Here is a 55,877-nt window from a genome sequence, read left to right on the forward strand (position 1 = left end):
AAGGTCATCGGCTTCGCCGTGGTCCTTTTTGCGATTGGTGCGCCCGAGTGGCTGCATGGGCGCTGGTTCCTGATCGGAGCGGTCGTCGCTGTGGTGACCTGGCAGGCGGCTGAAATCTATGGTTTCAGCAAAGCGCGGTTGCAGATCTACAACGACCCCGAACCAACCAAGGGCAACACCGATGTCTAAGCAAAACCACCCCGGCAAAAACCCCTCCGGCGAACCCGCCAAACGGACCGGCGCTCCGGGCGTCTCAGCGGAAAATGGTGACGGCGGTTACAACGCTGGAATTGCCGTCTTTAGCTACATTATTGGCGGAATCATCGTCTGGAGTTTGATAGGGTGGGGTCTGGATTATCTGTGGGGAACCCGCTGGATTGTGCTCCTAGGCGCTCTGCTTGGAGCTGCGGGAGGGTTCTATCTGTCCCATATGCACGGCCTCACCAGTTCGAGAAATCCAGCTGGTGGGAACGGTGCAGCCAGCGGCCCGTCTGAGGATGGGAACAGTAATGCCAAATAATTTTACGAGGGGGAGGGCAAGCATGAAGCACGCCGGAACCCGACCAACGCCCAACGATGGACACTGCAGAGAGGAAACGCGTTGATCGCGCTTGCGCTCCCGGCCCAAAATTCAGGAGAGTTCACTCCTCCTGGAATTGAAGAAATGCACCTGCCGGCAATCCTGCCGTGGGGTGCGGCAGACGGATTCTCCAAGCAGATGCTGCTGGTAATCCTGTCCGTCGTCATTATCGCTACATTCTTTCTGCTAGCTGCGCGGAAGCAGCAGCTGGTTCCTGGCAAGCTGCAGTTCGCGGGTGAGATGGCCTATGGCTTCGTCCGCAACAGCATCGCCAAGGACATCATCGGCGGCAGAGACTTCATGAAGTATGTCCCGCTTCTGTTCAGCCTGTTCTTCTTCATTCTGGTGAACAACATCTATGGCGCGATCCCCGTGGTCCAGCTCCCGAGCTTCTCCCACGTCGGCGGCGCGTACGTGCTGGCCGTCATCGTGTACATCACCTGGATCGCCATCGGCGTCAAGAAGAACGGACTGCGGTACTTCAAGCTCGCCACCGTGCCGTCCGGAGTGCCGATATACATCCTTCCGATCGTCATCCCGATCGAGATCATCTCCAACTTCCTGGTCCGCCCGGTTACGCACAGCCTCCGTCTGTTTGCCACCATGCTGGCCGGCCACCTGATCGTCATGATCGCCGGTTCGGGAATCGAATACCTCGTCATGCAGGAAAACGTTCTGCTCAAGGGCACCTCTGTTCTGGTCCTTGCCGGCGCGATCGCCATGTACATGCTCGAAGCGCTCATCATGGCGCTGCAGGCCTATGTCTTCACCCTGCTGACGGCAATCTACATTGAAGGCGCACTCCACGCCGACAGCCACTAGGCACCCCACAAACTTCCCCTCACGGGGATGAAGCAACCCAAACAACCTGCCACAGAGATGGCATCTTGAAAGGAAGAAAAATGGAAGGCTCCATCAACGGCTCCCTCAACCTCATCGGCTACGGCCTCTCCGCCATCGGCGGTGGTATCGGTGTGGGTCTCGTGTTCGCCGCTTACATCAACGGTGTGGCACGTCAGCCGGAAGCACAGCGCGTTCTGCAGCCGATCGCATTCCTCGGCCTTGCGCTGACTGAAGCCCTCGCCATCCTGGGCCTGGTCTTCGCTTTCGTTCTCAAGTAAACCTTCAGAACCAAGCGAACATTCAGAACCGAGTAGATAAGGACGGGTGAAATATGAATCAGCTGATCATCTCAGCCGCCACCGCCGAGGCGGCTAACCCGCTCGTTCCCAATGTCTGGGAAATGGGCGTCGTCCTCGCCGGCTTTGCTGTCCTCTTTTTCATCGTGGTCAAGTTTGTTGTCCCGATGTTCGAGAAGACGTTCGCAGAGCGTGCCGAGGCCATTGAAGGCGGCATCGCCAAGGCCGAGCAGGCGCAGGCCGAGGCTTCCGCCGCACTCGAGCAGTACAAGCAGCAGCTCACCGAGGCCCGTGCCGAAGCCAACCGCATCCGCGAGGAAGCTCGTGCCGAAGGCGCCCAGATCCTTGCGGAGCTGAAGGAGAAGGCTGCAGCCGAGTCTGCGCGCATCACTGCGCAGGCACACGTGCAGATCGAATCCGAGCGCCAGGCTGCGGTAGTGGCCCTGCGTTCAGAGGTGGGCACCCTTGCCACCACGCTGGCTGGCCGCATCGTTGGCGAGTCCCTTGAGGACGACGCGCGTGCGGCACGTGTTGTTGACCGCTTCCTGGCTGATCTGGAGACCCAGAACGCAGGTGTAGGAAAGTAATGGCAGGTGTATCGAGCGAATCGCTGACCAAAGCGCTGACCGAACTGGAAGCCAAGCTTCCATTTGCATCGCTGCAGTTGGCAAAGGAACTCTTCGGAATCCTGGGAGCGATAGACAGCTCGGCTGGCTTGCGCCGCGCCCTGACTGACCCGTCCCGCAGCGGTGACGAAAAGTCGGCGCTGATCAGGAAACTGTTCGGCGGAAAAGTCTCCGCTGAGGCTGCGGACATCGCAGCCGGGCTGGCCAGCTCACGCTGGGCATCTGCGCGAGACATCGGCGATGCACTCGAGACGCTTGCCGCGACGGTAGTAATTGCCGTTGCAGAAAACAAGTCGGCCGTTTCTGCCTCCGGAATCTCGGGGCTGGAAGAACTCGAGAACGATCTGTTCTCTTTCAACCAGGCCGTGGCGTCAAGCCACGAGGTGCAGCGTGCTCTGTCTGAACCGCAGGCCAGCGCCGCAGCAAAGATTGTCTTGGCGGAGAGGCTGGTACCTGGCGCAAGCGAGGAAGCCAAGGCCCTCATCGGCCAGGCAGTGTCGCAGCCACGCGGACTCAAGTCCACCAAGCTCGTCGGCCGCTTCGCCGAGCTTGCCGCCAGGCGCCAGCAGCGGTGGATTGCAACGGTCAGTGTCACGCGTCCCCTCACGGAGACGCAGGCCAGCCGTCTGCAGCTCGGGCTCAACTCCCTCTACGGGCGGGAGCTCAAGATCAACACCACTGTTGATCCGGCGCTGATCGGCGGAATCCGAGTGCAGGTTGGTGACGAAGTGCTCGACGCTTCCGTCATCACCCGCCTGTTGGAGCTTCGCCGCCAACTGGCCGGCTAGCCGGACAAGCACAACTTAACTGATAGAAACCCCGGTCATCGTGAGCAACGATGATCACGAAAACAGGAGAGCAGGGACTGCAGATGGCCGAATTGACCATCAACGCCGACGACGTCCGTATTGCGTTGAACGAGTTCGCGGCGTCCTACGAACCCGGAAACGCAGAGCGCGTAGAGGTCGGCCGTGTGACCACCGCAGGTGACGGCATCGCCCGTGTTGAGGGCCTTCCCTCGGTCATGGCGAACGAGTTGCTTCGTTTCGAAGACGGCACGCTGGGCCTCGCCCAGAACCTCGACGTCCGCGAGATCGGTGTCATCATCCTCGGTGACTTCACGGGCATCGAAGAAGGCCAGGAAGTGCACCGCACCGGACAGGTTCTGTCCGTGCCGGTCGGCGACGCGTTCCTCGGCCGTGTGGTTGACCCGCTGGGCGTGCCCATCGATGACCTCGGCGAGATCAAGGCCGAGACCACCCGTGCCCTGGAGCTCCAGGCGCCCGGCGTGACCCAGCGCAAGTCTGTGCACGAGCCGATGCAGACCGGCCTGAAGGCAATCGACGCCATGATCCCGATCGGCCGTGGCCAGCGCCAGCTGATCATTGGCGACCGCCAGACCGGCAAGTCCGCAATTGCCATTGACACCATCATCAACCAGAAGGCCAACTGGGCCTCCGGTGACGTGAAGAAGCAGGTTCGCTGCGTTTACGTGGCAATCGGCCAGAAGGCGTCGACCATTGCCGCCATCCGCCAGACGCTCGAGGACAACGGCGCGCTGGAATACACCACGATTGTTGCCTCCCCGGCTTCTGACCCCGCTGGCTTCAAGTACCTGGCACCCTACGCAGGTTCCGCCATCGGCCAGCACTGGATGTACGGCGGCAAGCACGTCCTCATCGTGTTCGATGACCTCTCCAAGCAGGCCGAGGCCTACCGTGCAGTGTCCCTGCTGCTCCGCCGTCCGCCGGGACGTGAAGCCTACCCGGGTGACGTGTTCTACTTGCACTCCCGCCTGCTGGAGCGTTGCGCGAAGCTCTCTGACGAGCTCGGCGCGGGCTCGATGACCGGCCTGCCGCTCGTCGAAACCAAGGCAAACGACGTCTCTGCCTACATCCCGACCAACGTGATCTCCATTACCGATGGCCAGATCTTCCTGCAGTCGGACCTCTTCAACGCCAACCAGCGTCCCGCTGTTGACGTTGGCGTGTCGGTGTCCCGAGTCGGCGGCGCCGCGCAGGTCAAGTCGATGAAGAAGGTCTCCGGTACCTTGAAGCTGGACCTTGCACAGTACCGCGACATGCAGGCATTCGCGATGTTCGCATCGGACCTCGATGCCGCATCCCGCCAGCAGCTGACCCGTGGTGCACGCCTGATGGAACTGCTCAAGCAGGGCCAGTACTCGCCGTTCCCGGTCGAGAACCAGGTTGTGTCCATCTGGGCAGGAACGCAGGGCTACCTGGATGAAGTCCCGGTTGAAGACATCAGCCGTTTCGAGTCAGAGTTCCTGGAGCACCTGAAGCACAAGTCCTCCATCCTCACCACGCTGGCGCAGACCAACGTTCTGGACGATGACACCGCAGAAGCACTGAAGACCGCGGTCGTGGAGTTCAAGAAGGGCTTCTTCGGCGAGGGAGACAACCATCTGGTAGGTGCCGGCCACGAGGAGCATGATGCTATCTCCGAGGGCCAGGTCGACCAGGAAAAAATCGTCAGGCAGAAGCGCTAGTTTCGCTGGCAGGGACTGCCGGAACCATTCGTTCCGGCAGTCCCGGCCATCGGGATCTTAGGAAAGGATAAGTATGGGAGCCCAGATTCGGGTCTACCGCCAGAAGATCGCCTCGACGACGTCGATGCGCAAGATCTTCAAGGCGATGGAACTGATCGCTACCTCGCGCATCGGCAAGGCCCGCGCACGCGTAGCGGCTTCACTGCCTTACGCGAACGCAATTACCCGCGCCGTTTCTGCTGTCGCAAGCCAGAGCGAAATCGACCACCCTTTGACCACCGAGCCGGAGAAAATCCGCCGCGCCGCAGTCCTGGTAATCACCTCGGACCGTGGCCTGGCAGGTTCCTACTCCGCGAGCGTCCTGAAGCAGGCCGAGGGCCTGAACGAGCTGCTCCGCGCCGAAGGCAAGGAAGTCAAGACGTACCTCGTCGGCCGCAAGGCACAGGCGTACTTCGACTTCCGGGGCCGCCCCTACGGGCGGGTCTGGACCGGCGGTACTGATGCACCGGAGTTTGCTACGGCGCAGGAAGTCGGCGCGGCATTGCTGGAGGACTTCGCAACGGACTTCGAAGCGGGCGGCGTGGATGAGATCCACGTCGTTTACACCCGCTTCAAGTCCATGGTGACGCAGGAGCCGACGGTCATCCGTCTTCTTCCGCTCGAAGTTGTGGAAGAGCAGGCCGCTTCCGAATCGGAGCTGCTGCCCTTGTACGAATTCGAACCGGAGCCGGAGCAGGTCCTCGATGCCCTGCTGCCCCGGTACATCGAAGCGCGGATTTTCGCGGCCATGCTGCAGGCAGCGGCTTCCGAGCTCGCAGCACGCCAGCGGGCCATGAAGTCTGCCGGCGACAACGCCACGGACCTCATCAAGAAGTACACGCGTCTGCGCAACACCGCCCGCCAGGCTGAGATTACGCAGGAGCTTTCCGAAATCGTGGCCGGCGCCGACGCTCTCGCGTCGTAGCCGGACGGTTCCGGATCCAGCTTTACCTGCACCAAAAGATAAACTTAACCCCCACGCCATCTACTGAGTGAAGTGAGAGAGATGACTGCCACCGCTACCGAACACGTAGCCGCAACGTCCGGTGCTACCGGCCGCATTGCACGTGTTATTGGCCCGGTTGTCGACGTCGAATTCCCGGCTGACGCAATCCCTTCGATTTACAACGCACTCACCACGGAGATTACTCTCAACGGTGAGACCAAGACTGTCACGTTCGAGGTTGCCCTGCACCTGGGTGACAACCTCATTCGCGCCATCGCCTTGCAGGCTACCGACGGACTAGTCCGCGGCACCAATGTGGTGGACACAGGCTCGCCGATCACCGTTCCCGTCGGCGACGGCGTCAAGGGCCACATCTTCAACGTCCTCGGCAAGCCGCTTGACGTTGACGAGTCCGAGATCCAGGCTTCGGACCACTGGTCAATCCACCGCAAGGCTCCTGCCTTCGCGACTCTTGAGGGTTCCACCGAAATGCTGGAAACCGGCATCAAGGTCATCGACCTCCTCACCCCGTACATCAAGGGTGGAAAGATCGGCCTGTTCGGCGGCGCTGGCGTTGGCAAGACCGTTCTGATCCAGGAAATGATCACCCGTGTTGCCCGCAACTTCGGTGGCACCTCGGTGTTCGCCGGTGTTGGCGAGCGTACCCGTGAAGGTAACGACCTCTGGGTTGAAATGGAAGAGGCAGGCGTCCTCAAGGACACCGCCCTTGTGTTCGGCCAGATGGACGAGCCGCCGGGAACGCGTCTGCGCGTTGCACTGTCGGCACTGACCATGGCGGAGTACTTCCGCGATGTGCAGAACCAGGACGTGCTGCTCTTCATCGACAACATCTTCCGCTTCACGCAGGCAGGCTCCGAGGTTTCCACCCTCCTCGGCCGCATGCCGTCGGCCGTGGGCTACCAGCCGAACCTTGCCGACGAGATGGGTCTCCTCCAGGAGCGCATCACGTCCACCAAGGGCCACTCCATCACTTCGATGCAGGCCATCTACGTTCCCGCAGATGACTACACCGACCCGGCACCGGCCACCACGTTCGCCCACCTCGACGCGACCACGGAACTTTCCCGTGAAATCGCTTCGCGTGGCCTGTACCCGGCCGTGGACCCGCTGACGTCGACGTCCCGAATCCTGGACCCGCAGTACATCGGCAAGGACCACTACAACACGGCCGTCCGTGTGAAGCAGATCCTGCAGAAGAACAAGGAACTCCAGGACATCATCGCCATCCTTGGTGTTGACGAACTGTCCGAGGAAGACAAGATCGTCGTGTCGCGTGCACGCCGTATCCAGCAGTTCCTCTCGCAGAACACCTACACGGCCAAGCAGTTCACCGGCGTCGAAGGTTCCACGGTCTCCATCAAGGACACCGTTGAAGGCTTCACCGCCATCTGCGACGGCGACCTCGACCACATTGCAGAGCAGGCGTTCTTCAACGTCGGCGGCCTGGATGACGTTGAGCGCCAGTGGGCCAAGATCCAGGAACAGACCAAGTAATATGGCTGAGCTTGAGGTTGAGATTGTCGCGGCGGACCACTTCGTGTGGTCCGGAGCGGCCAAGATGGTCAAGGCCCGCACCAGCGATGGTGAAATCGGAATCCTGCCCGGCCACTCGCCCGTACTGGCGATTTTGGCCGAGGGTGAACTGGCAATCGAGCCTGTTTCCGGTGACCGCATTGCTGTAGTTGTTGACGGCGGATTCTTCTCCGTTGACAACAACCGCGTGGTTATTGTTGCTGACAACGCCCAGCTGGGTGACGCGGCCACTGCGGGGATCCGCTAGCACGACCTTGATGGACGTTACTGGTTTTCCGTTCATCGCAATAGCAGCCGTGTTCGCGTTGCTGATTTTTACGCTGTGCCTTTTCGGGGTGCGCCGCTTCAACCTGCGGCGCGCCCTGGGCACGGTGGACGCCTCCATTTGCACAGCTGGAAAGAGCTGGCAGATGGGGGTTTGTCGTTATCAGGACAACGAGCTGGAGTGGTTCAAGCTGCTCTCGCTCAGCGTCCGCCCCCGGCACCGCTTCAAGCGCAGCTCCCTTGAGCTCCTGGGTCGCCGGCAGCCCACGGAGGCTGAGCTGGTCAAGGTCCAGCCCGACGTCGTCATCGTGGAACTGCGCTACGAGGGCCAGGACGTCTTCCTGGCGATGAAGTTTGACGCCTACACCGGACTCTCCTCCTGGCTCGAAGCCGGGCCGGTCATCGGCGTCGGCACCTGGCGCTGAACATCCATCCCTGATTCTGCCCTTTGCCGGCAAATGTTTCAGGTCCTGAAAACATTCATGACACACAAAAAATGATCCCCGGCACGAATGCCGAGGATCATTTTGGTTCAAGGGCTATCCCGTCAGGGGAGTCCTCGAATAATTAGACCAGCGTTACGCCGGTGGCCTGGGGGCCCTTGGCGCCCTGACCGATTTCGAACTGAACACGCTGGTTCTCGTCGAGGGTCTTGAAGCCACCCGTCTGGATCTCGGAGTAGTGAACGAAGACATCGCCATCGGAGTCATCCGGGGTGATGAAGCCGAAGCCCTTTTCAGCGTTGAACCACTTGACGGTTCCCTGTGCCATTTATTTCTCCTCATTATGGAACTAAATTAAGGCCAGCACACTTCGTACTGGTCTTGGTCACTCCGCGAGAAGAATCCTGGCTGCAGCCCCGGTGAGACCGGATATGCGTTGCAGGAGCTTCGCGCTCGCAACATGTCTTGCGAGCATGAAAAAACACCTACACAAAGACTGATACAAGAATTTCATGACAGTACGGTCTGGTCAACGGGAAAAACGCGGAATCGCATAAATTTTGGGCAAATCCAAAGTAAACGCCTGATCACCGACGCAGCGCCCGGCCTGCCCGGGCCTCAGAACAGCCGGGACTCGATGTCGTCCACGCCGCGCATGGCGTCGTAGTCCAGTGTGATGCAGTCAATCCCGCGGTCCGTCGCGAGCACACGGGCCTGCGGCTTGATTTGCTGCGCGGCGAAGATCCCGCGGACCGGGGCCAGCAACGGATCCCTGTTGAGCAGCTCCAAATACCTCGTCAGCTGCTCCACGCCGTCGATGTCGCCGCGGCGCTTGAGCTCGATGGCCACGGTGGAGCCGTCCGCGTCCCTGGCCAGAATGTCCACCGGGCCGATGGCCGTGAAGTATTCCCGGCGGATGAGGGAGAAGCCGGTGCCGAGGGTTTCTATCTGCTCGGCCAGGAGGCGCTGCAGGTCCGCCTCCACGCCGTCCTTGATCAGCCCGGGGTCCAGGCCCAGCTCATGCGAGGTGTCATGCAGCTGTTCATGGATGTTGATGATCAGCCTGTCGTCCGTCTTGGCGGACTGGACGGTCCACTGCTCGATCACACCGACTTCAACGTCGGTGTCATCGGGGGAGGACACCCGCAGCGTGGCGGGAGGGCTCATCCAGTTCAGCGGCTTGTAGGAGCCGCCGTCGGAGTGCACCAGCACCGACCCATCGGCCTTCACCAGCAGGAGCCTGGTGGCAAGGGGAAGATGGGCTTTGAGCCGGCCAACATAATCAACGGAACAACGGGCTATGACTAGACGCACGCCGTACACACTACCGCGTCGGCAACGGGCACCGCGCACCGGGTCGCAGGCATGACCCCGGGGCGCGCAGGGGCGGTCGCGGCACCGGAGCCGTTCCGGCTGGGGCAGAATGGAAGCATGCCCCGCTCGAACCGCCCCCGCCGTGCAAAGACGGGGCGCGCCACCCCCGGCAACGCTGCCGGCGGAGGAAAGCACGGCTCAGGGCCGGCCCCGGAGCTTGACCTGGAGCGGGCCCGGGCGGGGATCGCCCGCCGCGAGAGCGCCCCGGACGGCGTCTGGATGGTGCGGTCCATGACCGCGCGCAAGGCGGAGAAGGCCTACATCTGCCCCGGCTGTTCCACAGCCGTGCTGCCGGGAGTCGCCCACCTTGTGGTGTGGGCCGATGACCACCTCTTCGGCGCGGCCGCCGGGCTCTCGGAGCGCCGGCACTGGCACACGAACTGCTGGACGTCGCGCAACTTCCGCTACCGCTAACAGCGATCGGCGGTAGGCCGCGCCCGCGGACGGAACGCAGCTGACGCGGAAGATAAGCTGGTACGCATGACTTTTGACCCGACGTCGTACGTGTTCAGCCAGCCGTCCGAAACGACCGCCATCCGCGCGTCCACGGTCCTGCCGGCCCGTCGCGAAAACATCGAGATCCGCACCGAGGACGGCCGCACGCTGGTGGGCGAGCTGGCCCTGCCGGAGTCCGGCCCGGTCATGGCCACGCTGATAACGCTGCATCCGCTGCCCACGCACGGCGGCTTCATGGACTCGCACGTCTACCGAAAAGCCTCTTACCGGCTGCCGGCGCTGGCCGGTGTGGCCGTGCTGCGGTTCAACACCAGGGGAACGTCGTCGCCCAGGGGAACCAGCGACGGCGAGTTTGAAGAGGGCATCGGGGAGCGGTATGACGTGGAGGCGGCCGTGCGGTTCGCCGTCGAGCGGGAGCTGCCCAACCGCTGGCTCGTGGGGTGGTCGTTCGGGACCGAGCTGGCCCTTATGTACGGTGCAGTGGAGCCGGTGGCATCGCAGGTGGAGGGTGCCGTGCTGCTGTCACCGCCGCTGCACCGCGCCACCGACGCCCACCTCAAGCTGTGGGCCGCCGCGGGCAAGCCGCTGACCGTGCTGGTGCCGGAACACGACGACTATCTCCGCCCTGCCGAGGCTGCCCGGCGCTTCGGCCTGGTGCCGCAGGCCCGCGTGGTGGCGGTCGACGGCGCCAAGCACCTTTGGGTGGGGGAGAAGCACGCGGCGCGCGTGCTGAACGAAATCGTGGACGACGTCACGAGCAACGGTTCAGGCGCCGCCGGGCTGCCGCAGGAGTGGAACGGGCCGGTGGCCACGGCCACCGCGTGAGGCGCATGCCTTCCCGCTAGTGCTTGTCCTGGCGGACTATGTAGATTTCCTTGACGAGCAGCAGGATGGCGGCGGCTGTGGGGATGGCGATCAGCGCGCCGAGGACTCCGAGGAGGCTGCCGCCGGCAATCACCGAGATGACCGCCACGGCACCGGGGACGGCCACGGCCTTTTGCATGATCCGGGGCGAGATGAAGTACGCCTCGAACTGGAGGTAGGCGAAGTAGCAGATGGCGTACGCGACCGCCTGCTGCCAGCCCAGGGTCAGGGTGATCAGGACAACCACCACTCCGGCGATCATTCCGCCGACCAGGGGTATGAACGCGAGCAGCGCCACCACGAAGGCAAGGAGCACGGCAAAGGGCACGCCGATGATGGACATCACGATGAACGCGAACGTGGCGTTCAGCAGGGCGACCGCAGCTTGTCCGATCACGTAGTTGCCCACCGAACGGGTGATTGCCTCGGACAGCGCCTCCACCCGGGGCCGCCTGGACCGCGGGGCAAGCCGGTATCCCCACTTTTTCATGGCAGGCAGGGCCGCGAGGAAGTACAGGCTAAGCACCAGCACGATCAACGTTCCGAAGAGGCCGTTCGCGACCGTGGAGCCGAAGCCCACCACGCCGCCGAAGATTCCGCCCATGGCCTCGGGGTTCTTGACGAACTTGTCCAGCTCCTGGGAGATGCGGTCGCGGACGCCGAACTGGCTGTCGAGGGACCGGAAGAACTCCGAGTTGATGAAGTCGCGGACCCACACCGGCGCCTGCTGGACGAGTTCCGTCACCTGCTCGACGATGGTGGGGATGAGGGTGGCAAAAAAGCCCACCACCGCAATGATCAGGACGGACACCGACAACAGGATGCCGGCGGGCCGGGGGATCTTGCGGGATTCGAGCCAGCGCACCACCGGGTCAAGGCCCAGGGCAATGAAAAGCGCCGCCACAATCCACAGGAGCAGCTGCGTGGTGTTGGACCCGATCCAGTACACCAGGAGGGCTAGGCCGACGCCGACCGTCCCCATGAATCCGACATACAGGGGGTGCTGCGCAGAAATGCGGGGGCCGGGGGCGCCGAAGCGGGCCGTGTCGCCGCCGGCAGCGGTCTCCGGCTCGAGGTTGTCCAGCTGTTCCGGGGGCATCTCAAAGCGGAGTCGGGGCTGTGCGCCGGGGATGGGCTGGCGGAGCCGGCGCAGCACGGCAACCAGCGCGGCAGGGCGGGCCCGGGCCGCGGGCGCCTTCACTTCCGGCGCCGACTGATTCTTGGGGGAGCTGGCGTCGGGCAGGTTTTCCGGGCCGTGGGTGGACGGTTCCGTCTGTTCAGTCACTGCTTTTAATGCCTTTTCCGTCCATGGCGCCGCGGCTGCGGGCCGGATGTGATGATCATCGCAAACACTATCAGCAGCCTTGTCAATAGACGGATGGAGGCCGATTCAGGGGGTGGCCAGAGGCTGCTGCGAAGGGCCGAACTGACTGATTGGTAACAAAACGGTTACTATTGAAAGCAAACCCCCGCTGATGATAGGTATACCTTTGCGTTTCAAGACTGCAGTTGCACTTGTGCTGCTCGGCCTCCTGACACTGCTGGCCGGAATCGGGCAGACGACCATCTGGGCCCCGGCCGAGACCGTCACGGCCACGGCTCCCGCTGATGCGAAAGCCGCGCCGCTGACCGTTATTGACCACAAACTTCGCACCGTCGAAGGGGGCACGGTCACCATCAAGGTCAAGGGTGAGGGCAGTTTCCTGCTGGCCGCAGGCCGCCCGGACGACGTCGACGCGTGGGTGGGCAAGACCGCCCACAACACGGTCACAGGACTCTCCGAGGACAAGAAAGCCCTTCAGGTGGAACGCACCGACGGTGAAGCCACGGCGCCCACTCCGGCAGGATCGGATCTCTGGGTCTCCACGGAAAATGCCAGCGGCGAGCTGGACTACACGTGGACCGCGCCGGCGGACGGCGACTGGTCGCTGCTGCTGGCCAGTGACGGCACCAAGCCGGCGCCGACGTCGATTTCCATGACGTTCCCCAATGACACCTCCACGCCGTGGGCCGTGCCGCTCATGGTCCTCGGTGGACTCCTGATGATTGCCGGCGCTGCGCTGCTCGTCCTCAAGCCCAAGGGCGGAACGCCCGGGCAGGGCGGTTTCCACATCAGCCTGGGCAGCCAGTTCGCCAAGCGCGCGCGGGCCAAGGCTGCCGCGAGGGCCTCTGCCAAGGCCGGCACCGGAGCCGGCACCCGGCTCAGCATTCTGGTGGCAGCGGCCACGGCCGCGGTCCTCGCCGGTACGGGCGTGGCAGCCCAGGCCAGCCAGACGCCGCAGCCCGCCGCCACGGGCGCGTCCTCCAGCGCGGCTCCTTCCGGTTCCGCTTCGGCCGCACCGGCCGCCGGTGATTCGCCAGTGCTCCTCGATGCCCAGTTCCGCCGCATCCTGGAACAGGTTGCGAGCGCCACCGATGCCGGCGATGCAGCCAAGGACGCCAAGAAACTTACGGCGCGTGTCGCCGGAACAGAGCTCGAAGTCCGGACGCAGAACTACAAGATCCGCTCGCGGGTGGCTTCCTACGATGCGCGCATGCCCGTGCGCTCCACCAAGCTCCTGACCACCGTCGTGACGAGCAAGCGGGCCTGGCCCCGGTCCGTCCTGGCCGTCACCCAGGGCGAAGGCAACGTGGTCCCGCAGCTCCTCACGCTGGTGCAGAGCTCCCCGCGGGAGAACTACAAGCTCGTGGGCACCACTCCGCTGCAGCCGGGCACCACCTTCCCGTCGATCGAGCGCAACGGCACCGAGACCCTGTCCAAGGACGACAAGTCAGGCCTGCTGTACAGCGGCGAGGAAGCCCTCGCAGGGCTGGCGGACCGCCTGACGAAGGCCAACTCCACCTTCAAGGACAAGCTCGTGGAAGGGGAGTCCTCGCCATACATCGCGGACACCCTTTCGTACCAGTCTGACGTGGTGAAGGAAGGCGTGAACGGCAAGTTCGCCTTTAGCCACAAGGTGGTGCCCGGCAGCACTGTCGTCTTCCGGACGGCGGACGGCGGCGCACTGGTTCTTGGCCGCCTCACGTTCAACTTCGACGGCACTCCCAAGTCCGAGGGCGACAAGCTCTCCATTGGAAGTGACGCGGCCGTCCTGGCCGGTGGCAAGGAAACCACCAGCGGGATGGTGCTGAACTTCGCGGAGTCCATGGCCGTGTACGTGCCGCCGGCCGATTCGAAGGACCCGATGAAGCTCGTGGCCGCCACCCGGGGGCTCGTCGGAGCCAAGTTCAAGTAGGTCCGGCTCCAGGTAGACCCGGGAGGAGGCCCCGGCCCGGTGATCCGGGCCGGGGCCTCCTGCGTCCGCGGTGCTTCCCGTGGACGCAGGAGTGGCTAGAGTGGACGCTATGAGTTCGCCAGCATCCCGTCCTGTCCCTCCAGCCGCCGCCAGCCAGCTCAACCTCCGCGGCGCCGTCGATCTTTCCTCGCTCAAGCAACGGCCCGCGCCGCCGGCGTCGGCAGCGGGAAACGCCCCCGCGCCCGGAGAGCCGGGCGCCGAGGGGCCAGCGCTCCGCGTTGAGGTCACGGAGGGAAACTTCCAGGACCTCATTGAGTTGTCGGCGCAGGTGCCGGTCGTGTTCGCCCTGTGGGCGGCGTATTCGCCGGAATCCGCCGGCGTGCTGGACGCCCTGGACCGGATCGTCCAGAGCTATGCCGGACGGCTGGTCCTCGGCGCTGCCGACATTGACGCCTTCCCCCAGCTGGCCCAGGCCTTCCAGGTCCAGGCCGTGCCCACCGCGGTGGCCGTGCTCAAGGGCCAGCCCGTGCCCCTGTTCCAGGGCGGAGCGGACGAAGAGCAGATCCGCGCCCTCCTCGACGAGCTGCTCAAGGTGGCCGCCGCCAACGGCGTGTCCGGCAACGTGGGAGGCGGGGCACCCGGCGAGATCGCTCCCGCTCCAGTGCCGCCGCTGCACCAGAAGGCCTTCGATGCCATTGAGGCCGGGGATTTCGCCGCTGCCGCCGTTGCCTACCGGCAGGCACTCACCGAGATGCCGGCGGACGCCGAAGCCAAGGCCGGACTTGCCCAGGTTGAGCTGATGGACCGCCTCCAGAAGCTGTCGGGACCCGACGGCGATGCCCTCCGCCAGCTCGCGGCGGACGAACCTGACAACCTCGCGGCCCAGCTTGGCGTTGCCGACCTGGACATCGCCGGCGGCCATGTGGAGGATGCCCTGAGCCGGGTGGTGGGCTTCATCGGCAGGAACTTCGGTCCGGAACGCGAAACCGCCCGGATCCGCCTGCTGGAGCTCTTCGACGTGGTCGGGACAACCGACGAACGCGTCGCAAAAGCCCGCCAGGCGCTGGCACGGGTTCTGTTTTAGTGGCCACGCCCGCCCTCTTCAGGCCCCTGGCCCTGCGGTCACTGGAACTGCAGCACCGGGGCTGGGTCTCACCCATGTGCCAGTACAGCTGCGACCCCGCCGCCGCGCCCGGAGTGCCAAACGACTGGCACCTGATGCACCTGGGCTCGTTCGCTGCCGGCGGAGCGGCCCTTATCCTGACGGAGGCCGCGGCCGTCAACGCTGCCGGGCGGATCAGCCCGCGCGACGCCGGCCTCTATGACGACGAGCAGGCGGCAGGCTGGGAACGCATCGTCAGCTTCGTGCACCGCCACGGCGTGGCGGACACCAAGATCGGTGCCCAGCTCGCCCACGCCGGGCGCAAGGCGTCTACGTACTGGCCGTTTTCCGGTGAGAAAGGCTCCGTGCCCGCTGCCGACGGCGGCTGGGGCACCGTGGGGCCGGGCACCGCCGCCTTTGACGGCTATGCGCCGCCGGCGGCCATGACCGAGGAAGACATCCAGGGCGTCATCGCGGACTTTGCCGCCTCCGCCACGAGGGCCGTTGAAGCCGGCTTCGACACTATCGAGGTGCACGGAGCCCACGGCTACCTCCTCCACCAGTTCCAGAGCCCGCTGGTGAACGACCGCGCCGATGCCTGGGGCGGCGACGCGGAGGGGCGGAACAGGCTGACGCTGGCTGTGGTCGACGCCATCCGGAACGTGATCCCCGACTCCATGCCGCTGCTGCTGCGGATCTCCGCCTCCGACTGGGCCGAGGGGGGAATCGGCATCGAGGACTCGGTGCATCTGGCGTCGCAGGCGGCCGAGCACGGCGTTGACCTCATCGACGTTTCGAGCGGCGGAGCCGTGGCACACCAGCAGATCCAGCCCGGGCCGGGGTACCAGACCGGATTCGCCGCACGCATCCGGCGCGAAACAGGCGTCGCCACCGGCACGGTCGGGTTGCTGACATCGCCCGGCCAGGCAGAGCACGTGGTGGCCACCGGGCAGGCCGACGGCGTCTTCATTGCGCGGGCTGCCCTCCGGGATCCGCACTGGTGGCTCCGCGCGGCGTTCGAGCTGGGCCACGACCTGCGGTGGGCTCCCCAGTACGAGCGCGCAGTTCCACGCCACGCGTTCTGACCTACGGCGTTGTGACCGTACGACATTCTGGCCGCCCGCGGTCATCCCCCTTCTACTCCTTCCGGAGGATCCACATTGGAGGGTGCGCGGCATAGGGTAAGTTCATGACCCTTCCCGTTACAGCCCTGTCGATCCGGGGCCTGGCCAAGCGCTTCGGCAGCAAGATTGCCGTGGACGGAATCAGCCTCGACGTCCCGTCAGGGTCGTTCTTCGGCATAGTCGGCCCCAACGGGGCCGGCAAAACCACCACGCTGTCGATGGCCACGGGGCTCCTCCGGCCGGACTTCGGCACCGCGCTGGTGCATGGCGTGGACGTCTGGGCCCGGCCGCTGGAGGCCAAGAAGCTGATGGGGATCCTGCCCGACGGCGTGCGCCTCTTTGACAGGCTTAGCGGCGAACAGCTTGTCACCTACGCGGGGCTGCTCCGAGGCATGGACAAGGACGTGGTGGCTTCCCGGGTAGGGGAACTGCTGGCCGCGCTGGACCTTAGCCAGGACGCCGGGACGCTCGTGGTGGACTATTCCGCCGGCATGACAAAAAAGATCGCACTGGCATCCGCGCTGATCCATGCCCCGAAGGTCCTGGTCCTGGATGAGCCCTTCGAATCCGTGGATCCCGTCTCCGCCGCCAACATCCGGGACATCCTGGACAGGTACGTGGCCTCCGGAGGAACGGTGATCGTGTCGAGCCATGTCATGGACCTGGTGCAGCGGATGTGCGATCACGTGGCAGTGGTCGCGGCGGGGCGGCTCCTCGCGGCCGGGACGGTGGACCAGGTCCGCGCCGGCGCGAGCCTCGAGGAGCGCTTCGTCGAGCTCGTGGGCGGCCGGAGCCAGACCGAGGGGCTGGAATGGTTGCGCACCTCCTAAGGCTGAAGCTGGCGCTCCTGCGGAACGGCCTGCGCCGGAGCCCCTGGCAGCTGGTGGGTCTGGCCATAGGCGGCCTCTATGCCCTGGGCATCGTCGGGCTGTGTGTCACGGCCTTGCTCTTCCTCCGACAGGAGGATGCCGGCCTGGCCCAGACCGTGGTGGTTCTTAGCGGTTCGGCAGCCGTCCTCGGCTGGGGGATTGTGCCGGTGGTGGCCTCCGCGGCTGACATGACGCTGGACCCGGCCCGGTTCACCACCGCGGCAGTCCCCATGCCGCAGCTTCTGGCCGGGCTGGGCCTGGGCGGCCTCATCGGCATTCCGGGGCTGGCCACCGTCATCGTGGCGCTGGCGACAGTCGGCACCTGGTCACGCGGCATCCTTCCCGCCGCGGGTGCCCTGGTGGGGGCCGTGCTGGGCGTGCTGAGCTGCGTCGTGCTGTCCAAGGTGGTCACCACGGCTACGGCCAGCCTGGCCGCCTCCCGGCGCTTCAAGGATGCCAGCGGAACCGCGTTCATGGTGCCGCTCGTCCTGCTCGGCCCGATCATGGCAGGAATCTTCCAGGGCGTGTCAGCTTCGGGCGACTACTTGGCCGACCTTGCCCGGGGCCTGTCCTGGACGCCGTTGGGCGCGGCATGGTCGCTGGGCGGTGACCTCGCGGCCGGGCATGCGGGCCAGGCAGCATTCAAGCTGCTCATCGCGGCCGCCACGCTGGCCGGCCTGGCCTGGTGCTGGAAGGTACTGCTCGAGCGGGCCCTGGTGACTCCGCCCTACGCCGGCAGCAGCCGCAGGAAGGGCGGACGGATGGGACTCTTCTCACTGTTGCCTGCCACTCCGGTCGGCGCTATCACCGCCCGTTCACTGACCTACTGGTTCCGCGACCCCCGGTATTCCGGATCGCTCGTCGTCATTCCTCTGCTGCCGGTAGTACTTGCGTTCCAGGGCAGCCAGACGAATGACTTCGGCGTCCTGCTGATCGTCGGGCCGCTGACCGCCTTCCTGCTGGCATGGTCCATTTCGTCCGACGTGTCCTACGACAACACGGCATTCGCCCTGCACCTTGCCGCCGGAGTGCGCGGCGTCCATGACCGGCTGGGACGGGCCCTGGCCTGCCTGGCCTTCGCGCTGCCCGCCGTGCTGATCCTGGCGACCGTGCCGTTCTTCATCACCGGGGACTGGGAGAAGCTGCCAGGCATTCTGGGGCTGTCGGTCGGGGTCCTCCTCACGGGGCTGGGGCTGGCCTCCGTGGTTTCCGCCCGCTACACCATTGCCGTCCCGCTGCCCGGCGACAGCCCGTTCAAGAAACCGCCCGGCAACGTGGCCCAGACCCTGGCCGTCCAGTTCGGCGGGATGGGGGTCCTGCTGGTGCTGATCCTTCCGGAGGCCGCCCTGCTGATCGCCCAGCTGCTGACGGGGCAACAGGTGTTTGGCTGGATCAATCTCGCGCTCGGCCCGCTGCTTGGTTCGGTGCTCTTCGTTGCCGGAGTGAGGGTGGGCGGGCGCTGGCTGGACGCCCGCGGACCGGAACTCCTGGCACAGCTGACAGTGAACCGGTAAAACTCTCTGCCGGGGCGGCCCGGACCGTGATTGACTAGGCACGTAAAGGGCAGGGACGAGGAAAGGCCGTGACCATGGAGGTCGTCATCCTTCCGGGCATGCGACAGATCGCCTCCCTGGCGGCGGACGCAGTTGAAACCCTGCTGCGGCGCAAGCCCGATGCCGTGCTGGGACTCGCCACCGGCTCGTCGCCCCTTCCCGTCTACGACGAACTGGCCCGGCGCCACGAACAGGCCGGCCTGGACTTCAGCAGGGCGTACGGATTTACCCTGGACGAGTATGTAGGGCTGGCCCCCGGCCATCCCGAGTCCTACCGCGAAGTCATCCGCCGCGACTTCACAAGCCGAGTCAACATCGACCCGGAAAACGTCCTCGGACCCGACGGCAATGCCGCTGACATTCCGGCTGCCTGCCGGGCCTACGAGGAAGCAATCCGGGCGCGCGGGAGAGTGGACCTGCAGTTTCTGGGCCTGGGCACCGACGGGCACATCGGCTTCAATGAGCCAGGCTCCTCGTTGGCGTCGCGCACGCGCATCAAGTCCCTGATCGAACAGACACGCCGGGACAACGCGCGATTTTTCCGCAACCTCGATGAGGTGCCGCATCATGTGGTGACGCAGGGGCTCGGCACCATCCTGGATTCGCGTCACGCGGTCCTCGTGGCCACCGGCGCCCAAAAGGCGCAGGCCGTCCATGACCTCGTGGAAGGGCCCGTTGCCGCGATCTGCCCGGCGTCGGTCCTTCAGCTCCATCCCCATGCCAGCATCCTGGTGGACGAAGCGGCGGCGTCGTCGCTGAAACTCGCCGACTACTACCGCCACACGTACGACCACAAACCGGCCTGGCAGGGCCTCTAGCGCCCTGGACCGCCGCCGGGCGCCGCTGCCTCGGCGTGTCCCGGCGTCCGGTGCCCGCCGTCCGGAACGGCTAAGATGGATGGCATGACTAGCATGACGGATCCTCTCGAGAACGACCCCATGCGTGAGCTTTCCGGAGCCGGATCGTCCACTGCAACCATTGAGCGCGAGGAACTGCGCCAGGAAGTGGAGCCCGGGGACCGCGAACGCTTTTCGCACTACGTCCGCAAGGAAAAGATCATGGAGTCCGCGCTCTCCGGCGAGCCGGTCATCGCCCTGTGCGGCAAGGTCTGGACGCCGGGGCGGGATCCCCAGAAGTTTCCCGTGTGCCCCATGTGCAAAGAGGTTTACGACGGCCTGCGGCCCGAAAATGACGGCGGCAAGGGTTCCGGCGGGGACTCAGGCAACAACAAGTAGTGACGGAGACACTCTTCGGCGGACCCACTCTGCCTCCGGCTTATCCGGAACGTGCAGCCTGGGGAACCGCCCCGAAGCTGCGCGCCTGGCAGCAGGAGGCCCTGGACCGCTACTTCAGCACCAGTCCGCGCGACTTCATGGCCGTTGCGACACCCGGTGCCGGCAAGACCACCTTTGCGCTGCGGGTGGCGTCCATGCTCATCGAAGCCGGCACGGTCAACCGGGTGACGATCGTCGCCCCGACCGACCACCTCAAGCGGCAGTGGGCTGACGCCGCGGCGCGGGTGGGTATTGCCATTGATCCGAACTTCAAGAATTCCGACGGCCAGCACGGCCGCGGGTTCATCGGCGTCGCCGTGACATACGCGCAGGTGGCCAGCAAGCCGATGCTGCACCGGGCCAAGACGGAAGCCGCCCGCACCCTGGTGATTCTCGATGAAATCCACCACGGCGGCGAGGCGTTGTCGTGGGGCGACGGACTCCGCGAAGCGTTCGATCCTGCCGCCCGGCGGCTGTCCCTGACGGGTACGCCGTTCCGCTCGGACACCTCGCCCATCCCGTTCGTGGAGTACGCCGAGGACAGGGACGGCATCCGGCGTTCAAAGGCGGACTACACCTACGGCTACGGCAGCGCCCTGCGGGACCACGTGGTGCGCCCTGTCATGTTCATGGCCTACTCGGGGCAGATGCGCTGGCGCACCAGCGGGGGCGAGGAGATGGCCGCGTCCCTGGGAGAGGCGGCAGTCACCAAGGACGTCACGTCCCAGGCATGGCGGACAGCCCTGAACCCCACGGGCGAGTGGATTCCCGCGGTGCTGGCCGGCGCGGACAAGCGCCTCAGTGAAGTCCGGCGCTCCGTTCCCGACGCCGGCGGCCTGGTGATCGCCACGGACCACGACGACGCCAGGGCGTATGCGGGGCAGCTGAAGAGGATCACGGGGGAATCACCCACGGTGATCCTTTCCGATGATGCCAAGGCCTCAAGCAAGATCGAGGAATTCACCGCCAGCGACAAACGGTGGATGGTGGCGGTCCGCATGGTGTCCGAAGGCGTTGACGTTCCGAGGCTGTCGGTCGGCGTGTATGCGACGTCAACGTCGACCCCGCTGTTCTTCGCCCAGGCCGTGGGCCGCTTCGTGCGTGCCCGGAAGCGGGGAGAGACGGCGTCGGTGTTCCTGCCGTCGGTGCCCCAGCTGATGGCGCTGGCCAACTCCATGGAAGCCGAACGGGACCATGCCCTGGACCGGCCGGAGAAGGAGGACGGGGACGGTCTCTTCAATCCGGAAGACTCGCTGATGGACGAAGCCAACCGGGAGGACAAGGCCTCGGACAGCCTGACCAAGGGCAAGTTCGAGGCACTGGATTCCCAGGCGAGCTTCGACCGTGTGCTGTTTGACGGCGGTGAGTTCGGCACCGGCGGCGACATCGGTTCCGAGGACGAACTGGATTTCCTGGGCATTCCGGGCCTGCTGGATGCGGAGCAGGTGGGCACCCTGCTGCGCCAGCGCCAGCACGAGCAGCAGAGCCGCAAGAAACGCCTGGCTCCGGCGGACGCGCCTGCGGCCCCGGCGGTCCCGGACCACCGGATGCTGATGGAGCTGCGCAACGAGCTGGCCAAGAACGTGGCCGCGTGGTCGGCGCGGACCGGGACGCCGCACGGCGTGGTCCACACGAAGCTGCGGACGGTCTGCGGCGGGCCTCCGGTCGCGCAGGCGAACGAGGAACAGCTCCAGTCCCGGCTGAAGAAGCTCCAGGACTGGTTCGTCGGCCGGAAGTAGGCCTAAAAGACATTGTGTGCAGGAAAGGCGGGGCCGCCTCAGACGGCCCCGCCTTTCCTGTTGTCGTCCGGTCCCGCGGCCGGGGCGCCGGCTATTCGAGGTCGACGCCGCCCAGTTCCATTTCGGCATACGTGTCATCAAGGTCGTCGGCAATTCCGGCCGTGAGCCGCTTGATCACGGTGACCGAGTAGCCGGCCTGTACCGCGTCCAGGGACGTTGCCATCACGCAGTGATCGGTGGCCAGCCCCACCACCACGACATCCTCGACGTCATGGCTTTGGAGCCAGTCATCAAGCCCGATGGAGTCTTCCTCGGGAGCGTAGTCCGGGTCCCCGGCCGAGGGCAGGGCGCCGGGCTTCCGGTCCCCGGTGGGGACGGCGTCCTCGGGCGCCAGGAGTCCTTCAAAGCCGGAGTAGGCGGCGGTGTGGAGGCCCTTGTGGAAATAGGCCTGGATGTGTTCGGTGTCAAGGTCCGGATGCAGCTCGGCACCCTGCGACCCTGCGACGCAGTGGGGCGGCCAGCTGTCCTTGAAGTCCGGAGTCTCCGAGAAGTGGGCGCCGGGATCGATGTGCCAGTCCTGGGTGGCCACGATGTGATCGAACTGGCCGTGATGCGCCTCGACATACTCGCTGATGGCGCCCGCCACTGCCGCACCGCCGTCGACCGGCAGCGCGCCGCCTTCGCAGAAGTCGTTCTGGACGTCGACAATGATCAGTGCACGTGACATCAGTTCTCCTCGTAGATGGTGGGGATGGCCGGTTCACCGCGCTGCAGGCGGTGGACGACCGCCGGCAGCTCCGCCATTGAGTCGGCATGGCGCTGGCGGGCGCGAAGCACGCCCTCGTGGCCTGTCCAGCCCGGCAGCAGCTCTCCGTTCTTGATGAACTGCTGGAGCAGGGGCCGGTCGTCGCCGTCGTCAACCGGACGGTGGCCGACGCCGACGATTTCGTGGGTGGCCGTGCCGTGCTCGTTGAGTCTGCGGAGGGCATACTTGCGCCCGCCCTTGCTTGCCTTGTTCTTGGCCGTCTTTGCGACGGACACGAATTCCCCGGTGTCATCGGTGCGGCTGACCAGCTTGTAGACCATGCTCGCGGTGGGGGCCCCGGAGCCGGTCACGAGGGATGTTCCCACGCCGTAGGCATCGACGGGAGCGGACTGAAGGGCTGCGATGGCGAACTCGTCCAGGTCCGAGGTGACCATGATCCGGGTGTTTTCGTTGCCCAGTTCATCGAGCAGGCGCCGCACCCACTGGGCCTGCTCCACCAGGTCGCCGGAGTCCAGCCGGACAGCCCCCAGCTTGTCCCCGGCGATCTCAACGGCCGTGCGGACGGCCGTTTCGACGTCGTACGTGTCAACGAGCAGCGAGGTGCCCGCTCCCAGGGAGGCGACCTGCGCCTCAAAGGCGTCGCGTTCAGTGTCGTGGAGGAGTGTGAAGGAATGGGCCGCGGTGCCCACGGTCTTGATCCCGTAGCGGAGGCCGGCCTCCAGGTTGGAGGTGCTGGCGAACCCGGCGATGACGGCGGCGCGGGCGGCTGCCGTGGCCGACTCCTCCTGCGTCCGGCGGGAGCCCATCTCGATGCAGGGCCGGTTGCCGGCGGCGGTGATCATCCGGGACGCCGCCGAGGCGATGGCGCTGTCGTGGTTGAGTACGGACAGCACGTAGGTCTCCAGGATGCAGGCCTCCGCGAACGTCGACTCGACGATCAGGATGGGGGAGTTGGGGAAGTAGGCCTCACCTTCGGCGTAGCCCCAGATGTCCCCGGTGAAGCGGAAGTCGGCCAGGTAGTCCAGCGTCTCCTTGTTGACCACGCCGGTGCGCCCCAGGAACTCGAGTTCGGCGTCGCCAAACCGGAATGCCGCAATGCCGTCCAGGAGCCGGCCGGTGCCGCCCACGATGCCGTAGCGGCGGCCGTCCGGGAGCCTGCGCGCGAAGGCCTCGAACACCGATTTGCGGTGCGCAGCGCCGGAATGCAGCGCTGCCTGCAGCATAGTCAGCTCGTAGTGGTCGGTGAACAGGGACGTGCGTGGCTGGTCCCAGCTGGCGGAGGTACTCACAAAATCACTCTAGTGCGCATCCCCATAGAATGGACAGATGACCCTAAGCGTTGCGCTCGGCCCTGACACCCAGGAGAGCACCCAGACCGGAACAGCGGTGTCCACCGACACCCTGACCGCCCCGGACATCCCCTGGAACCTCGTGATCTGGAATGATCCCGTCAATCTCATGAGCTATGTCAGCTACGTTTTCCAGAGCTATTTCGGCTATTCGGAGACCAAAGCCAACAAGCTCATGATGGAGGTCCACAAGAAGGGCCGGTCCATTGTTGCCCACGGCAGCAAGGAACAGGTGGAACAGCACGCCGTCGCCATGCACGGCTACGGCCTGTGGGCAACGGTCGAGAAGTCCACCGGCGGAAACAGCGGGGGCGGCAAGAGCGGCGGCCCGGGCAAGGGCAAGGGGAAACGTGGCTAAGGCTTTCAAATACGGACTCAAGGGCATTACCGGTTTCCTGGAGCCGGCCGAGCGGGAACTGCTGCGCAGCCTCTTCGACGACGTCGTGTCGATGCTTGAGCCCGGGGACAGCGGCAGCCAGGATCCGCTCACCGCTTTGATCGGGCTCGACATGGACGTCCGCGAACCCTCGGACCGCGCCCTCCGGCGGCTGCTGCCCAACGTCATGAAGGACGACGGCGCCGCCTCGCTGGAGTTCCGGCAGCTCACCGAACGCTCGCTGCGCGAGACCAAGATCGGCGCGCTCCGCGCCGCCGCGCTGGACCTGGACAAGGACGAACTGGTCCTGGCTGACGCGGACGCCAGGCACTGGTCCATGGCGCTCAACGACGTCCGGCTGGTGCTCGCCGAACGTTTGGACATCCAGGACGAGGCCGACGCCGACCACGTCCACCAGATGCAGGACTGGTCGCAGGCGGAAGACGTGGAGAGCTACCTCGCCCTCGTGTACAACTTCACCACCTGGCTCCAGGAATCCCTGGTCCAGGCCATGCTGCAAGCCATGGAATCACGGCCCTGATCCGTGGGCCCCTGCAGCGGGCACTCGGCGCTGGTGTGACAAATTAGACATGAGGCGGACGCCACAATGTGATGGCCGCACCCACACGGAAGACCTATCCTCGAATAATCATGACTTCAGCATCGAGCATGGATCCGGCAGCAGTCGCTGCAGCGGAGTCCGCAACGGCCGTTGGCATCAATCTGGGATCGCGGCCGATCGGGGTCTTTGACTCCGGCGTCGGCGGGCTCACGGTGGCACGGTCCATCATCGATCAGTTGCCCAACGAGTCCATCCTCTACGTGGGCGACACCGCCCACGGGCCGTACGGCCCCCTCCCGATCGCCGAGGTGCGTGCCAACGCCCTGGGCGTCATGGACGAACTTGTGGATTCCGGCGTCAAGCTCCTCACGATCGCCTGCAACTCGGCGTCGGCGGCGGTGCTCCGCGACGCCCGCGAACGCTACACCGCCCGTTACGGGATCCCGGTGATCGAAGTCATCCAGCCGGCCGTCCGCCGCGCGGTGGCGGCGACCCGCACCGGCCGGGTGGGAGTGATCGGCACCTCCGCCACAGTCGGTTCGCGGGCGTACGAGGACACCTTCGCCGCGGCGCCGGACCTTCAGATCACGTCCGCAGCCTGCCCGGCCTTCGTCAGCTATGTGGAGGCGGGCATCACGACGGGCCCGGACCTGCTCGCGGTGGCGGCGGAGTACCTCGAACCGCTCAAGGCGGCCGGCGTGGACACCGTGGTCCTGGGCTGCACGCACTACCCGCTCCTGACGGGCGTGATCTCCTACGTCATGGGCGAGGACGTCACGCTGGTCTCGAGCGCCGAGGAAACCGCCAAGGACGTCTACCGGGCGCTGGCCAGCCGGGGCCTGGAGCGGACCGCCGCCGCGCCGCCGGAACACAACTTCATCGCGACCGGCGACGCAGGCCAGTTTGAAGCCCTCGCGCGCAGGTTCCTGGGGCCAGAGGTGCTCAGCGTCCGCCACGTCGACCACGTCGCGGCACAGTACCCGACCGGAAGCCTGGCCCGGATCACGCCGGAAATGATCGCCGCCGCGCAGGGCACGGCCGCGCGGCCCCGCATCTCCAATTTCGTGGGCCAGGGTATCGGCAGCGGCCACGCGACCGGGGGTTCCGGACAGTGAAGCTCACGATCGTCGGCTGCACGGGGTCCTTCCCCGGCCCCGGTTCGCCCGCCTCCTGCTACCTGCTGACGGCGAACGACGGCGAACGCACCTGGAAGGTCGTCATGGACCTGGGCAGCGGAGCCCTGGGGGCCATCCAGCGCTACACGGACCTCGAGGATATCGATGCGATCTTCCTCACGCATCTGCACCCGGACCACTGCATGGACCTGTGCGGCCTGCACGTGGCCGTGCGCTGGAAGCCGGGCGGCTGGGGCCGCGGACGGATTCCGGTGTGGGGTCCGGCAGCGACGGCCGACAGGATGGCCACCGCGTACGGCCTTGACCTGGACCCCGGCATGCACGAGGAATTCGACTTCACCAACTGGGCCGAGCGCCAGTCCGTCTCGGTAGGACCTTTCACCGTGACGCCGTTCGCGGTCAACCACCCGGTGGAGGAGGCCTACGCGCTGCGCGTGGAGGTGACCGAGCCGGATGCGTCCGGGGCCGCCGTGACGCGCGTGCTGACCTATTCCGGCGACACCGATTCGTGCCGCGGACTGGAGGAGGCGGCGAAGGACGCCGACCTCTTCCTGTGCGAGGCAGCCTTCGAGGAAGGCCGCGACGACGGCATCAAGGACGTCCACCTGACCGGCAAACGGGCGGGGGAGGCCGCCACCGTGGCGGGCGCCCGCCGCCTCCTCCTCACCCACATTCCGGTGTGGACGTCTCCGACGACGGTCATGGCCGAGGCGCGCCCCGTGTTCGCCGGTGATGTGGCCGTCGCGGTCGCCGGCGTGCACTACACCGTCTAGGGCCGGCGGTCCCGGGCTGCGCCGTCTGACGCTGCGCCGCCCTTGCGCTGTGCCCCGGCGGCAGCCGGCTGCCGATAAATCGATAAGCTAATGGCATGACTTCCGAAGCAACCACTGCCCCCGTCATCCGTGCCGACGGCCGCACCCCGGACCAGCTCCGCCCCATCAGCATCACCCGCGGCTGGTCCAAGCAGGCGGAAGGATCCGCCCTGATTGAATTCGGCAACACCCGGGTGCTGTGCACGGCTTCCCTCACCGAGGGCGTGCCCCGCTGGCTCAAGGGCGAGGGCCGCGGGTGGGTCACCGCCGAGTACGCCATGCTGCCGCGGGCCACCAACACCCGCTCCGACCGCGAGTCGGTCAAGGGCAAGATCGGCGGCCGCACGCACGAGATCTCACGGCTGATCGGGCGCTCGCTGCGCTCCATCATCGACACCAAGGCCCTTGGGGAAAACACGATCGTGCTGGACTGCGATGTGCTGCAGGCCGACGGCGGCACGCGGACCGCGGCGATCACCGGCGCCTATGTGGCGCTCGCCGAAGCCATCCGCTTCGCCAGGGAAAACAAGATGATCGCCCGGAACGCCCAGCCGCTGGTGGACACCATCGCCGCCGTGTCCGTGGGCATCATCGACGGCATCCCCATGCTGGACCTTCCGTACATCGAGGATGTCCGCGCCGAGACGGACATGAACGTGGTGGTGACCGGATCCGGCAAGTTCGTGGAGGTGCAGGGAACCGCCGAGGGCGCTCCCTTCGACCGCGATGAGCTCAACAAGCTGCTGGACCTGGCACTCCTGGGGACGGAGCAGCTCGCCGCGATCCAGCGCGAGACCCTGGCCGAAGCTCCGTGAACGGAGACAGCCCTGTAAACGGGAGCGGAACCGGGGCCCCGGCGCCCCGGCTGGTGCTGGCCACGCACAATAAGGGAAAGCTGCGTGAGCTGCGCGAGCTGCTGCGGGGGCAGGTTCCCGGGCTCGACGTCGACACGCAGGTGGTGGACGCGTCCGCCGTCGGGGGTCCCGACGTCGTGGAGACGGGGGTGACCTTCGCGGAAAACTCGCTGCTGAAGGCGCGCGCGGTGGCCGAGGCCACCGGACTGGTGGCAATCGCCGATGACTCCGGTCTCGCGGTGGACGTGCTGGGCGGTGCCCCCGGTATTTTTTCGGCCCGCTGGGCAGGGCGGCACGGGGACGACGCCGCCAACCTCCGGCTGCTGCTGGCCCAACTGGCGGACGTGCCGGACCCGCACCGCGGCGCCGCCTTCGTGTGTGCGGCGGCGCTGGCGGTTCCGGCGTCGGCCTCCGAGGACGGGGCGCGCGAGGTGGTGGAATACGGCCAGCTCACGGGAACGCTACTGCGGGAGCCGCGCGGTGAGGGGGGCTTCGGCTACGACCCCGTGCTCCAGCCGCTCGGGCTGGACCGGAGTTGCGCCGAGCTGAGCCCGGAGGAGAAGAACGCCATCAGCCACCGCGGCCAGGCGTTCCGCGCCCTGCTGCCGGCCATCGTGGAAGCCCTCAGCCGGCGCTGAGAGCAGCAGACGGCACCAACTGCGTGAAAGGCACCCCCACGGCCGTGGGGGTGCCTTTCCTGACTAACGGAACCTGGGATCAGTGGTCGAGGTTCGTCTTGCGCTCGGCCTCGGGCTCGTGCTCCTCAATGAATTCCTCCACCGGATCGGTGCCGAAGGCGGAGGCCTGGCGCTTGGCGGCGACGCCGCGCAGCACTTCGATGCCGATCGGAATGACCGAAACCAGGACAATCACGATGAAGATGATGTCCAGGTTCTCCCGGACCCACGGAACCTTGTCACCCAGCAGGTAGCCGAGGAGCGTCACGCCGCCGCCCCACAGGAGCGCGCCGATCACGTTGAAGAGGAAAAATTTCCGTTTGTCCATCTGGGCCACGCCCACGATGACCGGAACGAACGTCCTGATGATGGGCACAAAGCGGGCAAGAATCAGTGCCTTGCCGCCGTGCTTCTCGAAGAAGTTGTGGGCGCTTTCCACGTTTTCGCGCTTGAATAGCCGCGAATCCGGCTTGTTGAAGATCGCCGGGCCGGCCTTGGAACCGATCAGGTATCCCGCCTGGTTTCCGACGATGGCGGACACGATGATCAGCGCGGCGAACAGCCAGATGTTGAACTTGATGGTGTCCGTGGCCACGAGCAGGCCGGCGGTGAACAGCATGGAATCACCGGGGAGGAAGAATCCGACCAACAGCCCGGTCTCAGCGAAAATGATCCCGCAGACCAGCAGGACCACCCACGGCGCCAGGGCCGGGTCGGCGAGGAAAACCTGCGGGTTAAGCCAGTCGGGCAGGAAGGAGGCCAGGTGCGGCTGGACCGGTCCGGCTCCTCCCAGTGCGGGCACGGCAAAGTCGCTGATTGCATTAAAGTTCACTTCTCAAGGGTACTTGACGGTCCTTGGCGTTCCGCGGCGCTACAGTTGTCCCCGTGAGTTTGGACTTTACGGCGATCGACTTCGAGACCGCCAACGGCTTCCGCGGATCCCCGTGTGCTGTTGGCCTCAGCAAGGTCCGCGGCGGTGTCATCGTCGAGGAGGCCTCGTGGCTGATGCGCCCGCCGGAGAACCACGACGCCTTTGACTATCACAACGTCCGGGTGCATGGGATCCGCCCGGCGGACGTGGCGGACCGGCCCCGCTTCGGGGAACTGTTCCCGGAGATCGGAGCGTTCATCGGCGGCGACATCCTGGCCGCCCACAATGCTGCCTTCGATCTTGGCGTCATCCGGTCCGGCCTGGAGGTCTCGGGCTTACCGGGGCCCGCCTACGACTATGTCTGCACCGTGATGCTGTCCCGGCGCTGCTACTCACTGGTTTCGAATTCTCTGCCCTTCGCCGCCGAAGAGGCAGGTGTGCCGCTGGTCAACCATCACGACGCTGCCGAGGACGCCCGGGCCTGCGCCGGCATCCTGATCGACATTGCGTCCCGCAACCAGGCCAATAGCATCGCGGAGCTGTATCTCTCACTCGGACTTTCGCTGCCGCAGCAGCCTGCCTTCCACCCTGCCCACGACGACCTCTCGAAACCGACGCGGTCGGCGCTTGCCGCCCTGGGCGGCACCGTAGCCGTGCGCCCCTTCCGTAGCGGATGGCCCGAGGAAGGGGACAATCCCCAGCCGAATCCGGATGCCGAACCCGGCAATCCGCTCTTCGGCCAGACCGTGGTGTTCACCGGCCAGCTGGCCACACCGCGGCCGGAAGCCAAGGAGCGGTCCGCTGAGATGGGGGCGCGTCCGGAAAGCCGGGTCACCGCCAGGACCAGCGTCCTGGTGGTGGGTGACGGCTTCGTGGCCGGTGACCTGCGGTCCGGGCGGCTGACGGGAAAGGCCAGGCGGGTGCTTGAGCTGCACGACCGCGGGCAGCCGATCGAGGTCATCTCCGAGGGCGAATTCCTGCAGATGGTGGGCGGGGCTCCCGTTCACATGGCGCAATAAAGCTTTCGCGCGCCTCCGTGCGCTCCTAGCCTTGCTCCATGAGCAGACAGAGCGCGCCACGTACGTCCGGAACCGCCGCGCCGGCAGGGGTGGACTGGTGGGCACTGTTTGCCTTCCCCAACCCGGTGAATGAATATGCGGCCAGGATCACAGCCGGCCTGGTAGTGGTGCTGGCCCTGGCCACACTGCTGACCGGCTTCGGCTGGGGCCTGGCAATCATCGCCGCCGGGTTCTGGCTCCGGGTGCTCTTCGGCCCCCGGATATCCCCGCTGGCGCTCCTGTCCGTCAAGGTTCTTGCCCCGCGGATGGGACGGGCCAAGCTGGTTCCCGGTCCGCCGAAACGGTTTGCGCAGGGGATCGGCGCCGCGGTGTCCACCGGTGCAGCTGCGCTGTTGCTGGCGGGCTTTGCCCCGGCGGCATGGATTCTGCTGGCCGTGCTGATCGTCGCTGCGTCCCTGGAGGCGTTCGCGGGATTCTGCCTTGGCTGCGTGATTTTCGGATTCCTGCAGCGCCGCGGGATGATCCCGGAGGACGTCTGCGAAGCCTGCAACAACGTGAGCCTCAGGCAGTTGTAACCGACACCAGCTGACCGGCCATGCCGCGGATCACCTCGGGCGCTTCCAGTGCTTTGAGCCAGTCGGCCGGCAGGCATTCCTCGCCGTAGTGCGCCCCCAGGATGTTGCCGGCGATGGATCCGGTGGAGTCGCTGTCACCGCTGTGGTTGACCGCTAGGGCGATCGCGGCCTTGAAGTGCTCCACAGGATCTGCCGCCGGCTGTCCTGCGGCGGAGTCGGCGGAAGAGCCGGCAGGCGAGGCGCCGGGCGCCGTCGCAAGAACCGCGTAAAGCCCGACGGCGAGAGCCTCCTCCGCCACCCAGCCCTCGCCCAGCTCGCTGACAAGGTCCTCCGGGCTGAGCACGGGCCGCGCCCCGGTGCCGGCGTCATCGGCGTCGTCGGCTGCGCCGGCGAGGCGGAGTGCTGCCGCAAGGCGCTCGCGGAGTTCGGGTGCTGCCTCGGCATCCGCCTCCACGCGGCGGACGGCGGCCTGCGCTGCCTCCGGCAGGCTGTGGCCCTGGATCAGGGAATGGATCAGCAGGCTGAAGACCCCCGCGCTCTGGCGTGCGGACGGATGACCGTGCGTCAGGGACGCTGCGTCCGTGCTCAACTTGTACACGGATTCGGCCGGGATGTGGGGGATGAGCCCGAACGGAGCCGAGCGCATCACGGTTCCGCAGCCCTTTGAATCCGGATTGACCGGGCGGTACACCGTGCCCATCTCGCCTGTGGCCAGCCCGCTCAGGCACGCGTTGCCGGGCGCCCGGCGGTGACGGAGCACCTGCTGCTCGTCGATCCAGCGCGGCTGCGGCCTGGGGGCCTGCTCCGGGGCGGGCACGCCCTGGGTGTCCAGCCAGCGCAGGTAGGCCAGCCACAGGCAGGCGTTTGCGTCCGCGCCCACGCCCGAGTTGGCCCATTCCAGCGCTTCGACGAGGCCGTCCACTGTGTAGAGCGTCATCTGGGTGTCGTCGGAGAAGTGAGTCCCGCCGTCGAGCGCTTCGAAGCCCTGGAGCCCGGCCGCGCCGAAGCGGCCGCGGATGGCGCTGATGGAATCGAACTCGATGGCGTAGCCGAGGGAGTCGCCGAGCGCGCCGCCCAGCAGGCAGCCATGGATACGGGACGCCGGGGACGGCAGCGCGGTAGCGCCGGGAACATTGCTCATGCCACCAAATTTACCCGCCGGCCCGGCGGGAGAGCGCAGCGGCCGCTCCCCGGGACCGTGGCACGCTCACTCGGCGACGATCGCCAAGGGAAACGGCCGCTCCCCGGGGCGCTAAGCTCGCATTCAGCAACCGTCCAGACTCGCCTGCCAGAATGCAGGGGCTGACTCCCGCAGGTGCCGGTCTCACCGGCTCACCGAAACAAAGGAATTCCTGAACATGACCACCCCTGCGTCCGCACCCCCGACCGACCCCGAGCTGAATTCCGCCGGTGACGGCGGATTCCGGCCCGGACTCGTTTCCCGGCTGGGGGCCGAAGCGTTCGGAACCTTGTTCCTGGTGATCGCCGGACTGGGCGTTCCGCTCTTCACGCTTCCGCAGTCGAATCCGCTGCCGGCATCGCTGGCCGGCGGGCTCGCCGTGACGGCCGCGATGCTGGCCTTCGCATACATCTCGGGCGGGCAGTTCAATCCGGCCATCACGCTGGGTAGCTTCGTGGCAGGAAAGATCCGCGCCGCCCACGCCGCCGCCTACATCGGCGCGCAGCTCATCGGCGCCGCCGCCGGCGCCCTGACACTCTTCGGCATCCTCCGCACCGTCCCCAACATTCCCGACACCCGGGCGGCGTTCGATACCGTGACCGCCGGATTCGGCGAACATTCCGTCATTCAGACGCCCATGGCGGGCGTCCTGCTGGCCGAAGTCCTGGGCGCAGCCCTCCTGGTCGCTGTTTTCCTCGGCACCACGGCGCGGCGCAACGTTCACGCGGCAGCGGCCCCGTTCGCCGTTGGCCTCGCGTTTGCCGTGCTGCTGCAGTTCGGGCAGGCCATCGGAAACGCGCCGTTCAACCCCGCCCGTGCCACGGCCTCCGCGCTGTTCAGCAACAGCTGGTCGCTGGAACAGCTCTGGCTCTTCTGGGTGGCCCCGCTGGTGGGTGCCGCCATCGCCGGCCTGGTCTTCCGGGGTTTCTCCGACAGCAGCGCCGCAGCGGGCACCGCTGTGGCGCATCCGGTCATCGACGAGGGTGACACCGCGGACGCACTTGACGCCGGCGACGACTTCGACGGCGAGTTCGACGGCGGCGTTTCCGCCACGGAGGGCGGGGCGCCTGCAGCAGCCGGCGCAGCACCCGTACCCGCCGGCGCCGCGCCCGCAGTACCCGGCGCAGCGTCAGGCGCGGCCGGACCGGCGTCTGCCGGAGACCGTGCCGCTGGGCCGCGGGACGAAGCCCGCGACTTTTTCGACGGCCCGGGCAGCAAGTAGCGCCGGCAGTAAGCAGCACATCCTTTTGACGGCCGGGACGGACCACCGCCCGGGCGTGTCTCCGGACGCGCCGGGTCGGTGCGGCAATACTGTCAGTGCCTGCGGATAGCGTAAGAATATGCGGTTATTGCACACCTCCGACTGGCATCTGGGCCGGTCCTTCCACGGCGTTGGCATGCTCGATGCCCAGCGCTCCTTTGTCGACCAGCTGGTCGCCCGGGTCCGCGACCTTTCCGTCGACGTGGTCCTCATTGCCGGCGATGTGTACGACCGTGCCCTTCCCGGCGTGGACGTCGTCGGGCTACTGGACGACGCCCTTGTCCGGCTGACGGACGCCGGGGCGCGCGTGGTGCTGACCAGCGGCAACCACGACTCCGCCATCAGGCTCGGTTTTGCCTCAAGGCTGCTGGAGCGCGGCGGCGTCCACCTGCGGACCCGGCTACAGGAGCTGGATGTGCCACTGGTGCTGCCGCTGGGGAGCAGACCCGACGATGACCAGGGCCCCGCCCTGGCAATTTACGGCATCCCCTGGCTCGAACCGCGGCTCGTGGCCGATCAACTCGGCGTCGCGACGGCCAGCCACTTTGAGGTCACGCGTGCCGCCACAGAGCGCATCCGCACGGACCTGGCCGCACGCAGCGAGTCGCGGACCGTCCATTCGGTGGTTCTGGCGCACACCTTCGCGAGCGGCGGCATCAGCTCGGACAGCGAACGTGACCTCAGCATCGGAGGCGTCGGCGCCGTTCCGCTGGACCTATTTGCCGGCTTCAGTTACACCGCGCTGGGCCACCTCCACGGCAGGCAGGCACTCACCCCGGACGTGCGATATTCAGGTTCGCCGCTGGCCTATTCGTTTTCCGAAGCGAAGCACCAAAAGGGCGCCTGGCTCATCGATGTCGGTGAGGCCGGCGTAACGTCCGTGCAGGAGGTGCTGTGGGAGGCGCCGCGGAAACTCGCCGTCCTTCGCGGGACCATCGCCGAGATGCTCGAGTCGGCTGACCACGCGTGGGCGGAAGACGCATACTGCCAGGTGACCATTACGGACGCCCAGCGGCCTGCGCAGGCCATGGAAAAGCTCAGGAAGCGGTTCCCGGACACGCTCGTACTCGGGTTCGATCCCGAAGGCGCGCCGGCCTCCGCCAAGACCAGTTACAGCAGCCGGCTCGCCGCCGCGGAGGACGATCTCTCGGTCTGCTGCGGGTTCCTGGAACATGTCCGTGGCCGCGAACCCGGCGAGGCGGAGCGGACCGCCTTGACCGAAGCCTTGGAAACCGTGCGCCTGCAGGGAGTGTCTCTATGAGGATCCACCGGCTGGAGATCTGTGCCTTCGGCCCGTTCGCCGGCACCGAGGAGGTCGATTTCGACCGGCTCAGCGGCCATGGGCTGTTCCTGCTCAACGGAGCCACCGGCGCCGGCAAGACCAGCGTGCTGGACGCCATCTGCTATGCGCTGTATGGATCCGTGCCCGGGGCGAGGCAGGACGGCAAGAGGCTGCGCAGCGATCACGCGGAGTCCGCCACGGAGCCCCGCGTGACCTGCGAGTTTTCCGCCCGCGGAAGGCGGTTTGAAGTTTCCCGTTCACCGGCCTGGGAGAAGCCGAGCGCGCGTGGCCGGAACGGGTACACCACCCAGCAGGCCAAGACGCTCCTGCGCGAGCGGGTGGGTGGCGAATGGGTTGAAAAATCCGGCAGGAATGACGAAGCCGGAGCCGAGATCGCTGCCATCCTCGGCATGGACAGGGAACAGTTCACCAGGGTGGTCATGCTCCCGCAGGGGGACTTTGCGGCCTTCCTCCGGTCCAAGGCCTCGGACCGCCTGGAACTCCTGCAGAAACTATTCGGGACCGAGCGCTTCGAGGCGGTCGAGCGGGAACTGGCCGTCAAGGCCGCCGATGCCGCCAAGGAGGTGGCAGGCCACAACGGCAAGCTGGCGCTGATCGTGGCACGTGCCGACGCCGAAGCCGCGGCAATGGACCTGGACATGACCGGCGCCCCGGATGCCGGCCGCGCCGGGGATCGGCTCGCGTGGCTCGAATCTGCCGCGTCGGCCAAGGCTTCGGCGCTGGCCGCCGAGGCTGAATCGTGTGAGGCGCTGCACCGGGAATGCACAGCCCGTCGTGATCAGGAACTGGCGCGCGAGGGCAGGCGGCTGAAGCTGGCCGCCGCGCTGCGCCGGAAAGCCGACGCTGCGGCGGCTGGTTCGGCGCTCGAGGACACCGCTGCCAGGCTGTCGCAGCACCGCAAGGCCGAGATCCTCGGCGGCCATCTGAAGGCCGTGGCGGCGGCCGACGCCCTCGTGACGCGTGCGGCCGAGGCCGTGGAGCGTGCCGCGGCAGGGGTGGAGCGGGCTGCCAGCGAGCACGCCGAACTGGCCGGCACCGACTCCTCCGCCGTTGACGTCACCGCCGAGCTCGGGCGGCTGCGGTCGCTGCTTGCGGTGGTGAACGAACGCCTGGCGGATGAGGACCGGCTGGCGGGCCTGTGGTCCCGTTCAGCCGGGCTCGCAGGGGAGCACCAGCGGCTTTCGGACGCCATCCAGGCCCATGCAACCTCCCTACTCTCACTGCGCTCAGAAATGGCAGGGCTGCAGCCGGGCCTTGAGCCGCTGGAATTGCTGGCAGGCGAATCCGTGCTCCGCACCAAGGAAGCCGCGGCGGCCGACGAACTCGTGGACGTTGTCCGGCGCTACGGGGCGGCGGCTGTGCATTGTGCGGCCGCGACAGAGCGCCATCTGCGGGGCCGGGAAGAACACCAGGAACTGCGCACGCAGTGGCTTGACGTCCGGGAGGAGCGCCTGTCCAACGCGGCAGCAGAGCTCGCAGCGCGCCTGGAGCATGGCGAGCCGTGCCCGGTCTGCGGCAGTGCGGAGCATCCGGCGCCGGTTCCAACCGCTGAATCCGCACTGGGACTTGCCGAAAAAGAGGAACAGGCCAAGGCCCAATTTGAGCGGGCGGAGAAGGCGCTCGCCGCCTTGGACGCGGAGCTCTCCGCCGCGCGGCAGTTGGTCGCCGTGCTGGCCGGGCAGGGCGGCGACACTGATCCCGCCGAAGCACGCAAGGCGGCCCAAACCGCAGCGGAAGCGGCGGCCGAGGCCGCTGCCGCTGAGATTGAGCTGGCGAAGAGCCGGGCGCGGCAGGCGCAGCTTGCGGACCGTATTGACTCCACGGAGCGGGCGCGCGTGGAGGCGATGTCGGGCCTGGCTCAGACCGAATCGACCATGGCGGAAGTCGAACAGCAGGCGGCCACGCTGGAATCGGCACTGGCTGCGCTGCGGGCCGGCTACGGTAGCCTCGGCCTCCGCTGCGGCGGCATCGGGGCAACGATCGACGTCCTGGAGCGGGCATCCTCGGCCCGTGCCGAACTGGACCAGGCCGCGGCCCGGCTGGCCGACGCCCAGGGCCAACTGGACGGTGCTCTGCCGGAAGCGGGCTTCGGTTCCGCCGCCGATGCGCAGGCGGCGCTTCTGACGCCGCCAGAGTCGGCGCGGCTGGATGCGGCAGTCCGTGCCGGGCACGACGAACTGGCCCGGCTGGAGGAGTTGTTCGCCAGTGAAGAACTCATTCTGGCCGGCAAGGAACGCGAATCCGGCAATGCAACGGAGCCGGGGGAGCTGGAGCGGCTTCGGGCCGACGCGGACCAGGCGGAGAAGACTGCGAAGGACGTGGCGCTGGCCGCCGGACTCGCCCTGCAAAGCTCCGGTTCCCTTGGCCGGCTGCGACGCGATTACGAGGACCTTGCGGAGGCTGGCCGGGGGCCGCAGGAACGCGCCGAGCTGCTGACGGCTCTCGCGGACTCGTCCCGCGGCGCCGGTGACAACAGTTACCGCATGAGCCTCAACAGCTATGTGCTCGCCGCACGGCTCGAACAGGTGGCCATTGCCGCGTCGGAGAGGCTCGTCGCCATGAGCGACGGGCGGTACACCCTGCAGCACACGGATGCCAGGGCCGCGAGGAACGCAAAGTCCGGGCTAGGCCTGGAGGTAGTGGACGAATGGACCGGCCAGCGGCGCGATACCTCCACGCTGTCCGGCGGGGAGTCATTCATGGCTTCGCTGTCCCTCGCCCTGGGCCTCGCGGACGTCGTGCAGCAGGAGGCCGGCGGCGTGGACATCGAGACCCTGTTCGTCGACGAGGGGTTCGGCAGCCTCGACGAGCAGGCGCTGGAACAGGTGATGGACGCCTTGGAGGGACTGCGAGACGGCGGCAGGGTGGTCGGCCTGGTCAGCCACGTGGCGGAGATGAAGCAGCGGATCGGCACTCAGCTTCAGGTCGTGAAGGGACGCAACGGGTCCACCCTGCACGTCTCAGACACAGCGGCCGCCGCGTGATGCCCGTGCGGGCAGTAGCTTTGCCGGTCCAGTAGAATCTAATGGTTACCGGGTCGCGCGCATCGGGAGGAGGGACGATGCGCACTACTGAACGAGCCCGGATACATGAGCACCTCCACGGCGCCACAGCGCCCTTCGAAGCATTCACCTTCACGGCAGTCTCCATCACAGCACTCTCCCGCCGGCGCCGGCGAAATGTCCGTCGATTCGCCGCCGGCCCGCTCGCGAAGCCGTTACTCCCGGCTGCCTGAACTCGCGGGCAGGGGCTTTATCCCGCTCGGCCTGTTCGCCCGGCTGCCGCTGGCCATGCTGACCGTCGGCACGCTCACGCTCGTCACCTCCGTCAGCGGATCGTATGCTGTCGGCGGAACCTCCGCCGGAGCCGTGGGCATCGGATCGGCCATCGGCGCCCCCGTCCTGGGCGCCCTGGCGGACCGCTTCGGCCAGCGCCCGGTCCTCGTGGTTTCGGCCATCCTGAACGCCCTGGCCGTCCTCGCGCTGATCGCCACGGCCTATGTGACCGGTGCAGGAGGCGGCACTGTCCCCGTCCTCGCGGCGGCCTTCGTCGCCGGCGTCAGCTGCCCCCAGGTCGGCCCGCTGGCGCGGGTCCGCTGGATGGCGCTGACGTCGGCCGTAAACCGCAGGGGCGGCGGCACGGACCTGGACACGGCGCTGTCCTATGAGAGCACGGCCGACGAACTCACCTTCGTCCTCGGCCCGGCCCTCGTGGGTATCCTCGCCAGTCTGGTCGCGCCGTGGCTCCCGCTGGCCCTCGCCGCGGCACTGACCATCACGCTCGTGCCGGCCTTCGCCGTGCACCGTACGCATCTTTCAGTTCCCCGCAAAGCAGTTCCCCGCAAAACTGTCGAACGCAGGGCCGCCGATCGCAGCACCGCTGATCGCACGGCCGGCCAAAGCCAGGCCCGCCGGGCGGGGTTCGCCGCCGTCGCCGCCGTGGCGCTGCCGGTGCTGGCCATGGTCTGCATGGGCAGCTTTTTCGGCTCCACCCAGGCCGCCCTCAGTTCGTTTTCTGCCTCGTTTGCAACGTCCGAGGTCGCCGGGCTCCTGTATGCGGTCATGGGGCTCAGCTCTGCAGCTGCCGCCGTTTCCGTGGCCTACTGGCCGGCCCGCTTCACCCTGGCTGCGCGCTGGCTGGCCGGCGCCGCGGTCATGGCCGGCCTGTCGACGCTCCTACTGTTGCCGGGCGACGGCTGGGCCATGGTCCTGGTGCTGCTGGTGCTGGGACTGCCCGTGGGACCCGTCATGGTCACCGTGTTTGCCATCAGCGGGATTGTGGCGCCGGCGGGCAGGCTCGGAACCGTGATGACGGCGCTGGCCAGCGGCATCGTCGCGGGCACGGCGCTCGGTTCCTCGGTCGCGGGCCAGCTGGCGCAGGGCAGCGGATACTCGGCGGCGTTCCTCGTTCCCGTAGCCGCAGCGGCGGCGCTGTTCGTGCTCGGCGCGGCTGCCGCCGTCGTCGTCCGCCGGAACCAGCCCGAGTAAGTAGCAGCACGCGCCGATTTCGGCGCTGAAAACGGCGTCAGCTGCTACTTAGTTGGGCGGGACAGGGTCAGGCGAGCTGGCCTTCGATCCGCGCCGCGCCGGCGGTCAGCGCGGCGGCGAGTTCGGCCGGGTCCTGCGTTGAACGGATATAGACGACGGCGACCGCAGCGGGCCGTCCGCCAGGCACCCTGATCGGGGCGGCCAGCGAGGAAACCCCTGCGATGACTTCGTCGTGGCTTGCCGCGTAGCCGCGCCTGCGCGCCTCTGCAGCCTCGGCACGGTACGGCACGCCGGGCGCCAGCTGGTTCCAGTCGTGTTCCGATACAGCCGACTGGATGGCGATGCCGGGGGCTCCGGTGCTGATGGGATGCCGCGATCCGGGATGCTGCACCACCGTGGCGGCCGAATGCCGGGGCTCCACCGTGACCAGCGTGACGCAGTCCTGGTGGTCCCAGACCGCGACGAAGGCAGTCATGTTCAGGGTGTTGGCCAGCTGAGTCAGTTCCGGCAGGGCGGCCGTCTGCAGGTTTCGCGAAACACCCCGGGCCAGCACCGCAAGGCCCGGGCCGGGCTGCACCCTGCCCGCATCGTCGCGCACCAGGAGCGAATGGTCCTCCAGCGTGCGGAGAATCCGGTAGGCGACCGAGCGGTGGACGCCCATGGCGTCGGCGAGTTCGGCGATGGTCAGCGGGCGGTCAGCCTCGGCCAGGATTTCCAGGGCCCGGATGCCCCTAGAGAGAGTCTGGGACGGGGAAGCCTGGGCGGGCGCAGCCGGTGCACCGGCACTGGCGATTGGATTCATGCTGTCCATCCTAGGCGGGGGAGCGGGAGGCGTTGCCGGAGGGTCTTGTGTTGCGCGTCACCTTGAGCTAGCGTTCCATATAGGAATTTTGCGTTCAACTATAGAACAGCTCAACTATAGAGCAGCCCGCAAGAGCACGCCAGAGGAAACCGCCCCGCACCGGCCAGCCTCGGCGACCGAAGGATCCGACGATGATCGCCAAGCCAGAAGCGGCCCCGGACGTCCCCGGCCGGACGTCCGTTCCGCGGGCACATCACTTCCGCGGCAGCCTGGGCAGGTTCGCAACCGGCGTCGCGATCGTCACGTTCGACGGCGCCACCAAGCGCCACGGCATCACCGTGAACTCCTTCACGTCGGTCTCCATGGAGCCGCCGCTCGTCCTGGTCAGCATCGCCCGCGCCGCCAAGGCGCACGATGAGCTCGCGGGCCGCCCCTTCACCGTCAACATCCTGGGCGCCGAGCAGCGGCAGCTGGCCATGCATTTCGCCGGACGCCCGGGGCCCGAGCCCCTGTGGGTGGAGAGTGCGACGGCGCCCCGTCTGTCCAATGTCCTGGCCTTCTTTGAGTGCAAGCCCTGGGCGGCTTACGACGGCGGAGATCACACGCTTTATCTCGGCGAAGTAGTGGACTTCAACTACCGCAACGGCGACGCCCTGGCGTTCGCGAACAGCGCCTTCACCACCATCCCGGAAAGCCAGCTGGGCATGGAGGACCTCCTCTAGGCGCACTTCAACAACCATCAATCCACCTGCAGTTCAACGACGACTGGAGATAGCAATGGGCATCCGAACCGGGCAGCAGTACCTGGACAAACTCAACGCCATGACGCCACACATCGTGATCGACGGCGAGGTGGTCAGCGAGAAAGTCGCCGAACACCCGGCCTTCCGCAACGTGGCGCGGTCCTACGCGAAGCTGTTCGACATGCAGCACGACAAGCAGTACCAGGAGGCGCTGACCTACACCTCGCCCACCACCGGCGAGCTGGTGAACGCGTCCTTCCTGGTGCCGCGGACCGTCGAGGACCTGCAGCGCCGGCGCCGGGCGATCTCGACCTGGGCGGAGGCGACCAACGGATTCCTGGGGCGCACGGGGGACTACATGAACTCCGCCCTCACGGCTCTGGGGACGGCCGAGAAGTGGTTTTCCCAGGCGGACCCCAAGTTCGCGGAAAACATCCGCAACTACTACGAGTGGGCCCGCGAAAACGACTCCCTGGCGACCCACACGCTGATCCCGCCGCAGGTCAACCGCTCCGTCTCCGGCTCGGAGCAGCTGGGCGGCCAACTTACCGCCCGCATCGTGGAGGAGCGCGAGGACGGCATTGTCATCCGCGGCGCCCGCATGCTGGCCACGATCGCGCCGATTGCAGACGAACTGCTCGTCTTTCCGTCCACCGTGCTGCGCGGCACCCCGGAGGATGCGCCCTATTCCTTCGCCTTTGCCATTCCCAACGACGCGCCGGGACTGCGGTACCTGTGCCGCACCTCGCTCTACAACGGGGGCAGCACGCACGACGAGCCGCTGGCCTCCCGCTACGAGGAAATGGACGCGGTGGCCGTCTTCGATGACGTCCTCGTCCCGAACGACCGCATCTTCATGCTGGGCAACCCGCAGCTCTGCAACTCCTTCTACGCCGAAACCGGCGCAGGTGCCCTCATGACCCACCAGGTGGTCACCCGGACCATTGCGAAGAGCGAATTCTTCCTCGGCCTTGCGTCGGAGCTCGCCGACTCGATCGGCATCGACGGTTTCCAGCACATCCAGGAGGATATCGCCGAGCTGATCATCGACGTCGAGATCGGCAAGGCCCTGGTGCGAGCCTCCGAGGCGGACGCCGGGCTCAATGAGGCGGGCGTCATGCTGCCCAAGTGGACAACACTGAATGCCGCGCGGAACTGGTATCCCAAGATGGCCCAGCGTTTCCCGCAGATCATCCGCAAGTTCTCCGCGTCGGGGCTCATGGCGCTGCCCGGCGAAGCCGACGTGAACAGCGAGGCGCGGGCCGACATCGACCTGTACCTGCAGGGGAAGACCCTCACGGGTCCCGAACGGGTGCGCCTGTTCAAGCTCGCCTTCGACGCGTCGATCTCGGGGTTCTCGGGCCGACAGTCGCTCTACGAGTACTTCTTCTTCGGGGACCCGGTGCGGATGGCCAGCGCCCTTGTCAACACCTATGACCGCGAACCGGTCAGGGCAAGACTCCGCGAATTCCTGAACCGAACCGATTGAACCGGACGGATTGAACCGGGCGGACTAAGCCGGTCGGCCGATCGCGGGCCAAAAAATAAGTGCGCTCCATCACAATTTCATAGTATCCTTCATACTAACTGACCGTTCGATCAGTAAATCGTGCGGAATCACCCCCATCGCCGGCAGTAGCCCTGCCCCCAGCCACGGAGTTCCAATGACCGCAACTTCCCACGTCGATTCAGAATTGGGCCCCAGCAGCAAGCACGAGGAACGGAAAGTCCTCGCCGGGACGCTGGTCGGCACCACCATCGAGTGGTACGACTTCTTCATCTTCGCCCAGCTGACAGGGACGCTCCTGTCCCCGCTGTTCCTCGCCCCGCTGAACGATTCCAACCCGGGCCTGGCGCAGATCCTGTCCTTTGCCCTCATCGGCATCAGCTTTCTGTTCCGCCCGCTCGGCGCAGTTGTCGCAGGACACCTCGGTGACAGGCTTGGCCGTAAGGCCATGCTGGTCTTCACGCTCATCATGATGGGTGCCGCGACGGCCCTGATCGGCATGCTGCCCACCTACGCCCAGATCGGCATGTGGGCCCCGATCCTGCTGATTCTCCTCCGCATCGTCCAGGGCTTCTCCGCCGGCGGCGAATGGGGCGGCGCCGCCCTGATGGCCGTGGAGCACGCACCCAAGAGCAAGCGCGGCCTGTTCGGCGCCTACCCGCAGATCGGTGTGCCCGTCGGGATGATCCTCGCCACCGGGCTGCTGTTCTTCCTCAACTCCAGCATGTCCAAGGAAGACTTCGCCGCCTGGGGCTGGCGCGTGCCGTTCCTGCTCTCCATCGTGCTGATTGTCGTCGGCTACCTGATCCGCCGTGCCGTGGCTGAGAGCCCCGTGTTCAAGGAGATGGCTGCGCGCAAGGCGGAGAGCAAGGCCCCGCTCGGCGAGCTCATCCGGAAGCACAAGAAGGCGGTCCTCTACTCGACCATGATCTTCATCGGCAACAACGCGGCGGGTTACCTGCTGATCGCCTTCTTCATCTCCTACGCCACGAGGTCGCTGAAGATGCCGGTTCCGCAGATCCTGCTCGCCACCACGTTGGCCTCCTTCGGCTGGCTGATCTTCACCCTCGTGGGTGGCTGGCTGTCGGACAAGATCGGCCGGGTCAAGACCTTCCTGATCGGCTATGGCATCGTCTTCGCCTGGATGATTCCGATGTTCGCTCTCATCGACACGAAGGACATCGTGCTCTACGGTGTGGCGCTGTTTGTCCTGACGATCGGCCTGGGACTGTCCTACGGCCCGATGTCCGCCATGTACGCCGAGATGTTCCCCGCGAACGTCCGGTACTCGGGCATCTCGATCGGTTATGCGTTCGGCGCGATCCTCGGCGGCGCGTTTGCCGCCACGATCGCTGAGTCGCTGCTGCAGAGCACCAAGTGGACCGGATCCATCGGCATCTACATCATGATCCTCTGCGTGATCTCCGCCGTCGGCGTGCTGCTGGCCAAGGAAACCAAGGGCCGTCCGCTGGGCGTCAGCCGGCACTGACCGGACTGCGGCCGGCATAACCACCACCAGTTAACAGCGGGTCCGGGCCGATGGTCCGGGCCCGCACCGCGTTCAGGGCTGGGCGCCCCGGAGCAGGCCGATGGCGTCGTCGTCGGACAACTGCTCGAAATGGCGGTAGAAGCTGCCCACGGCCCGGAATTTGCCCGGCAGGTGGAGGCAGAGGACGTCGCAAACCCGCGACAGGGACTTCTCGGCTTCGATGGACCCGACCGGGGCGGCGGCGACGACGCTGACGGCCCCCGCCGAACGCACGGCCTCGACGGCGGCCCGCATGGTGGCGCCGGTGGCCAGGCCGTCGTCGACCAGCAACGCCGTCTTCCCGCGGACTTCCTGGTTGATGCCGGGGTACTTCTCGGCCCGGCGCAGGAGTTCCTCCCGTTCGCGGTCCTCCACTTCATCCAGCCAGGCCTGCCGGACACCGTTTTCCAGCACCCGCGCCACAAGGGGCCGGTTGAGCAGCCGGACGACCCTGCCCTCGGAATACGCTAAGGCGCCGAAGGCCGTCTCGCCATGGCCCGGAATGCCGAGTTTCCTGACCAGGACCGCACCGAACGGAAGGTGCAGGACGGCCGATGCCGCGGCCGCGACCGGAATGCCTCCGCGCGCGAGTCCGAGCAACACAGTGTCCGGCCTTTCGCGGAACTGCGGAAGGGCCGCCGCCAGCCGCCGTCCGGCTTCATCCCGGTCTTCAAAAACCATGCCCATGGGTTCCTCTTCCGGAGTCTCCGCCCGTCAAATCCAGCCTACCGCCGACGGGCCGCGCCGCGCGGGCCAGTCTGCCGGGGCAAGTCTGCGGGCAGCCAGCTGCCGGGCTGCCGGCAGCCGGGCGGCCAGCTGTCAGCTGCCGAGGAACGCGACGGCCGCCTGTTTGAAGGCCCGGCTGGTGATGGCGCTGGTGTGGTTCCTGCCGGGAAGCAGCAGCTGTTCGGCCATGGAACCGGACGTGGCGGCCAGTTCCGCAAGCTGGGGCATCGACGCTGCGCGTTCATCATTTTCGCCGGCCACCAGCAGCACGGGCATGTGCGGGACGGCCTCGGCGGGGTCATAGGGCTCGCCCTTGATGGCCTCGACCAGGGACAGGAGCGCGAAGATGTTGTTGCTCGGCAGCGCCTGCGCCATCTTCAGGAGCCCGGCCGTGGATTCGTCGGCGATCGGCGTGCCGTCGGCGAGGTACCGCTGGGCAGCCACGAGATCGAACTCCGCCAGGGGATCGGCCATGTTGGGTCCGCCGAGGACAATCCGGTGCACGATCTCCGGCTGCGTGGCGCCGAACTCCCAGGCGAGCCGGGAGCCGAGCGAATAGCCGACCAGGTCCAGGCCGCTGGAAGGGTCACCCGCGCGCACCGGCCGCACTCCGGCGTCGAACGCTATCTGGAGCAGGTCCGCGCGGATCCGGCTGGGCGAGTAGGAGTCCATGTCTTCCGGCGCGCCGCTGCGGCCGTGGCCCGGCAGGTCCACCGTGATGACCCGCCTGCCCGCGGCGAGGAGTGCGGAGAGCCAGCCGGTGTCCTCCCAGTTCAGCTTGCTGGAGGACGAGAAGCCGTGGATCAGGAGGATGGGGCGGAGGCCGGCGTCGGCGTCGGGATCGTGCACCTCGACGTAGAGCTGGGGATCGGTGCCCTCCACGGTGTGGGAATGCTGTTCGCCGGTGTGCCTGCCGCTCATCATGTCAGTCCTCATCAAGTACGGCGCTCAGGCGAACCCGGCGCTTCGGTGCCTCTTCCTTCGGGACGGTGCCCACGATGCCGGCAGTGTTGTCCGGCACGTCAAACACAATCAGGGGCTCGCCGACATTGATCTTGTCGCCGGGCCCGCCGTAGATACGGACCACTTTACCTGCCTGCGGACTGGGCAATTCAACAGCGGATTTGGTGGTTTCCACCTCCACGAGCGGTTGGTTGCGCTCCACCTGGTCACCGGCGGAAACCAGCCATTCCAGGACGGTCGCCTCGATCAGGCCTTCGCCCAGGTCCGGGAGCGGGAAGGATATTTCAGCCACGCCGGTACTCCAATACTCGCTGGATGCCGAAAAGAATCCGGTCAATGTTGGGAATGTATTCGTCCTCGAGGTCCCCGGACGGATACGGCACATCGAAGCCCGTCACCCGCTCCACAGGTGCCTTGAGGGTATCGAAGCAGCCCTGCGTGACCAGTTGGGCCACTTCGGCGCCCAGGCCGGAGGTCAGCGGCGCTTCATGGACGACGACGGCGCGCCGCGTCTTCCGCACAGACGTCACCAGCGCATCGGCGTCGATCGGCTTAAGCCAGCGCAGGTCCAGGACTTCGACGTCGATGCCGTCCTCCGCGGCGAGTTCGGCCACCTGCAGGCAGCGGGACACCATGGCACCCCAGGCAATGAGCGTCAGGTGGCGTCCCTCCCGCATGACCTTGGCACCGGTGGGCGCTCCACCGGGGGCATCTGCGGCGGTGAAGTCGACGTCGCCCTTCTGCCAGTACCGGGACTTCGGCTCCATGAAGATCACCGGGTCCGGGCGCGTGGCGGCGTACTTGAGGAGATGATAGGCCTCGTGCGGGTTCGACGGCGACACCACCTTCAGGCCCGGCACGTGCGCGAACAGGGCCTCGAGGCTTTCGCCATGATGTTCGGGCGCCCGGATCCCGCCGAAGCTGGGCACGCGCAGCGTGATCGGCATCGGCAGGGTGCCGCGGCTCCGGTAGTTCATCCGGGCGATCTGGCAGACGATCTGGTTGATGGCCGGGTAGGCGAAGCCGTCGAACTGGACCTCAGGAATGGGGTGGAAGCCTGCCATCGCGAGGCCCACGGACATGCCCAGGATGCCTGATTCGGCCAGCGGGGTGTCGAAGACCCGGTTTTCGCCGTGTTTGGACTGCAGACCGTCGGTGATGCGGAAGACACCGCCCAGCCGGCCGCAATCCTCGCCGAAGATCACTGCCTTGGGGTTTTCCGCCAGCACCTCGTCCAGCGCGCGGTTGAGCGCCTGCTGCATGGAAAGCTGTTCAACTCCGTGATGTGGAGCTTCATCGGCCATGGCGGCCTCGCTCTCAAGGGTGGCGTTAGACATGTTCGGATTCCTCTCGCCAGTGGGCGGCCTGGTTCTGGAGTGCGGGGGTGGTCTCCTGGAAGACGAGGTCAAACATTTCGCTGCCTGGCCGGGGGCCGAGCGCTTCGATGCCTTCGCGGATTGCCGCTTCCTCGGCTGCCGCGGCGGCCTGCGCCGCAGCGAAGAAGGCGTCGTCGGCAATGCCGTCATCCAGCAGCCGCTGGCGAAGGCGGCGCAGCGGGTCCTCGCCCGCGCCGGTCCGCTCCTCATCCAGTGAGCGGTAGCGGCCGGGGTCATCGGACGTGGAGTGCGGGCCGCGGCGGTAGGTCATGGCCTCGACCACCACGGGCCCGTTGCCGGTGCGGCAGTGGGCGATGGCCCGCCGGGTAGCCTCCAGCACGGCGACGACGTCGTTCCCGTCCACCTGGATGCCGGGGATGCCGTAGCCGGCGGCACGGGCGGCAACAGAGCCGCCGGCAACCTGGCGCTCCGTGGGGACCGAGATGGCCCAGCCGTTGTTCTGCACGAAGAAGACCACAGGTGCGTTCATGACGGCCCCGAAGTTCATCGCCTCGTGGACGTCGCCCTGCGAGGAGGCGCCGTCGCCCAGGTATGTGAGGGCAACGCCGTCGTTCTGTTCGAGCGTCTGGCCGTGGGCCCACCCCACCGCGTGCAGCACCGAACCGGCCACCACGGCCTGGATCGGCGCGAGGCGTGAAGTGACGGGGTTGTAGAGCCCGCCGTGCCAGGTGGCCTTGTGGGTGGACATGTAGGCCACCATGTCCACGCCCATGGCCCGGGCGACGCCCATCTCGCGGTACGTGGGGAAAACAAAGTCGCGGGCGGTATCCACGGCATATCCGCTGCCCACCTGGGCGGCCTCCTGGCCCAGCTCGGGGGCGTAGCCCGGGATGATGCCCTGGCGCTGCCACGCGACGGCCGAGACATCAAGGTGGCGGACCGCGGCCATCAGCGTGTACAGCTCACGCAGCTGGCCAGGAGTGGGCGGGGGATCGGCATTGCCGTCATCCGGAAGGGGCAGGGTGTCCATGGCTGTGACCCTAGTCACCCCGGAGTCGCCGGGCAATCCGCTCTCCGGACGCTGATCAGACTGTCACTACTGCGCAGTCAAACGCGGGAAGGGCTGCACAAATTGTGAAGCCCTTCCCGGACCGGTGTTCGGCCGGGGTTCCAGTCCGTGGCGGAGCCGGCCGTCCCGCCCAACTGAGTCGCAGCAGATGCCGTTATGAGGGCTGAGAACAGCGTGTGCTGCTACCTAGTTGGGCGGGGTGCTAGTCCTTGGCGGAGTCGGCGCGTGCGGCCTCTCGTGACGCGGTGAACCGGGCACCCAGCCAGCAGGCGGCGGCGATGCCGGCGATCAGCAGGACGGTGCTGACCAGCTGGATCCGGCTGCTCTCGGCGCTCAGTCCAACGGCGAAGATCAGGCCAAGGAGCACCAGGCCGAACACCGTCAGGCCAGGGAAGCCTTTCATGCGCAGCGGCAGGGGAGTTCCGTCGCGGTCCGCGCGCCGGCGCAGGATCAGCTGGGAGACGAGGGCGGTACCCCACACCACCAGGCAGGTTGAGCCGACGAGCTGGAACAGTGCGGGCAGGATCTGGCCCGGAAACAGCAGCTCAAGGACTGTGGCGATGAAGCCGAAGGCAACAGAGACGCCGACGGCGACCATCGGCACCTTTGCGCCGCTGAGCCGCGACAGGAAGGCCGGCGCCTCGCCGCGTTCGGAGAGCGAGTAGACCATGCGGGATGCCCCGTAAAGGTTGGCGTTCAAGGCTGACAGGAGCGCGACGACGGCCACCAGGGTGATCGCCGTGCTGGCACCGGGAATGCGGGCGGCGTCAAGGACGCCCGCGAACGGCGACGCCAATGCCTCCGAGGTGGCGGGGAGCACGGCCGCGATGACGAACACGGATCCGATATAGAACACCAGGATCCGCCACACCACGGTCCGGATGGCCTTGGCCACGCTGTGCTCCGGGTCCTCTGTTTCGGCGGCGGCTACGCTGACGATCTCCGTCCCGCCGAACGCGAAGATCACGACGAACAGGGCCGTCGCTACGCCGCCCAGGCCCGCCGGAGCGAAGTCCGTGGCGATGTTGCTGAAGCCCGGCGAGGCGACGTCGGGCAGGAGACCCAGGAGCAGCGCGGCGCCGATGGCCAGGAAGATCACGATCGCGGCGACCTTGAGGATGGCGAACCAGAACTCGAATTCGCCGAAGTTCTTCACGCCGGCCAGGTTGATGGCAGTGAACGCCACCATGAACACCAGTGCGAGGGCCCAGACCGGAATGACCGGCCAGACCGAGAACAGCAGGCCTGCGGCGCCGAGGGCCTCCGCGGCGATGACCACCACGAGCTGGAGCCACCACAGCCAGCCCACCGTGGCCCCGGCCGTCTTGCCCATGGCCCGCTCGGCGTACACGGAAAAAGCCCCGCTGTTGGGGTTTGCCGCCGCCATCTCGCCGAGCGCCCACATCACCAGGATGATCAGTGTGCCGGCCACGAGGTAGGAGATCAGGACGGCCGGGCCGGCGGCCTGGATTCCGGCTCCGGATCCGAGGAAGAGCCCGGCGCCGATGGCGCTGCCCAGTCCCATCATGGTCAGTTGGCGGGGTTTCATGCTGTGGCCGAGTTCTACTGCCGGACGCTCCGCCGTGGACTTCATCGTCATGCTGCGTACCTTCTTGGGGTTGGTGAAAACAGGGGTCCTTTTGGGACCTTTTGAATCTACCGCCTCGCCGGGAACACCACAGCCCCGGCGCGTGCGATCATGGACGCAGTTTGCCCAAAGCATCGGCCCAAACTCCAGCACTTTGTGTTGTTGCAGATCCAAGGACGGGAAAACCTGATGAACGTGGATGCGCTGGACGCCAAAATTGTCCGATTCTTCACCGATTCGCCGCGCGCGTCCGTCCTGGAGGCCTCCCGCGTGCTCAAGATCGCCCGGGCCACCGTCCAGGCACGGCTGGACCGTATGGCGGAAGCCGGCGTGATCGGATCCTGGGTTCCCCACCCGGACCCGTCCCATTTCGGCTTTCCGGTGGTTGCGTTCTGCTCGCTGACCATCAACCAGGACCTAGGGCACGATGCCGTGGTGGCGGCGCTCGCCGAGATCCCGGAACTGATCGAGATCCACACCGTCTCCGGCAGTTCGGACCTGATGGCGCGCATCGCGGCCCGGTCCAATCCGGACCTCCAGTGCGTCCTCGATGCGATGATCGCCACCAGGACGGTGCTGCGGTCCTCGTCGGTGATTGTCCTCAATACGCATTTCGAGGGCCGGACACTACCCCTCCTCGAGGCGGTGGCCGCCGGGACCCGCCCTTAGGCAGGGGACCGCGCCAGGGCAGGGCCCCGCACAAGGGGGTCCACTGCCGAAACATTTTGTTCCGCGGCCGGCGGGCCGTAGAATCAGTTTTAGTCATTTTGACTATAACTAACCGGATGGTCAGCAGGACCCCCGAACGCGCAGTGAAGCGGGTGAGAAAACCGTGTACACCACCTCAGCCAACGTTGCCGAGCGGCAGGCCGCTCCGCCGTCGTTGGCCATTTCCACGGTGATCTTCGCCCTCCGGCCCAGCGAGGCCTCCGGCCGTCCCACGCTGTGGCTCCCGCTGGTCCGCCGGATCCGCGAGCCGTTCAAGGGCATGTGGGCGCTGCCGGGCGGACCGCTGACACACGCGGAGTCGCTGCAGGACGCCGCCTCGCGGAACCTGAGGGAAACCACCGGACTGGCCCCCAGCTACCTCGAGCAGCTCTATGCCTTCGGGGGTCTGCACCGGTCGCCCACCCAGCGCGTGGTGTCCATTGTGTACTGGGCGCTCGTGCAGCCGACCGAGGCCGCGCTCGCGGACGAATCGGAAAACGTCAGGTGGTTCCGCGCAGACAAGCTGGGCGATCTGGCCTTCGACCATAACTCGATCGTCGATTACGCGCTCTGGCGGCTGCGGAACAAGCTCGCCTACGGCTCCATCGCCTACCACCTGCTGGGGGAGTACTTCACGCTCGCCCAGGTCCGGGAAGTCTACGAAGCCGTCCTGGACACCCGGCTGGACCCGGCGAACTTCCGCCGCCAGGTCAAAGCCACGCCGGAAATCGAAGAAACCGGTGAATACCTCCAGGGCGGCAAGCACCGCCCGCCACGCCTCTACCGATTTACCGGCCGTCCCGGCCTCGACCCAGATAACAGGAGTACCCCATGAGCAGCGTCAATACGGCAATCCAGCTCATCACGCGTGAACAGGCCGAAAAAGGCCGCGCCGCAGCTGCCGGCAGCACGTGCAGCCCCGCTCTGGCCAAGGGCCCCTGGGACTATGACCTCGCGGAGGCGCTGGCCGGCATCCCGGCGTACGGTCCCGGAGCCTCCAGCGCCGACGTCGCGCCGCCGTCGACCCCGCGCCAGGGCCAGCTCCCCGAGGAGTACAAGCTGGCCGGTGACGCCGAGCTGGACGCCCGGATCCGCGCCGCCAAGGCCACGCTCGGCGACCGCGCCGTGATCCTCGGCCATTTCTACCAGCGCGACGAGGTGGTGCAGTACGCCGATTTCGTCGGCGACTCCTTCCAGCTGGCCAACGCCGCCCTGACCAGGCCGGACGCCGAGGCCATCGTGTTCTGCGGGGTGCACTTCATGGCCGAAACCGCCGACATCCTCTCGACGCCGGAGCAGGCGGTCATCCTGCCCAACCTCGCCGCCGGATGCTCCATGGCGGACATGGCGGACGCGGACTCCGTGGAGGACTGCTGGGAGCAGCTGGAGGAAATCTTCGGCACCGAGCCCGACGCCGACGGCCGGGTTCCGGTCATCCCCGTCACCTACATGAACTCTTCGGCCGCGCTGAAGGCCTTCTGCGGCAAGCACGGCGGCATCGTCTGCACGTCATCGAACGCCAAGACAGTGCTGGAATGGGCCTTCGAGCGTGGCCAGCGCGTCCTGTTCTTCCCGGACCAGCACCTGGGCCGGAACACCGCGAAGGCGCTGGGCGTCCCGCTGGAGCAGATGCCGATGTGGAACCCGCGCAAAGAACTCGGCGGGAACGACGAACAGGCGTTGCTGGACTCCAGGGTGATCCTCTGGCACGGCTTCTGCTCGGTGCACAAGCGCTTCTCGGTGGCACAGATCGAGAAGGCCCGCACTGACTTCCCGGGCGTCCAGGTGATCGTTCATCCCGAGTGCCCGATGGAAGTGGTGGACGCAGCGGACTCCGCCGGATCCACGGACTTCATCCAGAAGGCCATCGCCGCCGCCGTGGAGCCCACGGTGTTCGCGATCGGCACCGAGATCAACATGGTGAACCGCCTCGCGGCCCAGTATCCGCAGCACACCATCTTCTGCCTGGACCCGGTGATCTGCCCGTGCTCCACCATGTACCGGATCCACCCGGGCTACCTGGCATGGGTGCTCGAGGAACTCGTGGCGGGCCGTGTGGTCAACCGCATCACCGTCGACGACGCCGTGCAGCAGGACGCCAGGACCGCTCTGGAGCGCATGCTGGCCGCCAAGCCCCAATGACACGCGAAGTGAGCCCAGCATGAACATCACCAGCGGAACCGGTAGCCCCGGGCGCAAGCGGCTGATCGTCGTCGGCAGCGGCATAGCAGGCCTTTACGGGGCGCTGCTCGCCGCGGACGCCGGCGCGGACGTGGTGCTGCTGACGAAGGGCGCGCTCGCGGACAGCAACACGTACTACGCCCAGGGCGGCATTTCAGCGGTCCTGGACGAGCCGGCGCCGGGGGACACCGTGGCCGCGCACATTGCCGACACGCTCCAGGCCGGGGCGGGCCACTGCAACCCGGAAGCCGTCCGGGTGCTGTGCACCGAGGCGCGCCGGGACATCGCCGGACTTGGGCGCTTCGGCGTGCGTTTTGACCTGGACGACGACGGCGATCCCGCCTTGGGGCTCGAGGCCGCCCACTCGGCGCCGCGCATCCTGCACGCCGGCGGCGATGCCACCGGCGCGGGGATAGCCAACGCCCTCATCTGCGCCGTGCTGTCGGCCCAGGCCTCCGGACGGATCCGGCTGCTGGGCCACGCGCGTGCCACCGCGCTGCTCCAGTCCGGGCGGCGCGTGACGGGCGTCGAATTCCTCCAAGACGGCCAGCTGAAGACCGTCCAGGCCGACTCCGTCCTGCTGGCCACCGGCGGAGCGGGACAGCTGTTCGCCCAGACCACCAACCCCTCCGTCGCCACTGCCGACGGACTCGCCCTGGCCTGGCGCGCCGGAGCGGCGGTTGCGGACCTTGAATTCTTCCAGTTCCACCCCACCTGCATGGTACGCACGGCCGAAGCCGCCGAGGCGGACGCCAACCAGGACCCGCTGCTGATCTCCGAAGCGGTCCGCGGCGAAGGCGCCATCCTCGTGGACGCGGAAGGCCGCCGGTTCATGCGGGACTACCACGCGGACGCCGAACTCGCCCCGCGGGACGTCGTCTCCCGCAGCGTTGCCCTGCACCTGGCCGCACTCGGCGACCCCAACGGCCACGTCTACCTTGACGCCCGCGTCATCGAGGCCGCGAAGGGCCGGGGATTCCTGGCGAAGCGCTTCCCGACCATCACGCGGCGCACCCGCGAAGCAGGCATCGACTGGACGCGAGACCTGGTTCCCGTGGCGCCGGCCGCGCACTACTGGATGGGCGGCGTGTCCACCGACCTCCACGGCCGCACCACCGTGCCCGGGCTCTTCGCCGCCGGCGAGGTTGCCTGCACCGGGGTCCAGGGCGCCAACAGGTTGGCCAGCAACTCCTTGCTTGAAGGCCTGGTCTTCGGACGGCGGGCTGTAGAGGCGTTTCTTGCGGAGCCTGGGCCGTCGGCAGGCTCCGTTGGGGCATCGCAAGACGGCGGGTCCGTTGGGGCGTCGCCTGACGGCGCCCCTCCGCGTGCTAGCTCGGCCGCTGGCGGCCTCCCCTTGACGCACGCTTCCGGGACCCCGCCAGTTGACGCTTCCGGATCTCCCGTCGCCGGTTCCGTTGGGGCGCCTGACGCGTCCGGGACATTTGGAACTGAAGGCGATTTCCCTGCCTGGGAGTTCGAGGCTGCGCCCGCTCCGGGGCCAATTGAGGCTTCCTTTGCCCGGCCGGGGCCGTTTTCTCGGGGGGCGCTGCGGCGGCTGATGACGGCGAACGCCGGGGTCCTGCGCACCGGCGGGCAGCTGCGCGAGGCGGGCGCCGCGCTGGCGGAGTGGGCCGCCGTCGTGCGTCCCGACACCGTGCCGGACGCCGAGGACCCGCGCGAGCACGAGGACGCCAACCTGCTGCTGGCAGCCCAGCTGCTGGTCCATGCCGCCCGGGAGCGGCGGACATCGCTCGGGGCGCACTACCGCGACGACGGCAGGCAAGACGCTGCGGCCCCCGAAGACATTGACAAACGATACAGAATGACCCGGAAAGCGAGCCTCGTCCATGACTAGCCTGACCCTCCCCGCAGCACCCGTCCGGGAGATCCTGGAACGGGCCTTCGCGGAGGATGCCCCCAGCGGTGACATCACCTCGCAGCTGCTCATTCCGGCCGGGGCCCGTGCAACCGCGGTGCTCAATGCCCGCGTTCCCGGCGTCTTCAGCGGCGGCACCGTGTTCAAGGACGCCATGCAGCTGGTCGACCCGGACACCGAGGTGGAACTGCTGGTCGCCGACGGCCAGGCGTTCGACGCCGGGACCCGGCTTGCGCGGGTCAGCGGACGGGCGCGCAGCGTGCTGCTGGCCGAACGCGTGGGGCTCAACCTGGCGCAGCGGATGAGTGCCATCGCCACCCGGACCGCTGAATTCGTGGCCCTCGTGGACGGCACGAAGGCCCGCATCACGGACACGCGGAAGACCACGCCGGGCCTGCGGGTCCTGGAACGGTACGCCGTGCGGTGCGGCGGCGGAGCCAACCACCGGTACAGCCTGTCCGACGCCGTGCTGGCCAAGGACAACCACCTTGCCGTGATGACCGGGGGCGATCCGGGCAAGCTGACCGAACTTCTGGCGGCGGCGAAGGCCCAGCTGGGGCACACCACGCACTTCGAGGTGGAGGTGGACAGTGCGGACCAGATCGAACCCGTCCTGGCCGCCGGGGTGGACACCATCATGCTGGACAACTTCACGCTCGAAGAGCTCCGGGCCGGCGTCCGGCAGGTCGGCGGACGAGCCGTGGTGGAAGCCAGCGGCAACGTCAACCTGGGCACCGTTGCGGACATTGCGGCCGCCGGTGTGGACGTCATCTCCGTCGGAGCACTCACCCATAGCGTCACGGCGCTGGACCTCGGCCTGGACGTCGAGCTGACGGTCAGCTGAGCGGGCCATGATCTTCCTCGACGCAGCAGCCACCACGCCGGTCCGCCGGGAGGTGCTCGAGGCCATGTGGCCCTTCCTGACCGGAGAGTTCGGCAACCCGTCGAGCCACCATTCGCTGGGGGATGCCGCCGCCCGGGCGCTCGCGGAAGCCCGCAAGTCCGTGGCGGCCGTACTGGGATGCCGGCCGGCGGAAGTGACGTTCACGTCGGGCGGCACGGAGGCTGACAACCTGGCCGTCAAGGGAATTGCGCTGGCACGGCAGGCCGCGGACCCTGCGCTGGACCGCGTAGTGATAAGCGCCGTCGAACACCCGGCAGTGGAGGAATCCGCACGCTATCTTGAACGCTTTCACGGGTTCACGGTGGACGTGGCATCCGTGGACAGCTACGGAACGGTGACCGCCGAAGCCCTGGCCGCGGTGCTCCGGCCCGAAACGGCGCTGGTCAGCATCATGTATGCCAACAACGAGGTGGGGACGGTCCAGCCGGTCGCTGAGCTCGCCGCCCTGGCGCGGGAGCGCGGCGTTCCCTTCCATACCGATGCCGTGCAGGCCGCAGGGTGGCTCCCGGTCGATGTGAAGACGCTGGGCGTGGACGCCCTGAGCATTTCCGGGCACAAGCTCGGCGCCCCCAAGGGCTGCGGCATCCTGTTCGTGCGCGGCAGGACGAAGGCCGAACCCCTCATGCACGGCGGCGGGCAGGAGCGCGGCCGGCGTTCCGGCACGGAAAATGTGGCCGGGGCCGTGGGGCTTGCCACCGCGCTCACCCTGGCCCACGCGGATCAGGCGGCGCTCTCGGAACGGGTCACGGAGCTGCGGGACGAATTCATCAGCGCCGTGCTGGGCAGCGTTCCCGGCGCCGTGCTGACAGGCCATCCGGCCGACCGGCTGCCGTCCGTGGCATCTTTCTGCTTCCCGGGCACCAGCGGCGAGTCCGTGCTCCTGGAGCTGGAACGCCAGGGGGTGGTCTGCTCCAGCGGTTCGGCCTGCGCGGCGGGATCGGACGCGCCGTCGCCGGTGCTCCTGGCCCTGGGGATCGAGGCCGAGGTGGCCCAGACGGCTGTGAGGTTCAGTTTTGATTCCTCGGT

General features: G+C 67.0%; 56 protein-coding genes (2 of these 56 running past the window's edge). 42 read left to right on the plus strand and 14 right to left on the minus strand.

What is annotated here, in order from left to right; translation table 11 throughout:
• The 11 genes from ABFP37_RS04575 to ABFP37_RS04625 all read left to right on the plus strand — a co-directional run.
• Positions 1-189 carry the 3' end of a hypothetical protein gene (locus ABFP37_RS04575; protein WP_078026706.1) on the plus strand. It extends 297 nt beyond the left edge of the window, so only the last 189 of its 486 coding nucleotides appear in the window; its start codon lies beyond the left edge, outside the window; its stop codon occupies positions 187-189.
• Positions 182-520, plus strand: coding sequence for a hypothetical protein (locus ABFP37_RS04580; protein WP_078026705.1), 339 nt, complete (start codon positions 182-184; stop codon positions 518-520). Before ABFP37_RS04575 ends, ABFP37_RS04580 begins: the two co-directional genes overlap by 8 nt.
• A gap of 144 nt (positions 521-664) precedes the next feature.
• Positions 665-1,402 (plus strand): F0F1 ATP synthase subunit A, encoded by a 738-nt coding sequence (atpB, locus tag ABFP37_RS04585; protein ID WP_347032855.1) that lies wholly within the window; start codon positions 665-667, stop codon positions 1,400-1,402.
• A gap of 80 nt (positions 1,403-1,482) precedes the next feature.
• A complete protein-coding gene (gene atpE / locus ABFP37_RS04590) occupies positions 1,483-1,701 on the plus strand; it encodes an ATP synthase F0 subunit C (protein WP_003804776.1) in 219 nt (72 codons plus the stop codon).
• A gap of 53 nt (positions 1,702-1,754) precedes the next feature.
• Complete coding sequence (locus ABFP37_RS04595) at positions 1,755-2,306, plus strand: F0F1 ATP synthase subunit B (RefSeq protein WP_078026703.1); 552 nt, start codon at positions 1,755-1,757, stop codon at positions 2,304-2,306.
• Positions 2,306-3,133, plus strand: a complete 828-nt coding sequence (locus ABFP37_RS04600; protein WP_078026702.1) for a F0F1 ATP synthase subunit delta — start codon at positions 2,306-2,308, stop codon at positions 3,131-3,133. Before ABFP37_RS04595 ends, ABFP37_RS04600 begins: the two co-directional genes overlap by 1 nt.
• Before the next feature lie 83 nt (positions 3,134-3,216).
• Positions 3,217-4,854: a F0F1 ATP synthase subunit alpha gene (gene atpA, locus ABFP37_RS04605; RefSeq protein WP_347032906.1), complete on the plus strand. Its 1,638-nt coding sequence runs from the start codon at positions 3,217-3,219 to the stop codon at positions 4,852-4,854.
• A 73-nt stretch (positions 4,855-4,927) separates the two neighbouring features.
• Positions 4,928-5,818, plus strand: a complete 891-nt coding sequence (locus ABFP37_RS04610) for a F0F1 ATP synthase subunit gamma (RefSeq protein ID WP_078026701.1) — start codon at positions 4,928-4,930, stop codon at positions 5,816-5,818.
• An 81-nt stretch (positions 5,819-5,899) separates the two neighbouring features.
• Positions 5,900-7,354: a F0F1 ATP synthase subunit beta gene (atpD, locus tag ABFP37_RS04615; RefSeq protein ID WP_078026700.1), complete on the plus strand. Its 1,455-nt coding sequence runs from the start codon at positions 5,900-5,902 to the stop codon at positions 7,352-7,354.
• Between the two features lies 1 nt (position 7,355).
• On the plus strand, positions 7,356-7,640 hold the full coding sequence (locus ABFP37_RS04620; protein WP_078026699.1) for a F0F1 ATP synthase subunit epsilon: 285 nt from the start codon (positions 7,356-7,358) through the stop codon (positions 7,638-7,640).
• Between the two features lie 10 nt (positions 7,641-7,650).
• Positions 7,651-8,082: a DUF2550 domain-containing protein gene (locus tag ABFP37_RS04625; RefSeq protein WP_347032856.1), complete on the plus strand. Its 432-nt coding sequence runs from the start codon at positions 7,651-7,653 to the stop codon at positions 8,080-8,082.
• 142 nt (positions 8,083-8,224) lie between these two features.
• Here ABFP37_RS04625 and ABFP37_RS04630 read toward each other — a convergent pair whose 3' ends face one another.
• Positions 8,225-8,428 (minus strand): cold-shock protein, encoded by a 204-nt coding sequence (locus tag ABFP37_RS04630; RefSeq protein WP_011692441.1) that lies wholly within the window; start codon positions 8,426-8,428, stop codon positions 8,225-8,227.
• Positions 8,429-8,718: 290 nt separating this feature from the next.
• Positions 8,719-9,414: an endonuclease NucS gene (gene nucS / locus ABFP37_RS04635; protein WP_078026744.1), complete on the minus strand. Its 696-nt coding sequence runs from the start codon at positions 9,412-9,414 to the stop codon at positions 8,719-8,721.
• Positions 9,415-9,531: 117 nt separating this feature from the next.
• Between nucS and ABFP37_RS04640 the strand changes: the two genes are divergently transcribed.
• Together ABFP37_RS04640 and ABFP37_RS04645 are read left to right on the plus strand one after the other, a co-directional pair.
• Positions 9,532-9,888 (plus strand): ATP/GTP-binding protein, encoded by a 357-nt coding sequence (locus ABFP37_RS04640; protein ID WP_078026697.1) that lies wholly within the window; start codon positions 9,532-9,534, stop codon positions 9,886-9,888.
• A gap of 66 nt (positions 9,889-9,954) precedes the next feature.
• Positions 9,955-10,755 carry an alpha/beta fold hydrolase gene (locus tag ABFP37_RS04645; protein WP_078026696.1) on the plus strand — a complete coding sequence of 267 codons (801 nt, stop codon included), beginning with the start codon at positions 9,955-9,957 and terminating at the stop codon, positions 10,753-10,755.
• A gap of 16 nt (positions 10,756-10,771) precedes the next feature.
• Here the strand turns inward: ABFP37_RS04645 and ABFP37_RS04650 are convergent, their stop codons facing one another.
• Positions 10,772-12,079 carry an AI-2E family transporter gene (locus tag ABFP37_RS04650; protein ID WP_078026695.1) on the minus strand — a complete coding sequence of 436 codons (1,308 nt, stop codon included), beginning with the start codon at positions 12,077-12,079 and terminating at the stop codon, positions 10,772-10,774.
• Positions 12,080-12,284: 205 nt separating this feature from the next.
• Between ABFP37_RS04650 and ABFP37_RS04655 the strand changes: the two genes are divergently transcribed.
• The 8 genes from ABFP37_RS04655 (at position 12,285) to ABFP37_RS04690 (ending at position 21,691) form a co-directional block, all read left to right on the plus strand.
• Positions 12,285-14,030, plus strand: coding sequence for a hypothetical protein (locus ABFP37_RS04655; protein WP_347032857.1), 1,746 nt, complete (start codon positions 12,285-12,287; stop codon positions 14,028-14,030).
• A gap of 109 nt (positions 14,031-14,139) precedes the next feature.
• Positions 14,140-15,114 (plus strand): tetratricopeptide repeat protein, encoded by a 975-nt coding sequence (locus ABFP37_RS04660; protein ID WP_347032858.1) that lies wholly within the window; start codon positions 14,140-14,142, stop codon positions 15,112-15,114.
• On the plus strand, positions 15,114-16,217 hold the full coding sequence (locus tag ABFP37_RS04665) for an NADH:flavin oxidoreductase/NADH oxidase (RefSeq protein WP_078026692.1): 1,104 nt from the start codon (positions 15,114-15,116) through the stop codon (positions 16,215-16,217). The genes ABFP37_RS04660 and ABFP37_RS04665 overlap by 1 nt, the downstream gene beginning before the upstream one ends.
• 104 nt (positions 16,218-16,321) lie before the next feature.
• Positions 16,322-17,086 carry an ABC transporter ATP-binding protein gene (locus ABFP37_RS04670; RefSeq protein ID WP_347032859.1) on the plus strand — a complete coding sequence of 255 codons (765 nt, stop codon included), beginning with the start codon at positions 16,322-16,324 and terminating at the stop codon, positions 17,084-17,086.
• Positions 17,068-18,639 (plus strand): hypothetical protein, encoded by a 1,572-nt coding sequence (locus tag ABFP37_RS04675; protein WP_347032860.1) that lies wholly within the window; start codon positions 17,068-17,070, stop codon positions 18,637-18,639. Before ABFP37_RS04670 ends, ABFP37_RS04675 begins: the two co-directional genes overlap by 19 nt.
• Before the next feature lie 74 nt (positions 18,640-18,713).
• On the plus strand, positions 18,714-19,496 hold the full coding sequence (nagB, locus tag ABFP37_RS04680; protein WP_347032907.1) for a glucosamine-6-phosphate deaminase: 783 nt from the start codon (positions 18,714-18,716) through the stop codon (positions 19,494-19,496).
• An 84-nt stretch (positions 19,497-19,580) separates the two neighbouring features.
• The gene (locus tag ABFP37_RS04685) at positions 19,581-19,913 is read left to right on the plus strand and encodes a DUF3039 domain-containing protein (RefSeq protein ID WP_347032861.1); all 333 of its coding nucleotides are present in this window, start codon (positions 19,581-19,583) and stop codon (positions 19,911-19,913) included.
• Positions 19,913-21,691, plus strand: coding sequence for a DEAD/DEAH box helicase (locus ABFP37_RS04690; protein WP_078026688.1), 1,779 nt, complete (start codon positions 19,913-19,915; stop codon positions 21,689-21,691). The genes ABFP37_RS04685 and ABFP37_RS04690 overlap by 1 nt, the downstream gene beginning before the upstream one ends.
• Positions 21,692-21,782: 91 nt before the next feature.
• Here the strand turns inward: ABFP37_RS04690 and ABFP37_RS04695 are convergent, their stop codons facing one another.
• Together ABFP37_RS04695 and ABFP37_RS04700 are read right to left on the minus strand one after the other, a co-directional pair.
• Positions 21,783-22,418 carry an isochorismatase family protein gene (locus ABFP37_RS04695; protein WP_078026687.1) on the minus strand — a complete coding sequence of 212 codons (636 nt, stop codon included), beginning with the start codon at positions 22,416-22,418 and terminating at the stop codon, positions 21,783-21,785.
• On the minus strand, positions 22,418-23,746 hold the full coding sequence (locus tag ABFP37_RS04700) for a nicotinate phosphoribosyltransferase (RefSeq protein WP_078026686.1): 1,329 nt from the start codon (positions 23,744-23,746) through the stop codon (positions 22,418-22,420). Before ABFP37_RS04700 ends, ABFP37_RS04695 begins: the two co-directional genes overlap by 1 nt.
• A 37-nt stretch (positions 23,747-23,783) precedes the next feature.
• Here ABFP37_RS04700 and clpS point away from each other — a divergent pair, with 37 nt between their 5' ends.
• From clpS to rdgB, 6 genes are all read left to right on the plus strand, one after another.
• Positions 23,784-24,164 (plus strand): ATP-dependent Clp protease adapter ClpS, encoded by a 381-nt coding sequence (gene clpS, locus ABFP37_RS04705; RefSeq protein ID WP_347032862.1) that lies wholly within the window; start codon positions 23,784-23,786, stop codon positions 24,162-24,164.
• On the plus strand, positions 24,157-24,723 hold the full coding sequence (locus tag ABFP37_RS04710; protein ID WP_078026684.1) for a DUF2017 domain-containing protein: 567 nt from the start codon (positions 24,157-24,159) through the stop codon (positions 24,721-24,723). The genes clpS and ABFP37_RS04710 overlap by 8 nt, the downstream gene beginning before the upstream one ends.
• A gap of 110 nt (positions 24,724-24,833) precedes the next feature.
• On the plus strand, positions 24,834-25,859 hold the full coding sequence (gene murI / locus ABFP37_RS04715) for a glutamate racemase (RefSeq protein WP_347032863.1): 1,026 nt from the start codon (positions 24,834-24,836) through the stop codon (positions 25,857-25,859).
• Positions 25,856-26,653: an MBL fold metallo-hydrolase gene (locus ABFP37_RS04720; protein ID WP_078026683.1), complete on the plus strand. Its 798-nt coding sequence runs from the start codon at positions 25,856-25,858 to the stop codon at positions 26,651-26,653. Before murI ends, ABFP37_RS04720 begins: the two co-directional genes overlap by 4 nt.
• Before the next feature lie 95 nt (positions 26,654-26,748).
• Positions 26,749-27,507, plus strand: a complete 759-nt coding sequence (gene rph, locus ABFP37_RS04725; RefSeq protein ID WP_078026682.1) for a ribonuclease PH — start codon at positions 26,749-26,751, stop codon at positions 27,505-27,507.
• Positions 27,504-28,184 carry an RdgB/HAM1 family non-canonical purine NTP pyrophosphatase gene (gene rdgB, locus ABFP37_RS04730; RefSeq protein WP_078026681.1) on the plus strand — a complete coding sequence of 227 codons (681 nt, stop codon included), beginning with the start codon at positions 27,504-27,506 and terminating at the stop codon, positions 28,182-28,184. Before rph ends, rdgB begins: the two co-directional genes overlap by 4 nt.
• 79 nt (positions 28,185-28,263) lie before the next feature.
• Here the strand turns inward: rdgB and ABFP37_RS04735 are convergent, their stop codons facing one another.
• Positions 28,264-29,055 carry a VTT domain-containing protein gene (locus ABFP37_RS04735; protein WP_347032864.1) on the minus strand — a complete coding sequence of 264 codons (792 nt, stop codon included), beginning with the start codon at positions 29,053-29,055 and terminating at the stop codon, positions 28,264-28,266.
• 53 nt (positions 29,056-29,108) lie between these two features.
• On the opposite strand from ABFP37_RS04735, the gene ABFP37_RS04740 reads away from it, so the two are divergent.
• Together ABFP37_RS04740 and ABFP37_RS04745 are read left to right on the plus strand one after the other, a co-directional pair.
• Positions 29,109-30,113 carry an exonuclease domain-containing protein gene (locus ABFP37_RS04740; RefSeq protein WP_347032865.1) on the plus strand — a complete coding sequence of 335 codons (1,005 nt, stop codon included), beginning with the start codon at positions 29,109-29,111 and terminating at the stop codon, positions 30,111-30,113.
• A gap of 38 nt (positions 30,114-30,151) precedes the next feature.
• Positions 30,152-30,688 carry a DUF4395 domain-containing protein gene (locus ABFP37_RS04745; RefSeq protein ID WP_347032866.1) on the plus strand — a complete coding sequence of 179 codons (537 nt, stop codon included), beginning with the start codon at positions 30,152-30,154 and terminating at the stop codon, positions 30,686-30,688.
• Here the strand turns inward: ABFP37_RS04745 and ABFP37_RS04750 are convergent.
• Positions 30,675-31,829 carry an ADP-ribosylglycohydrolase family protein gene (locus ABFP37_RS04750; RefSeq protein ID WP_078026678.1) on the minus strand — a complete coding sequence of 385 codons (1,155 nt, stop codon included), beginning with the start codon at positions 31,827-31,829 and terminating at the stop codon, positions 30,675-30,677. The two genes, ABFP37_RS04745 and ABFP37_RS04750, sit on opposite strands and share 14 nt — an antisense overlap.
• Positions 31,830-32,046: 217 nt before the next feature.
• On the opposite strand from ABFP37_RS04750, the gene ABFP37_RS04755 reads away from it, so the two are divergent.
• The 4 genes from ABFP37_RS04755 (at position 32,047) to ABFP37_RS04770 (ending at position 38,919) form a co-directional block, all read left to right on the plus strand.
• Complete coding sequence (locus tag ABFP37_RS04755; protein WP_347032867.1) at positions 32,047-33,090, plus strand: aquaporin; 1,044 nt, start codon at positions 32,047-32,049, stop codon at positions 33,088-33,090.
• A gap of 118 nt (positions 33,091-33,208) precedes the next feature.
• Positions 33,209-34,390: an exonuclease SbcCD subunit D gene (locus tag ABFP37_RS04760; protein ID WP_347032868.1), complete on the plus strand. Its 1,182-nt coding sequence runs from the start codon at positions 33,209-33,211 to the stop codon at positions 34,388-34,390.
• Positions 34,387-37,416 carry an SMC family ATPase gene (locus tag ABFP37_RS04765; protein ID WP_347032869.1) on the plus strand — a complete coding sequence of 1,010 codons (3,030 nt, stop codon included), beginning with the start codon at positions 34,387-34,389 and terminating at the stop codon, positions 37,414-37,416. The genes ABFP37_RS04760 and ABFP37_RS04765 overlap by 4 nt, the downstream gene beginning before the upstream one ends.
• 195 nt (positions 37,417-37,611) lie before the next feature.
• Positions 37,612-38,919: an MFS transporter gene (locus tag ABFP37_RS04770; RefSeq protein ID WP_347032870.1), complete on the plus strand. Its 1,308-nt coding sequence runs from the start codon at positions 37,612-37,614 to the stop codon at positions 38,917-38,919.
• Between the two features lie 67 nt (positions 38,920-38,986).
• Here ABFP37_RS04770 and ABFP37_RS04775 read toward each other — a convergent pair whose 3' ends face one another.
• Positions 38,987-39,721 (minus strand): helix-turn-helix domain-containing protein, encoded by a 735-nt coding sequence (locus ABFP37_RS04775; RefSeq protein WP_139362675.1) that lies wholly within the window; start codon positions 39,719-39,721, stop codon positions 38,987-38,989.
• A gap of 191 nt (positions 39,722-39,912) precedes the next feature.
• Between ABFP37_RS04775 and ABFP37_RS04780 the strand changes: the two genes are divergently transcribed.
• The 3 genes from ABFP37_RS04780 (at position 39,913) to ABFP37_RS04790 (ending at position 43,460) form a co-directional block, all read left to right on the plus strand.
• Positions 39,913-40,443 carry a flavin reductase family protein gene (locus ABFP37_RS04780; protein ID WP_078026672.1) on the plus strand — a complete coding sequence of 177 codons (531 nt, stop codon included), beginning with the start codon at positions 39,913-39,915 and terminating at the stop codon, positions 40,441-40,443.
• 55 nt (positions 40,444-40,498) lie between these two features.
• Positions 40,499-41,953 carry a 4-hydroxyphenylacetate 3-monooxygenase, oxygenase component gene (gene hpaB, locus ABFP37_RS04785; RefSeq protein WP_347032871.1) on the plus strand — a complete coding sequence of 485 codons (1,455 nt, stop codon included), beginning with the start codon at positions 40,499-40,501 and terminating at the stop codon, positions 41,951-41,953.
• 175 nt (positions 41,954-42,128) lie between these two features.
• Positions 42,129-43,460, plus strand: a complete 1,332-nt coding sequence (locus tag ABFP37_RS04790; protein ID WP_078026671.1) for an MFS transporter — start codon at positions 42,129-42,131, stop codon at positions 43,458-43,460.
• Positions 43,461-43,532: 72 nt separating this feature from the next.
• On the opposite strand, the gene ABFP37_RS04795 is transcribed toward ABFP37_RS04790, so the two are convergent.
• From ABFP37_RS04795 to ABFP37_RS04820, 6 genes are all read right to left on the minus strand, one after another.
• Entirely contained in the window at positions 43,533-44,180 is a 648-nt protein-coding gene (locus tag ABFP37_RS04795; protein WP_347032872.1) for a phosphoribosyltransferase family protein, read from the minus strand.
• A 138-nt stretch (positions 44,181-44,318) separates the two neighbouring features.
• Positions 44,319-45,146 carry an alpha/beta fold hydrolase gene (locus ABFP37_RS04800; RefSeq protein WP_347032873.1) on the minus strand — a complete coding sequence of 276 codons (828 nt, stop codon included), beginning with the start codon at positions 45,144-45,146 and terminating at the stop codon, positions 44,319-44,321.
• 4 nt (positions 45,147-45,150) lie between these two features.
• On the minus strand, positions 45,151-45,480 hold the full coding sequence (locus tag ABFP37_RS04805) for a biotin/lipoyl-containing protein (protein ID WP_347032874.1): 330 nt from the start codon (positions 45,478-45,480) through the stop codon (positions 45,151-45,153).
• Positions 45,473-46,525, minus strand: coding sequence for an alpha-ketoacid dehydrogenase subunit beta (locus tag ABFP37_RS04810; RefSeq protein ID WP_078026668.1), 1,053 nt, complete (start codon positions 46,523-46,525; stop codon positions 45,473-45,475). Before ABFP37_RS04810 ends, ABFP37_RS04805 begins: the two co-directional genes overlap by 8 nt.
• Positions 46,518-47,555, minus strand: coding sequence for a thiamine pyrophosphate-dependent enzyme (locus ABFP37_RS04815; protein WP_347032875.1), 1,038 nt, complete (start codon positions 47,553-47,555; stop codon positions 46,518-46,520). The genes ABFP37_RS04810 and ABFP37_RS04815 overlap by 8 nt, the downstream gene beginning before the upstream one ends.
• 241 nt (positions 47,556-47,796) lie before the next feature.
• On the minus strand, positions 47,797-49,194 hold the full coding sequence (locus tag ABFP37_RS04820) for an amino acid permease (RefSeq protein WP_347032876.1): 1,398 nt from the start codon (positions 49,192-49,194) through the stop codon (positions 47,797-47,799).
• Between the two features lie 144 nt (positions 49,195-49,338).
• On the opposite strand from ABFP37_RS04820, the gene ABFP37_RS04825 reads away from it, so the two are divergent.
• The 6 genes from ABFP37_RS04825 to ABFP37_RS04850 all read left to right on the plus strand — a co-directional run.
• Entirely contained in the window at positions 49,339-49,851 is a 513-nt protein-coding gene (locus tag ABFP37_RS04825) for an Lrp/AsnC family transcriptional regulator (RefSeq protein ID WP_347032877.1), read from the plus strand.
• Between the two features lie 163 nt (positions 49,852-50,014).
• The gene (locus ABFP37_RS04830) at positions 50,015-50,725 is read left to right on the plus strand and encodes an NUDIX domain-containing protein (protein WP_078026664.1); all 711 of its coding nucleotides are present in this window, start codon (positions 50,015-50,017) and stop codon (positions 50,723-50,725) included.
• The gene (nadA, locus tag ABFP37_RS04835; RefSeq protein WP_078026663.1) at positions 50,722-52,032 is read left to right on the plus strand and encodes a quinolinate synthase NadA; all 1,311 of its coding nucleotides are present in this window, start codon (positions 50,722-50,724) and stop codon (positions 52,030-52,032) included. Before ABFP37_RS04830 ends, nadA begins: the two co-directional genes overlap by 4 nt.
• 19 nt (positions 52,033-52,051) lie before the next feature.
• Positions 52,052-53,926 (plus strand): L-aspartate oxidase, encoded by a 1,875-nt coding sequence (gene nadB / locus ABFP37_RS04840; RefSeq protein ID WP_347032878.1) that lies wholly within the window; start codon positions 52,052-52,054, stop codon positions 53,924-53,926.
• Positions 53,919-54,791: a carboxylating nicotinate-nucleotide diphosphorylase gene (nadC, locus tag ABFP37_RS04845; RefSeq protein ID WP_078026661.1), complete on the plus strand. Its 873-nt coding sequence runs from the start codon at positions 53,919-53,921 to the stop codon at positions 54,789-54,791. Before nadB ends, nadC begins: the two co-directional genes overlap by 8 nt.
• Before the next feature lie 7 nt (positions 54,792-54,798).
• On the plus strand, positions 54,799-55,877 hold the 5' portion of the coding sequence (locus tag ABFP37_RS04850; RefSeq protein ID WP_347032879.1) for a cysteine desulfurase family protein. 85 nt of this gene lie beyond the right edge of the window; the window shows 1,079 of its 1,164 coding nt (coding positions 1-1,079); its start codon is at positions 54,799-54,801; the stop codon falls past the right edge of the window.

Source organism: Burkholderia sp. RS01 (assembly GCF_039748055.1).
In the GTDB taxonomy this organism is placed as follows: Bacteria; Actinomycetota; Actinomycetes; order Actinomycetales; family Micrococcaceae; genus Arthrobacter.

Coding starts and splice junctions, on each gene's coding strand:
- ABFP37_RS04580 (WP_078026705.1), top strand. CDS start 182: ATGTCTAAGCAAAACCACCCCGGCAAAAACCCCTCCGGCGAACCCGCC.
- atpB (WP_347032855.1), top strand. CDS start 665: ATGCACCTGCCGGCAATCCTGCCGTGGGGTGCGGCAGACGGATTCTCC.
- atpE (WP_003804776.1), top strand. CDS start 1,483: ATGGAAGGCTCCATCAACGGCTCCCTCAACCTCATCGGCTACGGCCTC.
- ABFP37_RS04595 (WP_078026703.1), top strand. CDS start 1,755: ATGAATCAGCTGATCATCTCAGCCGCCACCGCCGAGGCGGCTAACCCG.
- ABFP37_RS04600 (WP_078026702.1), top strand. CDS start 2,306: ATGGCAGGTGTATCGAGCGAATCGCTGACCAAAGCGCTGACCGAACTG.
- atpA (WP_347032906.1), top strand. CDS start 3,217: ATGGCCGAATTGACCATCAACGCCGACGACGTCCGTATTGCGTTGAAC.
- ABFP37_RS04610 (WP_078026701.1), top strand. CDS start 4,928: ATGGGAGCCCAGATTCGGGTCTACCGCCAGAAGATCGCCTCGACGACG.
- atpD (WP_078026700.1), top strand. CDS start 5,900: ATGACTGCCACCGCTACCGAACACGTAGCCGCAACGTCCGGTGCTACC.
- ABFP37_RS04620 (WP_078026699.1), top strand. CDS start 7,356: ATGGCTGAGCTTGAGGTTGAGATTGTCGCGGCGGACCACTTCGTGTGG.
- ABFP37_RS04625 (WP_347032856.1), top strand. CDS start 7,651: ATGGACGTTACTGGTTTTCCGTTCATCGCAATAGCAGCCGTGTTCGCG.
- ABFP37_RS04630 (WP_011692441.1), bottom strand. CDS start 8,428: ATGGCACAGGGAACCGTCAAGTGGTTCAACGCTGAAAAGGGCTTCGGC.
- ABFP37_RS04640 (WP_078026697.1), top strand. CDS start 9,532: ATGCCCCGCTCGAACCGCCCCCGCCGTGCAAAGACGGGGCGCGCCACC.
- ABFP37_RS04645 (WP_078026696.1), top strand. CDS start 9,955: ATGACTTTTGACCCGACGTCGTACGTGTTCAGCCAGCCGTCCGAAACG.
- ABFP37_RS04660 (WP_347032858.1), top strand. CDS start 14,140: ATGAGTTCGCCAGCATCCCGTCCTGTCCCTCCAGCCGCCGCCAGCCAG.
- ABFP37_RS04670 (WP_347032859.1), top strand. CDS start 16,322: ATGACCCTTCCCGTTACAGCCCTGTCGATCCGGGGCCTGGCCAAGCGC.
- ABFP37_RS04675 (WP_347032860.1), top strand. CDS start 17,068: ATGGTTGCGCACCTCCTAAGGCTGAAGCTGGCGCTCCTGCGGAACGGC.
- nagB (WP_347032907.1), top strand. CDS start 18,714: ATGGAGGTCGTCATCCTTCCGGGCATGCGACAGATCGCCTCCCTGGCG.
- ABFP37_RS04685 (WP_347032861.1), top strand. CDS start 19,581: ATGACTAGCATGACGGATCCTCTCGAGAACGACCCCATGCGTGAGCTT.
- ABFP37_RS04695 (WP_078026687.1), bottom strand. CDS start 22,418: ATGTCACGTGCACTGATCATTGTCGACGTCCAGAACGACTTCTGCGAA.
- clpS (WP_347032862.1), top strand. CDS start 23,784: ATGACCCTAAGCGTTGCGCTCGGCCCTGACACCCAGGAGAGCACCCAG.
- murI (WP_347032863.1), top strand. CDS start 24,834: ATGACTTCAGCATCGAGCATGGATCCGGCAGCAGTCGCTGCAGCGGAG.
- rph (WP_078026682.1), top strand. CDS start 26,749: ATGACTTCCGAAGCAACCACTGCCCCCGTCATCCGTGCCGACGGCCGC.
- ABFP37_RS04745 (WP_347032866.1), top strand. CDS start 30,152: ATGAGCAGACAGAGCGCGCCACGTACGTCCGGAACCGCCGCGCCGGCA.
- ABFP37_RS04750 (WP_078026678.1), bottom strand. CDS start 31,829: ATGAGCAATGTTCCCGGCGCTACCGCGCTGCCGTCCCCGGCGTCCCGT.
- ABFP37_RS04755 (WP_347032867.1), top strand. CDS start 32,047: ATGACCACCCCTGCGTCCGCACCCCCGACCGACCCCGAGCTGAATTCC.
- ABFP37_RS04760 (WP_347032868.1), top strand. CDS start 33,209: ATGCGGTTATTGCACACCTCCGACTGGCATCTGGGCCGGTCCTTCCAC.
- ABFP37_RS04765 (WP_347032869.1), top strand. CDS start 34,387: ATGAGGATCCACCGGCTGGAGATCTGTGCCTTCGGCCCGTTCGCCGGC.
- ABFP37_RS04770 (WP_347032870.1), top strand. CDS start 37,612: ATGTCCGTCGATTCGCCGCCGGCCCGCTCGCGAAGCCGTTACTCCCGG.
- ABFP37_RS04775 (WP_139362675.1), bottom strand. CDS start 39,721: ATGAATCCAATCGCCAGTGCCGGTGCACCGGCTGCGCCCGCCCAGGCT.
- ABFP37_RS04780 (WP_078026672.1), top strand. CDS start 39,913: ATGATCGCCAAGCCAGAAGCGGCCCCGGACGTCCCCGGCCGGACGTCC.
- hpaB (WP_347032871.1), top strand. CDS start 40,499: ATGGGCATCCGAACCGGGCAGCAGTACCTGGACAAACTCAACGCCATG.
- ABFP37_RS04790 (WP_078026671.1), top strand. CDS start 42,129: ATGACCGCAACTTCCCACGTCGATTCAGAATTGGGCCCCAGCAGCAAG.
- ABFP37_RS04795 (WP_347032872.1), bottom strand. CDS start 44,180: ATGGTTTTTGAAGACCGGGATGAAGCCGGACGGCGGCTGGCGGCGGCC.
- ABFP37_RS04800 (WP_347032873.1), bottom strand. CDS start 45,146: ATGAGCGGCAGGCACACCGGCGAACAGCATTCCCACACCGTGGAGGGC.
- ABFP37_RS04810 (WP_078026668.1), bottom strand. CDS start 46,525: ATGTCTAACGCCACCCTTGAGAGCGAGGCCGCCATGGCCGATGAAGCT.
- ABFP37_RS04815 (WP_347032875.1), bottom strand. CDS start 47,555: ATGGACACCCTGCCCCTTCCGGATGACGGCAATGCCGATCCCCCGCCC.
- ABFP37_RS04820 (WP_347032876.1), bottom strand. CDS start 49,194: ATGACGATGAAGTCCACGGCGGAGCGTCCGGCAGTAGAACTCGGCCAC.
- nadA (WP_078026663.1), top strand. CDS start 50,722: ATGAGCAGCGTCAATACGGCAATCCAGCTCATCACGCGTGAACAGGCC.
- nadB (WP_347032878.1), top strand. CDS start 52,052: ATGAACATCACCAGCGGAACCGGTAGCCCCGGGCGCAAGCGGCTGATC.
- nadC (WP_078026661.1), top strand. CDS start 53,919: ATGACTAGCCTGACCCTCCCCGCAGCACCCGTCCGGGAGATCCTGGAA.